This is a genomic window from Streptomyces carminius (assembly GCF_002794255.1).
Lineage (GTDB): Bacteria > Actinomycetota > Actinomycetes > Streptomycetales > Streptomycetaceae > Streptomyces > Streptomyces carminius.
Genome location: NZ_PGGW01000060.1, coordinates 342710 through 400380, shown reverse-complemented (window position 1 = coordinate 400380; position 57671 = coordinate 342710). Strand labels below are relative to the sequence as shown.

At 74.7% G+C, this 57671-nt stretch carries 47 protein-coding genes, 2 tRNA genes and 2 pseudogenes (2 of these 51 running past the window's edge); 35 read left to right on the top strand and 16 right to left on the bottom strand.

Features of this window, described 5'->3' with window-relative positions:
- The 6 genes from CUT44_RS20595 to moeZ all read left to right on the top strand — a co-directional run.
- A protein-coding gene (locus tag CUT44_RS20595) for an alpha/beta fold hydrolase (protein WP_100203366.1) crosses the window boundary here: on the top strand, positions 1 to 956 show its 3' portion. Its footprint begins 16 nt before the window's first position; 956 of the gene's 972 nt are visible here — the last part of the coding sequence; its start codon lies off the left edge, out of view; its stop codon occupies positions 954 to 956.
- A gap of 6 nt (positions 957 to 962) precedes the next feature.
- On the top strand, positions 963 to 2393 hold the full coding sequence (locus CUT44_RS20590) for a DUF3152 domain-containing protein (RefSeq protein ID WP_199185776.1): 1431 nt from the start codon (positions 963 to 965) through the stop codon (positions 2391 to 2393).
- A gap of 213 nt (positions 2394 to 2606) precedes the next feature.
- Positions 2607 to 4514: a DUF3492 domain-containing protein gene (locus CUT44_RS20585; protein ID WP_100203365.1), complete on the top strand. Its 1908-nt coding sequence runs from the start codon at positions 2607 to 2609 to the stop codon at positions 4512 to 4514.
- Positions 4511 to 5743: a hypothetical protein gene (locus tag CUT44_RS32825; protein WP_146252270.1), complete on the top strand. Its 1233-nt coding sequence runs from the start codon at positions 4511 to 4513 to the stop codon at positions 5741 to 5743. The genes CUT44_RS20585 and CUT44_RS32825 overlap by 4 nt, the downstream gene beginning before the upstream one ends.
- Positions 5744 to 5923: 180 nt before the next feature.
- Positions 5924 to 6844, top strand: coding sequence for an NAD-dependent epimerase/dehydratase family protein (locus CUT44_RS20580; RefSeq protein WP_100203364.1), 921 nt, complete (start codon positions 5924 to 5926; stop codon positions 6842 to 6844).
- A 251-nt stretch (positions 6845 to 7095) separates the two neighbouring features.
- On the top strand, positions 7096 to 8274 hold the full coding sequence (gene moeZ / locus CUT44_RS20575; protein ID WP_100203363.1) for an adenylyltransferase/sulfurtransferase MoeZ: 1179 nt from the start codon (positions 7096 to 7098) through the stop codon (positions 8272 to 8274).
- Positions 8275 to 8484: 210 nt separating this feature from the next.
- Here moeZ and CUT44_RS20570 read toward each other — a convergent pair.
- From CUT44_RS20570 to CUT44_RS20555, 4 genes and pseudogenes are all read right to left on the bottom strand, one after another.
- Positions 8485 to 9322 (bottom strand): annotated as a pseudogene (locus CUT44_RS20570) (ABC transporter permease); the annotation flags it as partial.
- A 68-nt stretch (positions 9323 to 9390) separates the two neighbouring features.
- On the bottom strand, positions 9391 to 10179 hold the full coding sequence (gene modA, locus CUT44_RS20565) for a molybdate ABC transporter substrate-binding protein (RefSeq protein WP_408646768.1): 789 nt from the start codon (positions 10177 to 10179) through the stop codon (positions 9391 to 9393).
- A gap of 98 nt (positions 10180 to 10277) precedes the next feature.
- Positions 10278 to 10694 carry a TOBE domain-containing protein gene (locus tag CUT44_RS20560; protein WP_100203362.1) on the bottom strand — a complete coding sequence of 139 codons (417 nt, stop codon included), beginning with the start codon at positions 10692 to 10694 and terminating at the stop codon, positions 10278 to 10280.
- A 130-nt stretch (positions 10695 to 10824) separates the two neighbouring features.
- Positions 10825 to 13629, bottom strand: coding sequence for a lysylphosphatidylglycerol synthase domain-containing protein (locus CUT44_RS20555; protein WP_100203361.1), 2805 nt, complete (start codon positions 13627 to 13629; stop codon positions 10825 to 10827).
- Positions 13630 to 13845: 216 nt separating this feature from the next.
- Between CUT44_RS20555 and CUT44_RS20550 the strand changes: the two genes are divergently transcribed.
- The 6 genes from CUT44_RS20550 (at position 13846) to nudC (ending at position 24308) form a co-directional block, all read left to right on the top strand.
- Positions 13846 to 14256 (top strand): MGMT family protein, encoded by a 411-nt coding sequence (locus CUT44_RS20550; protein WP_332888278.1) that lies wholly within the window; start codon positions 13846 to 13848, stop codon positions 14254 to 14256.
- 191 nt (positions 14257 to 14447) lie between these two features.
- Entirely contained in the window at positions 14448 to 17825 is a 3378-nt protein-coding gene (locus CUT44_RS20545; RefSeq protein ID WP_332888277.1) for an ATP-dependent helicase, read from the top strand.
- A 133-nt stretch (positions 17826 to 17958) separates the two neighbouring features.
- The gene (locus CUT44_RS20540) at positions 17959 to 18798 is read left to right on the top strand and encodes a hypothetical protein (RefSeq protein ID WP_100203358.1); all 840 of its coding nucleotides are present in this window, start codon (positions 17959 to 17961) and stop codon (positions 18796 to 18798) included.
- A gap of 189 nt (positions 18799 to 18987) precedes the next feature.
- Complete coding sequence (locus tag CUT44_RS20535; protein ID WP_146252269.1) at positions 18988 to 19734, top strand: hypothetical protein; 747 nt, start codon at positions 18988 to 18990, stop codon at positions 19732 to 19734.
- Positions 19735 to 19838: 104 nt separating this feature from the next.
- Positions 19839 to 23363 (top strand): ATP-dependent DNA helicase, encoded by a 3525-nt coding sequence (locus CUT44_RS20530; RefSeq protein ID WP_100203356.1) that lies wholly within the window; start codon positions 19839 to 19841, stop codon positions 23361 to 23363.
- A 9-nt stretch (positions 23364 to 23372) separates the two neighbouring features.
- Complete coding sequence (nudC, locus tag CUT44_RS20525; protein WP_100203355.1) at positions 23373 to 24308, top strand: NAD(+) diphosphatase; 936 nt, start codon at positions 23373 to 23375, stop codon at positions 24306 to 24308.
- A 62-nt stretch (positions 24309 to 24370) separates the two neighbouring features.
- On the opposite strand, the gene CUT44_RS20520 is transcribed toward nudC, so the two are convergent.
- Positions 24371 to 24985 (bottom strand): TetR/AcrR family transcriptional regulator, encoded by a 615-nt coding sequence (locus CUT44_RS20520; RefSeq protein ID WP_100203354.1) that lies wholly within the window; start codon positions 24983 to 24985, stop codon positions 24371 to 24373.
- A gap of 81 nt (positions 24986 to 25066) precedes the next feature.
- On the opposite strand from CUT44_RS20520, the gene CUT44_RS20515 reads away from it, so the two are divergent.
- The gene (locus CUT44_RS20515; protein WP_100203353.1) at positions 25067 to 25663 is read left to right on the top strand and encodes a peroxiredoxin-like family protein; all 597 of its coding nucleotides are present in this window, start codon (positions 25067 to 25069) and stop codon (positions 25661 to 25663) included.
- A 110-nt stretch (positions 25664 to 25773) separates the two neighbouring features.
- Positions 25774 to 26580, top strand: a complete 807-nt coding sequence (locus CUT44_RS20510; protein ID WP_100203352.1) for a nucleotidyltransferase family protein — start codon at positions 25774 to 25776, stop codon at positions 26578 to 26580.
- Between the two features lie 66 nt (positions 26581 to 26646).
- On the opposite strand, the gene CUT44_RS20505 is transcribed toward CUT44_RS20510, so the two are convergent.
- A complete protein-coding gene (locus tag CUT44_RS20505) occupies positions 26647 to 26889 on the bottom strand; it encodes a mycoredoxin (RefSeq protein ID WP_100203351.1) in 243 nt (80 codons plus the stop codon).
- Positions 26890 to 27104: 215 nt separating this feature from the next.
- Here CUT44_RS20505 and CUT44_RS20500 point away from each other — a divergent pair, with 215 nt between their 5' ends.
- From CUT44_RS20500 to CUT44_RS20485, 4 genes are all read left to right on the top strand, one after another.
- Positions 27105 to 29354, top strand: a complete 2250-nt coding sequence (locus tag CUT44_RS20500) for an ATP-dependent DNA helicase UvrD2 (protein ID WP_100203350.1) — start codon at positions 27105 to 27107, stop codon at positions 29352 to 29354.
- Positions 29355 to 29554: 200 nt separating this feature from the next.
- Positions 29555 to 29869 (top strand): hypothetical protein, encoded by a 315-nt coding sequence (locus CUT44_RS20495; protein WP_100203349.1) that lies wholly within the window; start codon positions 29555 to 29557, stop codon positions 29867 to 29869.
- A 131-nt stretch (positions 29870 to 30000) separates the two neighbouring features.
- Positions 30001 to 30363, top strand: coding sequence for a WhiB family transcriptional regulator (locus CUT44_RS20490; protein ID WP_100203348.1), 363 nt, complete (start codon positions 30001 to 30003; stop codon positions 30361 to 30363).
- A complete protein-coding gene (locus tag CUT44_RS20485; RefSeq protein WP_100203347.1) occupies positions 30360 to 30686 on the top strand; it encodes a hypothetical protein in 327 nt (108 codons plus the stop codon). The genes CUT44_RS20490 and CUT44_RS20485 overlap by 4 nt, the downstream gene beginning before the upstream one ends.
- Before the next feature lie 347 nt (positions 30687 to 31033).
- Here CUT44_RS20485 and CUT44_RS20480 read toward each other — a convergent pair whose 3' ends face one another.
- On the bottom strand, positions 31034 to 32446 hold the full coding sequence (locus CUT44_RS20480) for an ABC1 kinase family protein (RefSeq protein ID WP_100203346.1): 1413 nt from the start codon (positions 32444 to 32446) through the stop codon (positions 31034 to 31036).
- Between the two features lie 54 nt (positions 32447 to 32500).
- On the bottom strand, positions 32501 to 33673 hold the full coding sequence (locus CUT44_RS20475) for a ThiF family adenylyltransferase (protein ID WP_408646767.1): 1173 nt from the start codon (positions 33671 to 33673) through the stop codon (positions 32501 to 32503).
- 323 nt (positions 33674 to 33996) lie between these two features.
- On the opposite strand from CUT44_RS20475, the gene CUT44_RS20470 reads away from it, so the two are divergent.
- The 4 genes from CUT44_RS20470 to CUT44_RS20455 all read left to right on the top strand — a co-directional run bounded on the left by CUT44_RS20470 (position 33997) and on the right by CUT44_RS20455 (position 37809).
- Positions 33997 to 34587 (top strand): M48 metallopeptidase family protein, encoded by a 591-nt coding sequence (locus tag CUT44_RS20470; RefSeq protein ID WP_100203344.1) that lies wholly within the window; start codon positions 33997 to 33999, stop codon positions 34585 to 34587.
- A 69-nt stretch (positions 34588 to 34656) separates the two neighbouring features.
- Positions 34657 to 36324 (top strand): TerD family protein, encoded by a 1668-nt coding sequence (locus CUT44_RS20465; protein WP_100203343.1) that lies wholly within the window; start codon positions 34657 to 34659, stop codon positions 36322 to 36324.
- A gap of 11 nt (positions 36325 to 36335) precedes the next feature.
- On the top strand, positions 36336 to 37028 hold the full coding sequence (locus CUT44_RS20460) for an AIM24 family protein (protein ID WP_100203342.1): 693 nt from the start codon (positions 36336 to 36338) through the stop codon (positions 37026 to 37028).
- A gap of 16 nt (positions 37029 to 37044) precedes the next feature.
- Positions 37045 to 37809, top strand: a complete 765-nt coding sequence (locus tag CUT44_RS20455) for an AIM24 family protein (protein WP_100203341.1) — start codon at positions 37045 to 37047, stop codon at positions 37807 to 37809.
- Between the two features lie 76 nt (positions 37810 to 37885).
- Here the strand turns inward: CUT44_RS20455 and CUT44_RS20450 are convergent, their stop codons facing one another.
- Together CUT44_RS20450 and CUT44_RS20445 are read right to left on the bottom strand one after the other, a co-directional pair.
- Positions 37886 to 38413, bottom strand: a complete 528-nt coding sequence (locus tag CUT44_RS20450) for an NUDIX hydrolase (RefSeq protein WP_100203340.1) — start codon at positions 38411 to 38413, stop codon at positions 37886 to 37888.
- Positions 38410 to 39903, bottom strand: coding sequence for a zinc-dependent metalloprotease (locus tag CUT44_RS20445; protein ID WP_100203339.1), 1494 nt, complete (start codon positions 39901 to 39903; stop codon positions 38410 to 38412). The genes CUT44_RS20450 and CUT44_RS20445 overlap by 4 nt, the downstream gene beginning before the upstream one ends.
- A gap of 175 nt (positions 39904 to 40078) precedes the next feature.
- Here CUT44_RS20445 and CUT44_RS20440 point away from each other — a divergent pair, with 175 nt between their 5' ends.
- The 4 genes from CUT44_RS20440 to CUT44_RS20425 all read left to right on the top strand — a co-directional run bounded on the left by CUT44_RS20440 (position 40079) and on the right by CUT44_RS20425 (position 43316).
- Entirely contained in the window at positions 40079 to 41188 is a 1110-nt protein-coding gene (locus CUT44_RS20440; protein ID WP_100203338.1) for an SDR family oxidoreductase, read from the top strand.
- A gap of 95 nt (positions 41189 to 41283) precedes the next feature.
- Positions 41284 to 41742 (top strand): molybdenum cofactor biosynthesis protein MoaE, encoded by a 459-nt coding sequence (locus tag CUT44_RS20435; protein WP_100203337.1) that lies wholly within the window; start codon positions 41284 to 41286, stop codon positions 41740 to 41742.
- 229 nt (positions 41743 to 41971) lie between these two features.
- The gene (locus CUT44_RS20430) at positions 41972 to 42202 is read left to right on the top strand and encodes a hypothetical protein (RefSeq protein WP_100203336.1); all 231 of its coding nucleotides are present in this window, start codon (positions 41972 to 41974) and stop codon (positions 42200 to 42202) included.
- 25 nt (positions 42203 to 42227) lie between these two features.
- Positions 42228 to 43316, top strand: coding sequence for a YlbL family protein (locus CUT44_RS20425; RefSeq protein ID WP_100203335.1), 1089 nt, complete (start codon positions 42228 to 42230; stop codon positions 43314 to 43316).
- A gap of 129 nt (positions 43317 to 43445) precedes the next feature.
- Here the strand turns inward: CUT44_RS20425 and CUT44_RS20420 are convergent, their stop codons facing one another.
- On the bottom strand, positions 43446 to 44069 hold the full coding sequence (locus tag CUT44_RS20420) for a PPA1309 family protein (RefSeq protein ID WP_100203442.1): 624 nt from the start codon (positions 44067 to 44069) through the stop codon (positions 43446 to 43448).
- 114 nt (positions 44070 to 44183) lie between these two features.
- On the opposite strand from CUT44_RS20420, the gene CUT44_RS20415 reads away from it, so the two are divergent.
- From CUT44_RS20415 to CUT44_RS34905, 5 genes and pseudogenes are all read left to right on the top strand, one after another.
- On the top strand, positions 44184 to 47141 hold the full coding sequence (locus CUT44_RS20415) for a UPF0182 family membrane protein (protein ID WP_233221518.1): 2958 nt from the start codon (positions 44184 to 44186) through the stop codon (positions 47139 to 47141).
- A gap of 53 nt (positions 47142 to 47194) precedes the next feature.
- A tRNA-Met gene (locus tag CUT44_RS20410) sits at positions 47195 to 47268 on the top strand.
- Positions 47269 to 47466: 198 nt separating this feature from the next.
- Positions 47467 to 49263 carry an SEL1-like repeat protein gene (locus tag CUT44_RS20405; RefSeq protein WP_100203333.1) on the top strand — a complete coding sequence of 599 codons (1797 nt, stop codon included), beginning with the start codon at positions 47467 to 47469 and terminating at the stop codon, positions 49261 to 49263.
- Positions 49264 to 49397: 134 nt separating this feature from the next.
- A tRNA-Met gene (locus tag CUT44_RS20400) sits at positions 49398 to 49474 on the top strand.
- A gap of 55 nt (positions 49475 to 49529) precedes the next feature.
- A pseudogene (locus tag CUT44_RS34905) lies at positions 49530 to 49898 on the top strand (catalase); the annotation flags it as partial.
- Between the two features lie 153 nt (positions 49899 to 50051).
- Here the strand turns inward: CUT44_RS34905 and CUT44_RS34130 are convergent.
- On the bottom strand, positions 50052 to 50477 hold the full coding sequence (locus tag CUT44_RS34130; protein WP_100203332.1) for a CBS domain-containing protein: 426 nt from the start codon (positions 50475 to 50477) through the stop codon (positions 50052 to 50054).
- 295 nt (positions 50478 to 50772) lie between these two features.
- The gene (hisN, locus tag CUT44_RS20390; RefSeq protein ID WP_100203331.1) at positions 50773 to 51567 is read right to left on the bottom strand and encodes a histidinol-phosphatase; all 795 of its coding nucleotides are present in this window, start codon (positions 51565 to 51567) and stop codon (positions 50773 to 50775) included.
- Positions 51568 to 51725: 158 nt separating this feature from the next.
- Between hisN and CUT44_RS20385 the strand changes: the two genes are divergently transcribed.
- Positions 51726 to 52364 carry a TetR/AcrR family transcriptional regulator gene (locus tag CUT44_RS20385; protein ID WP_233221517.1) on the top strand — a complete coding sequence of 213 codons (639 nt, stop codon included), beginning with the start codon at positions 51726 to 51728 and terminating at the stop codon, positions 52362 to 52364.
- A 60-nt stretch (positions 52365 to 52424) separates the two neighbouring features.
- Here CUT44_RS20385 and rsgA read toward each other — a convergent pair whose 3' ends face one another.
- The 3 genes from rsgA to CUT44_RS20370 form a co-directional block, all read right to left on the bottom strand.
- Positions 52425 to 53456, bottom strand: coding sequence for a ribosome small subunit-dependent GTPase A (rsgA, locus tag CUT44_RS20380; RefSeq protein ID WP_100203329.1), 1032 nt, complete (start codon positions 53454 to 53456; stop codon positions 52425 to 52427).
- Positions 53457 to 53468: 12 nt separating this feature from the next.
- Positions 53469 to 54821 carry a 3-phosphoshikimate 1-carboxyvinyltransferase gene (gene aroA, locus CUT44_RS20375; RefSeq protein WP_100203328.1) on the bottom strand — a complete coding sequence of 451 codons (1353 nt, stop codon included), beginning with the start codon at positions 54819 to 54821 and terminating at the stop codon, positions 53469 to 53471.
- 122 nt (positions 54822 to 54943) lie between these two features.
- Positions 54944 to 55657, bottom strand: coding sequence for a M50 family metallopeptidase (locus CUT44_RS20370; protein ID WP_100203327.1), 714 nt, complete (start codon positions 55655 to 55657; stop codon positions 54944 to 54946).
- 169 nt (positions 55658 to 55826) lie between these two features.
- Here CUT44_RS20370 and CUT44_RS20365 point away from each other — a divergent pair, with 169 nt between their 5' ends.
- The 3 genes from CUT44_RS20365 to CUT44_RS20355 all read left to right on the top strand — a co-directional run.
- Positions 55827 to 56651 carry an SOS response-associated peptidase gene (locus tag CUT44_RS20365; protein WP_100203326.1) on the top strand — a complete coding sequence of 275 codons (825 nt, stop codon included), beginning with the start codon at positions 55827 to 55829 and terminating at the stop codon, positions 56649 to 56651.
- A gap of 88 nt (positions 56652 to 56739) precedes the next feature.
- Positions 56740 to 57384 carry an alpha/beta hydrolase family protein gene (locus tag CUT44_RS20360; protein ID WP_100203441.1) on the top strand — a complete coding sequence of 215 codons (645 nt, stop codon included), beginning with the start codon at positions 56740 to 56742 and terminating at the stop codon, positions 57382 to 57384.
- A gap of 265 nt (positions 57385 to 57649) precedes the next feature.
- Positions 57650 to 57671, top strand: the start of a protein-coding gene (locus tag CUT44_RS20355; RefSeq protein WP_199185782.1) for a sigma-70 family RNA polymerase sigma factor. 656 nt of this gene lie beyond the right edge of the window; the window shows 22 of its 678 coding nt (coding positions 1-22); it begins with the start codon at positions 57650 to 57652; the stop codon falls past the right edge of the window.

Below are 57671 nucleotides of genomic sequence, written 5' to 3'. Positions count from 1 at the left end.
AGCCGGGGCCGCGGACGGCGGTCCCCTTCGAGGTGCCGCCCGCCGACCGGTCGCGGACCGCTGCGGAGGAGCGTCTGAGATCCGTGTCGCTGCCCGGTCTGACGCTGGCGGTGCGCACCCGCCCGGCCGCGCGCGAGGGGCTGCCCCCGGCGCTGTACGTCCACGGGCTCGGCGGTTCCTCGCAGAACTGGTCCGCGCTGATGCGGGAGCTGGCTGGCACGGTCGACGGGGAGGCGGTGGACCTGCCGGGCTTCGGCCACTCGCCGCCCCCGGACGACGGCGACTACTCGGTCTCCGGGCACGCGCGGGCCGTCATCCGCCACCTCGACGCGTCCGCCCGCGGACCCGTGCACCTCTTCGGGAACTCCCTGGGCGGCACGGTCGCCACCCGGGTCGCGGCGGTACGGCCCGACCTGGTGCGCACCCTCACCCTCGTCTCGCCCGCCCTGCCCGAACTGCGCCCGCAGCGCTCCGTGATCTCCAACGCCCTGCTGGCGATGCCGGGAGGGGCGGCCCTCGTCAGCCGGATGACGAGGAAGTGGACCGCCGAGCGGCGCACCCGCGAGGTGCTGACGCTGTGCTACGGCGATCCGGCCTCGGTGTCCCGGGAGGAGTTCGAGGCGGCCGTGGCCGAGTACGAACGGCGGCTGGCGCTGCCGTACTTCTGGGACGCGTTCGCCCGGTCGGCGCGCGGCCTGGTGAACGCCTACACCGTCGGCGGCCAGCACGGGCTGTGGCGTCAGGCGGAACGGGTGCTGGCCCCGACGCTGCTGGTCTACGGTGGACGGGACCGACTGATCGCCTTCCGCATGGCGCGCCGGGCGAGCGCGGCCTTCCGCGACTCCCGGCTGCTGGCGCTGCCGGACGCGGGACACGTCGCGATGATGGAGTACCCGGCGGCGGTGGCGGGCGCCTTCCGGGATCTGCTGGGAGCCACCGACACGGGCAGGGGTTGACGAGCCGTGGGACGCCACAGCCGCCGGGGCGGGCCGGACGCCGGCAAGCCGACGACCACGGGGACGGGGCGGTACCTCGGCGCCCGGGAGGAGGCCCCGCGGCCCCATCCGGCGCCGGCCCCGCCGTACGCCCGGCGGGACCGGGCACCGCGCCCCGGCCCCCCGGAGCCGGAGTACGCCTCCGCAGCCGACCGGTCCGTCCCGGCGCACGGCGCGGCGGGGGTGCGCGGCGGGCACCCCGAGCACCGCGAACCGGGCGGCGCCTGGGGGCTGCCCGGGCCCCGGGCCGCCGCCGTCGCCGGGCGCCCGGGCGGTGCCCCGCCGCCGGGGGCCGTGCACGGGGCGGGGCGGATACCGCGGCAGGAGTACCTCGACGCCTTCGACGCCCCCGGAGTCTCCGGCGCCCCCGGCGTTCCCGGTGTCCCCGGCACCTTCGGCACCCCCGGTGGCGGGACGCCCGCCGCGCCCGCCCGCCCGGCTCCGGCCGACGGGTCCGGCGCCGGCGGGACGGACCGCGGCGGTGCCGCACCCCCCGACGGCCCCGGCCGCCGGGAGCGCGGCGGCCGGGGCCGGGCCTTCACCGGGGCCGCGGCGGCGGCCGTGACCACCGTGCTCGCCGTCGTGGTGGCCGGGCAGGTCACCGATCTGGGGATCGGCGCCGGCGACACGACCGGGGTGACCGGGGAGAGCGCGCGGGTGAACGCCCGCGACACCTCCCGCTCCGATCCCCGCTCCGATCCCCGCTCCGACGCCCGGCCCACCCCCGCCCGGACACCGCCGGCCGCTCCGGCCGCGCCCTCGGGCTCCCCGGCCTCCGGTGCCGCCTCCTACGACCGGCTGATGGCCCGGCTCTACGAACTCGCCCCGGACGCGAAGGGCTCGGGCCGGCTCGTCCCCGTCGCCGGACGGAACAAGGCCCCGGACCGCGGGGAGATCGTCCGCTACCGGGTGGACGTCGAGGACGGACTGCCGCTCGACGGCGAGCTGTTCGCCCGGGCCGTCCACCGCACCCTCAACGACGAGCGGAGCTGGAGCCACGGCGACGTCCGCACCTTCGAGCGGGTCTCCGGGGGTGCCGGGGACGCCGGGGACGCGCCCGACTTCGTGATCACCCTGGCCAGCCCCGCCACCACGGGCGTGTGGTGCGCGAAGTCCGGCCTGGACACCACAATCGACAACGTCTCGTGCGACTCGGCCGCGACCGAGCGCATCATGATCAACGCCTACCGGTGGGCGCGCGGCGCGGAGACCTTCGGTCCGGAGCGGATCCGGGAGTACCGGGAGATGCTCATCAACCACGAGGTGGGCCACCGGCTGGGCAAGGGACATGTGGACTGCCCCCGGGACGGCGCCCGGGCGCCCGTGATGATGCAGCAGACGAAGACCCTGAAGACGGGCGGGGCGACCTGCCGCCCCAACGCCTGGCCCTTCCCGTAGCGCCGCCGGGCCCCGGCCCCTCCCGGGTGCCCGGGGGCCGGGAGCGCCCGCTGTCCGGCCGAACGTTCCACCACGCGGGAAGTCACGGTAGTTCACCCCTTCCGGTGGTGCTGCGGACAACCGTCCGCCATACCGGCCCACCTCGCGCATAACGTCTTCCCGCGACGCCCCGGACACGGCCGGCGGCCCGTGAGGAGGATCGGGGGTGGACACATGCGCATCGCACTGCTCACCGAGGGGGGTTACCCGTACCCGGACGGTGACGCCGCCGCATGGTGCGACCGGCTGGTGCGCGGCCTGGACGGCGACGAGTTCGAGGTCTACGCGCTCGGCCGGCACCCGGGGCAGCGGGAGGACGTCCTGCGGGGCGCCCGGCACACGCTGCCGGACAACGTCCGGCGGGTGCGTACCGTACCGCTGTGGGGCCCCGCCCCCGGCGGGCCCGGTGCCCGCGGGCGGTACGGCCGACGCGGCCGGCGGCGGTTCGGCGAGCACTTCGCGGAGCTCGCCGGTGCCGTCTGCGCGGCCCGGCGCGAGGTCTGGCCGGCCGCCGAGGCGGACCGTTTCGCCGCCGGGCTCCACGGACTGGCCGCCCTCGCCCGCGAGCACGGCGGGCTCTCCGCCGCGCTCCGCTCCGAACAGGCCGTCCGGCTGCTGGAGCGCGCCTGCCGGGCTCCCGGTGCGCTCCGCACCGCGCGCGAGATCCCGCCGGCCGGTCTGCTCACGGTCACCGACCGGCTGGAGCGGGCGCTGCGTCCGCTCTCACCGGACTGGTACGGCGGCGGCGCCGACGGGCCCGGGCCGGCCGGAGCGGACGTCTGCCACGCGGTGGGCGGCGGCTGCGCCGCCCTGCCCGGCCTGCTGGCCGGGCGGCTGTACGGCACACCGCTGCTGGTGACCGAGTACACCGGGCACGGGGTGCGGCTGCGCGAGCACTACCTCACCGGCGCCGCCCGGGCCGCCGCCCCGGACGCGGACCCCGCGGACACCCCCGTACGCGCCCTGCTCACCTCCTTCCGGGCGCTGCTGACGCACGAGACGTACCGCCGGGCGGAGCTGGTCGTCTCCGGCAACGCCCATGCCCGCCGGTGGCAGCTGCGGTGCGGTGCCGACCGGGACCGGCTGCGCACCGTCCACCCGGGCATGGACGCCGCGTCGTTCACCGCCGTCGGGGAGGACACCGGGCGGGAGCGGCCGGCGCCGGTGCTGGTGTGGACCGGGCGGGTGGAGCCCGCCCGGGACCTGGTCTGCCTGCTGCGTGCCTTCGCCGAGGTCCGCCGGGCCCTGCCCCGGGCCCGGCTGCTGGTCGCCGAACGCCCCGGCGGACCCGGTGCGCCGGCCGGGGAGGAACTGGCGGTGGCCGCCTACCGGGCGCACTGCCGGCTGCTGGCCGACGATCTCTTCCCCCTCTTCCCCGCGGCGCGGGACGGTTCCGGGGACGGGCCGGGGGACGCGGCCGACGGCGGACCCGGCGCCGCGGCAGGCGCTCCCGTCCGCTTCGTCCGCGTCGGCGATCCCCGGCTGCCCACCGCCGCCGACGCGTACGCCGCCGCCGATGTCGCGGTGTTCTCCAGCGTCGTGGCGGGCTTCCCGGCCGAACTCGTCGAGGCGATGCTCGCCGGGCGCGCCACGGTCGCCACGGACGCCGGAGCGGTGCGCGAGGTCGTCGGCGGTACGGGACTGGTGGTGCCGCCGCACGACCCGCGCGCACTGGCGGACGCCTGCGCCGCGCTGCTGGGCGACCCCGCCCGGCGCGCCCGGCTGGGCGCCGCCGCCCGGGCCCGGGCGCTGGAGCTGTTCACCGTCGAGCGGAACGTCACGGCGTTCCGCGGCCTCCACCTGGAGGTGCTCTCGCGCCGGGCGGTGCCCGCCGGGCCGGTCGGCGGGCGGGCCGGCGGGGGCGGTGCGGAGCGGCCCTTCGCCCGTCCGGCCGAGGCCCGGCTGCCCGGCCGGTGGACGGCGCGCGGCGGCCCGCCCGCGCCCGCCGGAGCCGTGTCCGGCCCGGCCGCGCCCCGGCCCGCCGTCCCCGGGCAGGCCCGGCCCGGCGGACGTCCCGGCCGCGCTCCGGGCTGGGCCCGCACGTCCGCCGGCTCCGGGAGGCCGGGGGAGGACCGCCGGTGAACCGCCCGCCGGACCCGTACCGGTCCGCCGATCCCGTGCACCGGCTGCTGGACCGCCACCGGGGGCTGTGCGAACGGGCCGTGGACCCGCTGGAGATCGCCGCCGGCCTGGAGGCGCACGGGGTCACCGACCGCACCGCGGCGCGCTTCCGGCACCGGAGCGTCTTCTCGCTCGCCGAGGAGCTGTACGCCCGCGCCCCCCGCGCCGGCGGACTCCCGCCCGGCCCGGTCCCGGCCGCGCCGGGCGGGGACCGGGAGACGGGCCGCCGCCGCTCCGCGGGACGGGCGGGCGCGGTGCTGCTCCCCCTGCTGCCCGGCGGGCTGTGCGCGGCGGCGGTGCACCTCCCGGTTCCCGCCGGCACCGTGCCGGCCGTCGCCGTGGCGGCGGTGGCCGGCACGGTGCTGTGGGCCGCGGGGCGGCACACGCGGAGCGCCCTGCTGTCCGCGGCCGTCGTACTGGGGAGCTGCTGGCTGCTCGGCTACGCCCTCGTCGGCGACCGGCTGCTGGCCAGGGCCCTGGACGGCGGAACACCGCCACGGGCCCTGCTCGCGGAACTGCCGGCCGCTCCGGCGGCCGAGCGGTGCCTGCCGCTGGGCATGGCCCTGGCCGTCGCGCCCGCGGTGTGGTGCGCGCGCCGGTTCGCGGCCCGGACGAGGAGACGCCTGTCCGCCGGGCGGCTCGCGGTCGGCGGCCTGGCGGAGTTCGCGGCCCGGACGCGCCCGCCGCTCGTCCTGGCCGTCGCGCTGTCCGCCGCGGCCCCGCTCGCCGCGCTGTCCGCCGCGCGGCTCGCCGTCGGCGGTGGGACGGACGCCGGGACGGAGGGGACGGACGTACCGGGTTTTCTCGCGGCCCTCCGCTCCGGGACGGTTCCCGCCCTCCTGCCCGACCTCGCGCCCGGCGGTCCCCCGGGCGGTCCGTCCGGTGCCGTCCCGCTCGTCGCCGTGGCCGCGCTCGGCGCGCTGCTGTTCACCGCGGGACTGCTGGCCGCCCACGGCTTCCCGGCCGTCGCCGCCGCGGGACTCGCCGCGGCCGGCGCGCTGGAGGCCGCGGCGCTCGCGGCGGCCACCGGCGCGCCGGCGCCGCTGGGCCGCCCGGTGGCCGAGGCGGCGGCCCGCTGGGGGCCGGCCGTCGTTCCCGCGGCGGCCTGCGCGGGTGCGGCACTCGTCCTGACGGCCCTCGCCGCCGTCCTCCTCACAAGAGCCTCCGCCCACCGCCGGGACGGGCCGTGAAAGCCCCGGGGGCCCGGCCCGTACCGGCTCGCCCGGACCCGTGCCGGCACGTGACCGCGCATGGCGCCGTCCGTGCCGCGCACCGATCCGTGGCATCACCGATGAAACCGATGAAGGAGCACACCCCATGACCGTTCCGCGCGCCGCCGGCGTCACCGCACGAGTGGGGGAGGAGGCCCGATGAGAGTGCTGCTGATCGGAGCCAACGGATACCTCGGCCGCCATGTCGCCGACCGGTTGCTCGCCGACCCCGCCGTCCAGCTCACCGCGCTCGGCCGGGGTGACGACGCCGACGTCCGCTTCGACCTGTCCACCGGCAGCCCCGGCGCGCTCACCCGCTTCCTCGACGCGGTCCACCCCGGCGTCGTGGTCAACTGCGCCGGCGCCACCCGCGGCGGCGCCCGGGAGCTGATCCGGCACAACACCGTGGCCACCGCCACCGTCTGCGAGTCGCTGCGCCGCAGCGGCTGCGGCGCGCGGCTGGTCCACCTCGGCTGCGCGGCGGAGTACGGCCCCTCCCCGGCCGGCTCCTCGACCGGCGAGGACGCCGTGCCGCGGCCGGGGAGCCCGTACGGCGTCAGCAAGCTCGCCGCCAGCGAGCTGGTCCTGGGCTCCGGGCTGGACGCCATCGTGCTCCGGGTCTTCTCGCCGGTCGGCCCCGGCACCCCGGCCGGCTCCCCGCTGGGGCGGCTCGCGGACGCGCTGCGCCGGGTGATGCAGCAGGGCGAGGGCGAGCTCAGGCTCGCCGGGCTGGGCCTCCAGCGCGACTTCGTGGACGTCCGGGACGTGGCGCGGGCGGTGCACGCCGCCGCCCTCTCGGCGGCCCAGGGCGTGGTCAACATCGGCACCGGACAGGCGGTACGGCTGCGCGAGGTGGTCTCCGTACTGGCCCGGGCCGCCGGCTACGGCGGCCCGGTGCACGAACCGGACGAGACGCACCCGCATCCCGCCGGCCCGCCGGCGCCCCCCTACCCGGACGGCTGCGGCCCCTGGCAGCAGGCGGATGTGCGCAGTGCCCGCGACCGGCTCGGGTGGCGGCCCCGGATCGGTCTGGAGGAGTCGCTGGCGGACATCTGGATGGAGGCCGCGTGCCGGGTCTGAGATGACGGCCGGGGCGGGGCGGGCGGGCCGGTCACCGGCGCCCGGCCCGCCCCGCGTACCGCCGACCCCACCCGTACCGCTCGTACCATTCGTACCGCTCTTGCGGGCGGTACGGGAGCCCCGGGAGAGCGCTGCCCGGCTGCTGGGACGGGGATGTCTCGCGCCTCGGACCGGGTGTCTCGGAATGAGATCCGCCGTGGCACTGTTACGGGAGGAACAACCGTCCACCGACCAACCATGTTGAGGTCTCCGTGTCGCTGCCACCCCTGGTCGAGCCGGCCTCCGAACTCACCGTCGACGAGGTCCGCAGATACTCCCGTCACCTGATCATCCCGGACGTCGGGATGGACGGGCAGAAGCGGCTGAAGAACGCCAAGGTGCTCTGTGTGGGCGCGGGCGGCCTCGGCTCGCCCACCCTGATGTATCTGGCCGCGGCGGGTGTCGGCACGCTCGGCATCATCGAGTTCGACGAGGTCGACGAGTCCAACCTCCAGCGCCAGGTCATCCACAGCCAGGCGGACATCGGCCGCCCCAAGGCCGAGTCCGCACGGGACACGGTGCTCGGAATCAACCCGTACGTGACGGTCAACCTCCACCAGGAGCGACTGGACTCCTCCAACGTGATGGAGATCTTCGCCGGGTACGACCTGATCGTGGACGGCACGGACAACTTCGCCACCCGCTACCTGGTCAACGACGCCTGCGTGCTGCTGAACAAGCCGTACGTGTGGGGTTCGATCTACCGCTTCGACGGCCAGGCGTCGGTCTTCTGGAGCGAGCACGGTCCGTGCTACCGCTGCCTGTACCCCGAGCCCCCGCCGCCCGGCATGGTCCCCAGCTGCGCCGAGGGCGGTGTGCTGGGCGTGCTGTGCGCGTCGGTCGGCTCCATCCAGACCACCGAGGCGATCAAGCTCCTGGCGGGCATCGGCGAGCCGATGGTCGGCCGCCTGATGATCTACGACGCCCTGGAGATGACGTACCGCCAGGTCAAGGTCCGCAAGGACCCGGAGTGCGCGGTCTGCGGCAAGAACCCGACGGTCACCGAGCTGATCGACTACGAGGCGTTCTGCGGTGTGGTCTCCGAGGAGGCGCAGGAGGCCGCGGCGGGCTCGACCATCACTCCCCGGCAGCTCAAGGAGTGGATGGACGCGGGCGAGAACATCGACGTCATCGACGTCCGCGAGCCCAACGAGTACGAGATCGTCTCCATCCCCGGTGCCAGGCTGATCCCGAAGAACGAGTTCCTGATGGGCAGCGCCCTCGGCGACCTGCCGCAGGACAAGCGGATCGTCCTGCACTGCAAGACGGGCGTCCGCAGTGCGGAAGTGCTCGCGGTCCTGAAGAACGCGGGCTTCTCCGACGCGGTCCACGTCGGCGGCGGCGTCGTCGGCTGGGTCAACCAGATCGAGCCGGAGAAGCCGATCTACTGAACATTCCCTGTGGCGGGGTGCGGCGCGGCGCTGCACCCCGCCACAGTGCTGCCGGAACGCGGTCGTCGCCTCCTGTCGTCGCCGGGCCGTCCTCGGACGGCCCGGCGAACGGCCGTGGAGCCGTCGGGGCCGTCGGGACCGTCGCAACCGCGGACCGGCAGGGTGCCGGCCGCCCGCGGCCGGCGGGCGCGGACTCCGGGGCCGTCCTGCATCGTCCACCGTCCGCCGGGGCGAAGGGCCTTCAGTGGGTGTGTCCCAGCCAGCGGCCGCGCAGCGCGATCAGCACGGCAGCCGCCACGGCGAGCAGCAGCAGGGAGACCGAGGTCGCGGCCGCCGGGTCGCTCTGGAGCAGCAGGTAGACCTGGAGCGGCAGGGTCTGGGTGACACCCGGCAGGTTGCCCGCGAAGGTGATCGTTGCCCCGAACTCGCCCAGCGCCCGGGCCCAGCACAGCGCCGCGCCCGCGGCCAGCGAGGGCGTCACCATGGGCAGGGTGACGTACCGCAGGGTCTGGGGGAGGGTGGCGCCCATGGTGGCGGCGGCCTCCTCGTAGCGCGGGTGGATCCCGGCCAGCGCCCCCTCCAGGCTGATCACCAGGAACGGCATCGCCACGAAGGCGGCGGCGACCACGGCCCCGGCGGTGGAGAACGGCAGCGCCACGCCGAGCGCCTCCAGCGGTCCGCCCAGCAGGCCGCCGCGCCCGAAGCCGTGCAGCAGGGCGACACCGGCGACGGACGGCGGCAGGACCATCGGCAGCAGCACCAGGGAGCGCACCAGCGCCCTGCCGGGGAAGTCGGTGCGGGCCAGCAGCCAGGCCAGCGGTACGCCCAGCACCAGCGAGAGCAGCAGGGCCCAGCCGGAGACCAGCAGGGACAGGCCGAAGGCCCGGACCACGGCGGGGGAGGCCAGCTGCCCGGCCAGCTCCGGCCAGGGGGTGCGGACCAGCACTCCGGCCAGCGGCACCGCCAGGAAGGCCGCGCACAGCACGGCGGGCAGGACGAGTGCGGCGGGCGGACGGGGACGGGGGCGGCGTACGGCGCGGCGGCGTATGGCGGGGCGCGCGGCCGGTTTCCCGGCGGGGTCCGCGGCGGATTCCGCGGTGGGGTCCACGGCCGGCCTCACGGCAGTTCGAACCCGGCGTCCCGCAGGATGCGGCGGGCCGGTTCGGTGCCCAGCCAGGCGATGAGGTCCGCGGCCCGGCCGGGGTGCGCGGCGGTCCGCAGCGGGGCGGCGGGGTACCGCACGGCGGGCGCCCCGCTCCCGGGGAGGGGGACGGAGCCGACCGTGTTGTCGGCGTTATCGGCGTTGTCGGCGTTTCCGGCCGCGGCGATGTCCGTGGCGTACACCAGCCCGGCGTCGGCCTCGCCCAGTTCGACCTTGCTCAGCACGGCGCGGACGCTGGGCTCCAGGGAGACCGGCCGCACGGTGACGCCGTGCCGGTCGAGCAGCCGCCGTCCGTACCGTCCGGCGGGCACCTCGGGGGCGGCGAGCACCACCGTCACGTCCTCGCGGGCGAGGTCCGCCGGGGAGTCGATGCCCAGGGGGTTGCCGGGCGCGGTGGCGATGACGAGCCGGTTGCGGGCGATCACGGTGGCGGGTCCGGTGTGCTCGCGCAGCCCCTCCATCGTCGCGGTGTCGGCGGTGACGACCGCGTCGGCGGGCGCACCCTGGCGGATCTGCGCGGCCAGCTCCTGGGAGCCGGCGAAGGACAGACGCAGCCGGACGCCGGGGTGCTCCGCCTCGTAGGCGGCGCCCGCCTCGGTGAGGACGTCGGTGAGGGAGGAGGCCGCCAGTACCGTCACGGTGGTCCCCCCGCCGCCGTCCGTACCGCCGGTGCTGCCGGTGCTGCCGAACGCGCCGCCCGCGCAGGCGGCCGTCAGGGCGGCCAGCAGGGCCAGGGCCGCCACCGGCAGGAGAACGGTGGACCGGGGGCGCCGGCCGGTCCGCCGGGCGGCCGGGCGAACACAGCCGCGAAAGCGGCGGGTCCGGAGCACGGCAGACCCCCTCACGCCCGGTCGACGTGCACGTTGGTGGCCTTCACCCGGGCCACGGCCTCCATGCCGACCGCCAGACCCAGTTCCTCGACGGCCTCCCGGGTGAGCAGGGAGACCAGCCGGTGGGGTCCGGCCTGGAGCTCGACCTGGGCGGCGACGTCGCCGAGTTTCACGGCGGTGATGATCCCGGGGAAGGCGTTGCGGACGCTGGTGCGGGACCCGCCTTCCTCACCGTCGCCGCCCGCGCCGTCGTCGGCGTCGGCGGCGGCGAGCGCCGCGGCGAACGCGGCGAGGTCCTCGCCCGCCACGAGCCGCCTGCCGCCCTCGTCCCGGCGGGTGGGCAGCCGTCCGGCGTCCGCCCAGCGGCGCACCGTGTCGGCGCTGACGCCGAGGAGCCGGGCGGCCCGGCCCATGGAGTAGGAACGCATGTGCAAGACGGTATGGGGAGCAGGCTGGCAGATGCAAGGCCGACCAGCAGGTCTGCCTTGCTTCTGCGCGTTCCTGCCTCGGCCTGTCCCGTGTCGCCCGGCCGCTTCCCGGCCGTCCTGCGGCCGCCGCTCAGATGGCTTCCCGGCGGGTCAGATGGGTGAAGGACAGCCAGCCGGGAAGAACCGGGAGCCAGAAGGTCATCAGCCGGAAGAGCAGGACCGCCGGGGTGGCGATCTCCTTCTCCAGACCGAAGGCGATCAGACCCGCGATCAGCGCCGCCTCCACCGCCCCCAGACCGCCGGGGGTGGGCGCGGCCGAGCCCAGCGCGTTGCCCGCCAGGAAGATGACCGCGATGCTGGCGTAGCTCAGCTCGCCGCCGAAGGCGCGGATCGAGGCGTCCAGGCACAGCACGAACGAGACCGTCAGCAGCAGCATGCCGCCGATGCCGCTGAGCAGCTTCTGCGGGCGCTGGGCGATGTCCAGCATCCGCGGCACTACCCCCGCGAACAGCGCCCGCAGCCGCTCGACCACGAACTTCCGCAGCGCCGGGACCGCCGTGACGATCAGTGCCAGGACAGCCGCCGTCAGCAGTCCGGCGATGACCGCCCGGGACGGGGAGAGGGCCGGGGTGTGCTCGGTGCCCGTCAGGTAGCCGAAGGTCAGCAGCAGCACGATGTGGCTGCCCAGGCCGAAGAGCTGGGAGGCGCCGACGCTGGCGACCGCGTGCCCCGGCCGGACCCCGGCGCGCTGCAGGAACCGGGTGTTCAGGGCGACACCGCCCACCGCCGCCGGGGCGACCAGCTTCACGAAGGAGCCCGCCACCTGGGCGATCACCGTGCGCAGGTAGGAGACCTTCTCGGGTACGAAGCCGAGCAGGCTCATCGCCGCCGCGAAGTACGTCAGCGCCGAGAAGAGCAGCGCGGCGGCCACCCAGCCCCAGTTCGCCCCGCCGATGACCTGCCGGAAATCCACCTGGGTGAGCTGCGACAGCAGGAAGTACCCGGCGAAGGCGCCCGCGATGAGGCTGACCAGGGTGCGCGGCCTGACCCGCTCCAGCCGGGCGGGCTGCATCGGTGCCTGCGGGCGTATCAGCAGCACCTGCTGGCGGATCTGGGAGAGCAGGTCCTCCTCGCGCGCCTCCTCCAGGGCCGCCATGACCGCCTGCTTCTCGGCCCGCGCGGCGTGCTTCTCCGCCCGCGAGGACCGGGGGGCGCCGTCGTCCTGCGGGCCCTCCGTCTGGCGGGCCTCCCGGCCGGCGCGGGACGCCTCGATGGCGGCCTCCCGCTCGCGCTGCGCCCGCTCCTTGGCCAGCCTGCGCAGCTTGGCGCGGGTGGCGCGGCTGAGCGCGATCGGCTGGAGCAGCGGGAGGCTGTCGGCCACCGCGTCCGGGCCGAGCACCTCCACCGCCGCCGCGACCGAGCGCTCGGCGCCGACCCGCAGGCCGAAGGTGGTCAGCAGTTGGGCGACGTCCATCCGCAGCACCAGATCGCCGGCCGCGATCTCGCCGCCGCTGAGGTCGGTGAGGAACACCGTGCCGGCGTGGTCCACCAGCACCGCGTCGTCCTCCAGCCGGCGGTGGGCGATCCGGCGCGACTGGAGCGCCCCGACCTGCTTCCACACCGTGCACATCAGCTCGTCGGTGATCTCCTCGTCCGCCAGGGCGTCCAGACCGCGTCCGTCGATGTGCTCGTAGACGAGCATGACCGCGTCGGGGCCCAGCTCGGAGGTGGCGACCAGCCGGGGCGCGTTGGCCCCGGCGGCGATGGCCGCGTACGCCAGCAGGGCCTCCTGCTCCAGGGCCTGCCGCAGCGACTGGAGGCTGCGGCGCTGGAGGCTGCCGCGCAGCGCGAAGCGGCGCCAGGCGCGGTAGAAGAAGCCGTGTGCCTGCTGCTCGCGGTCCACGATGGTGACGTCGAGCGGCGGCCCGTCCTCCAGGCTGACCAGATAGCGGCGCCCCCGGTCGCTCTGCTCGGAGTACTCGGCCTCGCCGGCCTCCTCGTGCACCGCCCGCACCGGCCGGAAGCCGACGCGCCGCAGCCCGGTCAGCAGCTGCTGACCGGTGGGGCGGACGTTGGGGGAGCCGACCGCGTAGAGCGTGCCGTAGGCGACGGTCCAGCCGATCAGCAGGGTGACCAGGATCGAGAACGGCGTCGTGTAGCCGCCGACCAGCATCGCGAAGGCGTCCAGCACCAGCACGGCCCACAGCAGCACCCGCCAGCGGGGGCGGCGGGCCATGCCGACGGCCGTCATGTACGCGATGACCGGGGCGAGGTAGCCGTGCACCGGATCGGTGAGGCCGCCCTCGGTGGCCGGTCTGGTCAGGGCCTTCTGCACGGAGTCGGGGGCCTGCTGGGCGACCCACAGATCGGTGGCGAGCGAGATGCCGTGGGCCAGGACGGCGGCGAGCACGCCGTCGGCGATCCGCAGCCCGTCCCGCTTGATCAGCCGCTCGACGGCGAAGGCGACCGGCACTATCAGCACGGCGACGCTGGAGGCGAACCCGGCGAAGCGGATCAGCAGCAGCGGCGCCTGGTCCGCGCCCTTGTCGATGTCCTGCGCCAGACCGGCGGTGGTGCCGTGGGCGAAGGCGGCGATGGTCAGGACGACGGCGATGCCGAGCACGCCCAGCAGCAGCCGCACCAGGTCGGAGGGGCGGTGCACCCGGGCGGGGAGGATCGGTTCGTCGCCGTCCACGCCGGCCGTTTCCACACCGGGTGCTTCCACGGCGGCTGCTTCCGTTCCGGCGGCTTCCGTCCCGGCCGGGGCTTCCGGACCGGCGCTCCCGGCGGCGGCGCCGGTGCCGTCCGCGACGGTGCCGGGGGCCTTCTCCCGGTCCGGTTGCCCGTCCGTGTGCGGCGACGGCTCAGCGGGGCGGGGTTCCTCCCTGGGAGATCCCCCGCCCTGTCCGGCCGTCTCTTTCTGCTCTCGTATCACCTGTCACCGCCGGGAAGATGGTGGCACGAGAGGGTGTGGGGCATGCGCACTAGGGTGCGTTTGACCGTGGAAAGCGGGTTTTGCGCGTGTCGTGAACACCCCCGCGCGACCGGGCCGCCCGCCGGGAGCGGTGTGGCCGACCGCTCCGGCTCCGCCGCCCGTCCCCGCGCGCGGGGACGGCGCGGACCGTCGGCGCCATGGTGCACCATGGCCGTCATGACGGGGCCCGTGGGCGAACTGCCGGAGTACGCGGAGAAGGTGCTGACCGTGGTGGAGGGCATCCCGCCCGGCCGGGTGATGACCTACGGCGACATCGCCGAGTGGCTCGGCGAGGGCGGGCCGCGGCAGGTCGGCCGGGTGATGTCGCTCTACGGCGGCGCGGTGCCCTGGTGGCGGGTCGTACGGGCGGACGGGACACCGCCGCCGTGCCACGAGGGACGGGCCCTGGCCCACTACCGCCGGGAGGGCACCCCGCTGCGCCGGTCCGCCGGCCCGCCGGAGCACGCCCCGGACGTCCCGGCCGCTCCGCGGGGGGTACGGCTCGACATGCGCCGGGCCCGCTGGGACGGGCACCCGCCCGGGGACACGCCCGGGGACACGGCGGACCGCGCCGCCGGCGGCGGCTGACTCCTCCGCGCCCCCCGGCCTGCCCGGAAGGCGCGGTGCGGCACCCTTCACACGTACCAGCTTCCGTCATGGCATCGCCGTACGTCCGGTGAGCCTTTCGGCCCGGGCGGGAGCGGTACACGCTGCGCCTCGGGTGCCGACTGGCGTACCGTCTGCACCACCCAGCACAGCGACCAGGACCGGCGATCCACGTGAGTTCCTCCCCCAAGTCCGACGCGTACCGTCTGGTGCGTACCCCGGTCGGTCCGGCGCACCTCCCTGCTTTGGACGCACGGCAGCGCGCGGTGGTTGACCACGGCGGCGGACCGCTGCTCGTCCTGGCCGGACCGGGCACCGGCAAGACCACCACCCTGGTGGAGTCGGTGGCGGAGCGGATCCGGCGCGGCGCCGATCCGGAGCGCCTCCTCGTGCTGACCTTCAGCCGGAAGGCGGCGGTGGAGCTGCGGGACCGGATCGCCGCCCGGGTGGCGGGGCCGGCCCCGCAGGCGACCACGTTCCACTCGTACTGCTACGCGCTGGTCCGCGCCCACCAGGACGCCGATCTGTTCGCCGAGCCGCTGCGGCTGCTCTCCGGTCCCGAGCAGGACCTGCGCATCCGCGAGTTGCTGGCCGGACAGGCCGCCCTGGAGGGCGCCGGGCGCGGCCGGGCCGCCTGGCCCGAGGAACTGCGCGCCTGTCTGACCACCCGCGGCTTCGCGGACGAGCTGCGGGCCGTCCTCGCCCGCAGCCGGGAACTGGGGCTGGGCCCGGACGCCCTGGACGCCTTCGCCCGCCGCGCCGGACGCCCCGACTGGCGGGCCGCGGCCGCCTTCCTGGCCGAGTACCTGGACGTGCTGGACCTGCAGGGCGTGCTCGACTACGCCGAGCTGGTGCACCGCGCGGTGCTGCTGGCCGACCGGGACGAGGTCGCCGCGAAGCTGGCCGCGCGGTACGACGCCGTCTACGTCGACGAGTACCAGGACACCGACCCGGCGCAGGTGCGGCTGCTGCGCGCCCTGGCCGGCCAGGGCCGCACCCTGGTCGCCTTCGGCGACCCCGACCAGTCGATCTACACCTTCCGCGGCTCCGACGTGAACGGCCTCCTCGACTTCCCGGACACCTTCCGGCGGCGTGACGGCTCCCCGGCCCCGGTGGCGGTGCTGCGCACCTCCCGCCGCTCGGCCGCGGCGCTGCTGGCGGCCACCCGGCAGCTCACCCGCCGCATGCCGCTCCCCCGGCTGCCCGCCGAGGCGGCCCGCGCGCACCGCGAGCTGTCGGCCGTACGGGAGGGCGGCCGGGTGGAGGTGTACACCTATCCCACCCCGGGCGCCGAACTGGACAACGTCGCCGACCTGCTGCGCCGTGCCCATCTGGAGGAGGGCGTGCCCTGGCGGGAGATGGCCGTGCTGGTGCGCGCCGGCCACCGCACCCTCCCCTCGGTGCGGCGGGCGCTGACCTCGGCCGGGGTCCCGGTGGAGCTGGACGGCGACGACGTCCCGCTGCGGCACGAGCCGGCGGTGGCGCCCCTGCTGACCGCGCTGCGGGTGACGGCCCGCGCCGCCGCGGACGCCGCCGACGGCACCGGCGCCCCCGGTCCGGGCGCCCCCGGTCCGGACAACTCCGGCCGGGGGCACCGGCCCGACGCCGAGACCGCGCTCACCCTGCTGACCTCCCCCCTCGGCGGCATGGACGGCGCCGACCTGCGCCGGCTGGGCCGTGCGCTGCGCGAGGAGGAGCGGGCCGCGGGCCGGACCGTGCCCCGTCCCTCGGACGAGCTGCTGGCCGAGGCGCTGGCCGAACCCGAGCGGCTGGTCGCCCACGACCCGTCCTACGCACGCGGCGCCCAGCGGCTCGGCCTGCTGCTGCGCAAGACGCGTGAGGCGCTGGCCGGCGGCGCCACGGCGGAGGAGGCGCTGTGGCTGCTGTGGTCCGGCACCCCCTGGCCGGACCGGCTGGAGCGGGCCGCCCTCCGCGGCGGCGCGGCGGGCCGCAACGCCGACCGCGACCTGGACGCCGTCTGCGCGCTGTTCGCCGCCGCCGCGCGTGCCGAGGAGCGGGTGGGCGGCCGCGGCGCGCTCAACTTCCTGGAGGAGCTGGCCGCCCAGGACATCGCCGGCACCACCGTCGCCCCTCGCGCGGCGCGCCCCGAGGCCGTACGGCTGATGACCGCGCACCGCGCCAAGGGACTGCAGTGGCGGCTGGTGGTCGTCGCCGGGGTGCAGGAGGGGCTCTGGCCCGACCTGCGGCGCCGCGGCTCCCTGCTGGAGCCCGACCGGATAGGCCGGGACGGACTGGCCGAGCCGCTCACCCCCGGCGCGCTGCTGGCCGAGGAGCGGCGGCTGTTCTACGTGGCGGCCACCCGGGCCGCCGACCGGCTGGTCGTCACCGCCGTGCGGGCCGCCGCCGAGGACGGCGACCAGCCCTCCCGTTTCCTGGCCGAGCTCGGTGTCGAGCCGAAGGACGTCACGGGGCGGCCGCCCCGCCCGCTGTCGGTGGCCGCCCTGGTGGCCGAGCTGCGTGCCACCACGGTCGACCCGGCGGCCTCCCCCGCGCTGCGGGAGGCCGCCGCCGCCCGGCTGGCGAAGCTGGCCGCCCTGCGCGACGACGACGGCGGCGCCCTGGTCCCCGCCGCGCATCCGCACCGCTGGTGGGGCCTGTACGAGCCGACCCGCGCCGAGGTGCCGCTGCGCGACCGCGACCAGCCGGTCACCCTGTCGGGCAGCGCCCTGCACCAACTGGCCACCTCCTGCTCGCTCCAGTGGTTCCTGGGCCGCGAGGTGAAGGCCGAGCCCCCCGCCACCGCCGCCCAGGGCTTCGGCAACGTGGTGCACGTCCTGGCCGACGAGGTCGCCTCCGGAGGCACCCCCGCGGACCTGTCGGTACTGCTGGAGCGGCTGGACGAGGTGTGGGACTCGCTCGCCTTCGACGCGCCCTGGAAGTCGCGCCAGGAACGGGAGAACGCCCGCGCGGCGCTGGAGCGCTTCCTGCGCTGGCACGTCATGGAGCGCGACCTGGGCCGGGAGACGCTCGCCACCGAGCACGACTTCGAGGTGACCCTGCGGGCGGGGGAGCACCGGATCCGGGTCCGCGGCAGCATGGACCGCGTGGAGCGCGGGCCGGACGGCCGGGCGTACGTCGTCGACTTCAAGACCGGGAAGAACAAGCCGACCGCCGACGAGGTCGAACACCACGCCCAGCTGGCCGTCTACCAGCTCGCGGTGCGCGAGGGCGCCCTCGACGGCACCGACGGCACCGACGGCACCGACGGCACCGACGGCACCGACGGCACCGACGCCACCGGTGACGGGCGGCCGGAGCCCGGCGGCGCGGAACTGGTCCAGCTCCGGATCGGCGCGCCGAAGAAGGAGGGCGGCGACGCGCTTCCCGCCGTGCAGCGGCAGCAGGCACTCCCGCCGTACGGCGGGGAGGAGGACGGCGGGAGCGGGAACTGGGTGAGCGGGCTGCTGGCCGACGCCGCGGGCCGGGTCCTGGACGAGCGGTTCACCCCCTCTCCCGGGCGGCACTGCGGCAACTGCGCCTTCAAGGGGGCGTGCAACGCCCGGCCGGAGGGACGCCACGTCGTGGAGTGAGCCGCGGGGGCGGCGCGCGGAAGGGGCCGGCGGGGCCGTCCCGGCTTTCCCGGCCCTGCGGGAACCGGTTGCCGGTGCCCTGTGGTCCCATGTGCTGACGGTATGGCGTACCCGGAGGGACGGGGGAGTGGTTGTGCGGAACGGAGCCCTGGCGGCGGTGGCGGTCTGCGTACTGGCCGCGGGGCTGGCGGGCTGCACCGGCGGTGGCGGTGCGGCGGAGCCGGGCGGACTCCCCCTGGGCCTCGGCGGGACGGCTCCGGCGGATCCGCCGGCCGAGAGGAACGTCCCGGGGATCGGAGGGGGTTCGGACGGGACGAAGCTGGCGGACCGCTCCGCGACGGAGATATCCGAGCGGATGTCCGAGGCGATGGAGGGCCTCACCTCGCTGCGGATGGACGGCAGGCTCACCGTCGACGGCGAGGTGATGGAGCTCGACTTGGCGCTCACCGAGGACGGCGGGTGCAGCGGTTCGGTGACGGTGGACGGCGGCACCGCCGAGGTCGTCCGCACGCAGAAGCGGATGTACATGAAGGGCAACGAGCGGTTCTGGGAGAGCCAGAGCGACGGTGCCCCGGAGGACGGCGCGGTCGTCGAGCTGCTGAAGGACCGCTGGGTGAAGGTGCCCCCCGAGGAGGCCGACGCCGAGTTCGGCGCCATCTGCGACCTCGACAGGATGCTGGACAGCCTGGACGACCCCGGTGCGGACAGCGTCACCAAGGGCGCCCTGACGGAGATCGACGGCCGGCCGGCCATCCCGCTGGTCGAGCGGAGGGATGGGGAGACCACCACCGGCTATGTCGCCGACGACGACGCCGAGCCCTATCTGCTGCGGGTGGAGAGCGAGGACGGCGACGAACCGGGTGTGATCGACCTCACCGGCCACAACGAGGAGGTCGAGATCACCGAGCCGCCCGCGTCCGAGGTCATCGACCCGGAGGACTTCGGTGGACCGGACACCTCCGAGGACGTCTGACGTCTGACGGCCTTCTTCCCGTCACCGGGAGCCGGGAGCGGCGGAAAGCGGCGAAACACCGTCAAGCACCGCAAGAACACCGGGAACCGGATTTCGGAACTTCGTTTTCCTCACCCCGGGGAACCGTCCGCCTGTGCTCTGTGGTCCCCTCTTCCGGTACGAACCGCTCAACTGAGAGGCACTGAGAGCGTGAGAGTGAAGAAGAGCATCCTGGCAGCGACGGCGGTCCTCGCCACGGCCGCCGGGCTGGCGGGCTGCTCCAACGGGGGCAGTGGAACGGAAGGCAGCGCCACCAAGCTGCAGGAGAGCTCCGCACAGGAGATAACCGACAAGGCGGCCGAGGCGACGAAGGCGCTCGACTCGGTGCGCATGGCCGGTCAGATCTACAGCGAGGGCGAGCGGCTGCAGCTCGACATGGCGCTCGCCAAGGACGGCAAGTGCACCGGCACGATCTCGATGGGCGAGGGCACCGCCGAGGTCCTCAACAACGGCACCGCGTCCTACATGAAGGGCGACGAGGCGTTCTGGCAGGCCCAGAGCAAGGGCGAGGCGGAGGCCGGCACGTTCGTCGAGATGCTCAAGGGCCGCTGGGTGAAGATGGGCGGTGAGCAGGGCGCCGATGCCGGGTTCGACAGCTTCTGCGATCTGGACAAGCTGCTCGCGGACATGGATTCGGACACCTCCACGAAGGCCACCAAGGGCGAACTGACGGAGATCGACGGCCGGCAGGCCATCCCGCTGGTCGAGGAGGACGGCAAGGAGACCACCACCGTCTACGTCGCCAACGACGACGCCGAGCCCTACCTCCTGCGGATGGAGAACGAGGGCAGCGACGAGCCGGGTGTGATGGACCTCACCGACCACAACAAGCCGGTGAAGATCACCGAACCGCCGGCCTCCGAGGTCCTCGACCTGGCGGAACTCGGCGCCCAGTAAGGCGTTCGGCAAGGCGTGCCGGGCCGGCGGGGGCGGCCGGCCCGGCGCTCCCCGCCGGCACCGCGGCTCGGCGGCTGTCGGCGGGGAGCGCTAGCGTCTTACGGGTGCCCGCACAGCTCACCGGCCCCGACGACCTCAGACAGCTCCTCGGCATCCCGTTCACCGCCGAGCAGTTGGAGTGCGTCACGGCCCCGCCCGCGCCGCAGGTCATCGTGGCCGGAGCCGGCTCGGGCAAGACGACGGTGATGGCCGCCCGGGTGGTCTGGCTGGTGGGCACCGGCCAGGTCGCCCCCGACCGGGTGCTCGGGCTGACCTTCACCAACAAGGCGGCGGGTGAGCTGACCGACCGGGTGCGCAAGGCCCTGCACCGGGCCGGGGTGCTCGACCCGGATCCGGCCGACCCCGACCACGCGCCCGGCGAGCCGCGGATCTCCACGTACCACGCCTTCGCCGGGCAGCTGCTGACCGAGCACGGACTGCGGCTGGGCGTCGAGCCCTCGGCCCGGCTGCTGGCCGACGCCACCCGCTACCAGCTCGCCGCCTCGGTCCTGCGCGCCGCGTCCGGCCCGTTCACGGCGCTGACCAAGTCCGTGGGCGAACTCGTCCGCGACCTGCTGGCGCTGGACGCCGAGCTCGCCGAGCACCTGGTGGAGCCCGAGCGGCTGCGGGAGTACGACACCGGGCTGCTGGAACTGCTGACCGGCGGCGCCGTGCGGCTCACCAACGCCGCCCTGCGGAAGGTGCCCGAGACCGTGCGCGGCCGGCTGGAGCTGCTGGGCCTGGTCGAGGAGTACCGGGCCCGCAAGCGCGAACGCGAACTGCTCGACTTCGGCGACCAGATGGCCCTGTCGGCGCGGCTGGCGCGCGACGTCCCCGAGGTCGGCCGGATCCTGCGCGAGGAGTACGCCGTGGTGCTGCTCGACGAGTACCAGGACACCTCCGTCGCCCAGCGCGTGCTGCTGGCCGGGCTGTTCGGCTCGGGCACCGGGCACGCCGTCACCGCCGTCGGCGACCCCTGTCAGGCCATCTACGGCTGGCGCGGCGCCTCCGTGGCCAACCTCGACGACTTCCCCGAGCACTTCCCCCGCGCCGACGGCACACCCGCCCGCCGCCACGCCCTGAGCGAGAACCGCCGCAGCGGCGGACGGCTGCTGACGCTGGCCAACACCCTCGCCGCCCCGCTGCGTGCCCGCCACGCCGGAGTGGAGGCGCTGCGCCCCGCCCCCGGTGCCGAGCGCGACGGGGTGGTGCGCTGCGCCCTGCTGCGCACCCACGCCGAGGAGATCGCCTGGCTGGCCGACTCCGTCGCCCATCTGGTGAACACCGGTACCGAGCCCGGCCGGATCGCCGTGCTGTGCCGCACCGCCGGCGACTTCGCCGAGATCCAGGGCGCGCTGGTGGCCCGGGACGTCCCCGTCGAGGTCGTCGGTCTGTCCGGGCTGCTGCACCTGCCGGAGATCGCCGATCTGGTCGCCATGTGCGAGGTCCTCCAGGACCCGACCGCCAACGCCGCCCTGGTACGGCTGCTCACCGGTCCGCGCTGGCGCATCGGCCCGCGCGACCTCGCCCTGCTGGGCCGGCGCGCCCGGCTCCTGGTGCCCCGCGGCCCCCGCACTCCGGACGGCGAGGTGGACGTCGAGGCGCGGCTGGCCGCCGCGGTGGAGGGCACCGACCCGGCCGAGGTGGTCTCGCTGGCCGACGCGCTCGACACCTTCCTCGACTCCGGCGGCCACCAGGACCCGCTGCCCTTCTCGGCCGAGGCCCGGGTGCGCTTCGCCCGGCTGGCCGCCGAGATCCGGGAGCTGCGCCGCTCGCTGGGCGATCCGCTGATGGACGTCCTGCACCGGGTGCTGTCCGCCACCGGCCTGGAGGTGGAGCTCTCCGCCTCCCCGCACGCGCTGGCGGCCCGCCGCCGGGAGACCCTGGGCGCCTTCCTGGACGTCGCCGCGGGCTTCGCGTCCCTGGACGGGGAGTCCACCCTGCTGGCGTTCCTGGGCTTCCTGCGCGCCGCCGGCGAGTACGAGAAGGGACTGGACAGCTCGCTGCCCGGCGGGGAGAACACCGTCAAGGTGCTCACCGCGCACAAGTCCAAGGGCCTGGAGTGGGACGTGGTCGTGGTCCCCGGGCTGGTGCGGAGGAACTTCCCCAGCGAACAGGGCCGCGAGTCCTGGCTCGCCCAGTACAAGGTGCTGCCGCCCGCCCTGCGCGGCGACGCGGCCACCCTGCCTGCGCTCGCGGGCTGGACGGCGAAGGACCGGAAGGACTACGACGAGGCGGTGAAGGAGCACCAGTACACCGAGGAACTGCGGCTGGGCTACGTCACCTTCACCCGGCCCCGCTCCCTGCTGCTCGGCTCGGGCCACTGGTGGGGGCCGAGCCAGAAGACGCCGCGCGGCCCCTCGGTCTTCCTCGACGCGCTGCGCGAGCACTGCGAGTCCGGTGCCGGGCACGGCGAGGTCGAGCACTGGGCCGACCCCCCGGCGGCGGGCGAGGAGAACCCGGCCCTGGCCGGACCGGCCGAGGAACTGGTCTGGCCGCTGCCGCTGGACGAGGACGCCCTGGCCCGGCGCCGGGCCGCCGCCGCCCGGGTCATGGCCCGGCTGGACGGCCGTCCGGAGGGTAGGCCGTCCGGCCGGCCGGACGCGCCGGGCGGGACGCCGGAGCGGGACGGCACGGACGCCCTCCCCGCCCGGCCGCTGCCGCGCCCGAGACCGCCCGCCGGTGAGCCGGCCGGACCGGACGCCCCGGAACCGGCCGAGGGGGAGGAGCTGGTGCCGGAGGAGGCGCGGCTCGTCGCCTCCTGGGACCGCGACCTGGAGGCGCTCGCCGCCGAGCTGCGCCGGGCGCGGTCGGGCGTACGGGAGGTGCCGCTGCCCCACTCCCTGTCCGCCACCCAGCTCGTCCGGCTGGCCGCCGATCCCGAGGGCTTCGCCCGGGAGCTGGCCCGGCCCATGCCGCAGCCGCCCCGGCCCGCCGCCGCCCGGCGCGGCGCCCGGTTCCACGCCTGGGTGGAGTCCCGCTTCGAGGAGCTGGAGCTCCCCCTGCTCGACCCCGAGGAGCTGCCGGGCGCGGACGGCGACCCCGGCGCGTACGGGAGCGGGAGCGCCGTGGAGATCGCCGACGAGAAGGACCTGGCCGCGCTCAAGGAGGCGTTCGCCCGTACCCCCTACGCACACCGCGCCCCGTACCGGGTCGAGGTGCCCTTCCGGCTCGTCCTCGCCGGGCGGGTGGTCCGCGGCCGGATCGACGCGGTCTACCGGGACGAGGACGGCCGGGGCTTCGAGATCATCGACTGGAAGACCGGCCGCTCCGGACAGGCCGACCCCCTCCAGCTCGCCGTCTACCGCCTGGCCTGGGCCGAGCGGCACGGGCTGCCGCTCGGGGCCGTGCGTGCCGCCTTCCTCCACGTCCGCAGCGGTGAGCTGGTCCGTCCCGCGGAGCTGCCGGGCCGGGCCGGGCTGGAGCGGCTGCTGCTGTACGGGTCCGTGGGACCCGGTGGCTCCGGCGGACCCCATGGACGCCACGGCCCCCACGGACCCCACGGACCCGGCGGACCCGCGGACGGAACCGGGCCGGACGGCCGGGAGGGCGCGGCGGCCGATTCCGGGCCGGGCGGGGCCTCCGGCTAGGCTCGGGGCATGAGCACCACCCCGGCCGTCCGCGGACACCGCCCGATCGCGCTCACCGCCACCGGTGGCATCGACCGCGCCGCCCACCACCGGCTGGACGAGGCATGGCTCGCGGCGGCCTGGAGCCATCCGACGACCCGCTGCTTCGTGGTCTCCGGCGGGCAGGCGCTGGTCGAGGACACCGGGGACGGCCGCGCCGAGCTGGTGACCATGCCGTCCTTCGACGCCCCCCTGACCGAGGCGCACCGCTACTTCCTCGGCATCGACGAGGAGGGTGTGCGCTACTTCGCGCTGCAGAAGGACGCGCTGCCGGGCCGGCTGGACGACGCGGCCCGTCCGGCGGGCCTGCGGGAGGCGGGCGCCCTGCTCTCCGAGCGGGACGCCCAGCTGCTGGTGCACGCGGTGGCCCTGGAGAACTGGCAGCGGATGCACCGCTTCTGCTCGCGCTGCGGCAAGCGCACGGTCATCGCCGCCGCCGGTCACATCCGCCGCTGCCCGGCCTGCGGCGGCGAGCACTACCCGCGCACCGATCCTGCCGTGATCATGCTGGTGACGGCCCCCGACGGCCGGGTGCTGCTGGGCCGCCAGGTGCACTGGCCCAAGGGCCGCTTCTCCACGCTCGCCGGCTTCGTGGAGCCGGGAGAGTCCATCGAGCAGGCGGTCGTACGGGAGGCGGGCGAGGAGGCCGGTGTCGTGATCGAGCGGGTGGAGTACGTCGCCAGCCAGCCGTGGCCCTTCCCCTCCAGCCTGATGCTGGGCTTCGTGGCGCACGCCGCCTCCACCGAGATACGGGTGGACGGCGAGGAGATCGAGGAGGCCCGCTGGTTCTCCCGCGCCGAGCTGCGCGCCGCGTTCGCCTCCGGCGAGGTGCTGCCGCCGTCGGGGGTCTCGATCGCGGCCCGGCTGATAGAGCTGTGGTACGGGGAGCCGCTGCCCGTGCGCTGACCGGGGACGGCCGCCCGCCGGCCCGTTCGTCCGTCGGGGCCCGGTCCGGCCCGCTGTCCTGCTCAGGGCTCCAGACCGCGCAGCAGCGCGGTGAGCCCTCCGGTGAACTCCCGCCCGGCGCCGACGTGCCGGGCGTCCCGGGCGGCCGCGGCCAGGTGGGGGAAGTCGGCCGCCGGCAGTTCGGGTACGGCCGCCGTGCCCCCGCCCGCCAGGGGCCCGAGGTGCTCCAGCTGGATAGCCCCGACGACGTGGCCGAGCAGCGCGCGCAGCGCCACGACCCGGCGCTCGCCGTCGAAGCCGGCCTCGGTGAGGACCGCCAGCACCGTCTCCGACCAGCGCAGCACTCCGGGGGAGGTGTGCCGGTGGAGGACCGTCAGCGGAACCGCGGACGGGTGGGCGGCCACGGCGTCGCGCAGCCGTCCGGCCAGGATTGCGATCCGTTCCCGCCACGGCAGGTCCGCGGGCGGCGGCTCGGCCTCCACGGCGCACAGCACGAGTTCCACGACGAGCTCCTCCAGCTGCTCGCGGTCCTCCACGTACCGGTAGAGCGCCATCGTGCTGACCCCGAGTTCCCTGGCGACCGTGCGCATCGACAGCCCGGCGAGGCCGTCGCGGTCGATGACGGCGAGGGCCGCGGTGGCCAGCCGGGTCGGGGTGAGGGAGCGGGGGCGGGGCATGACGGTTGACAGCGTACGGGATACGCCTACGCTGTTGGGTGTACGCCGTACACTTACGGCCCGTATCCCGGAGAGTGCCCGATGCGCAGATCAGTGAAACTGGAACCCGGATCGTCCGTCCCCGCCCGCACGCTCACCCCCGTCTCCGGCCCTCCGGCCGTGGTCCCCGACCCCGAACGGCTGGTGCACCTGCAGTTCCGGCGGTTCGCCGGCTGCCCGGTCTGCAACCTGCACCTGCGGTCCGTGGTGCGGCGCCACGCGGAGATCGAGGCGGCGGGCGTCCGGGAGGTGGTGGTCTTCCACTCGCACCCGGAGGAACTGGCGCCCTACGCGGCGGACCTCCCGTTCGCTCTCGTCGCCGATCCGGACAAGCGGCTGTACGCCGAGTTCGGGGTGGAGTCGGCGCCCCGCTCCCTGCTCTCCCCGCGCGCCTGGTGGCCGGTCGCCAGGGCGGTCGCGCGCAGTGCGCGGGCGACCGCCCTGGGGCGGGAGCGCAGGCCGCCGGTCAGACCGCACGGCGGCGCGCTCGGCCTCCCCGCCGACTTCCTGATCGCACCCGGCGGCCGGGTCGTCGCCGCCAAGTACGGCGAACACGTCTACGACCAGTGGCCGGTCGACGAACTGCTCACCCTGGCCGCCCGGTCCCGGCGGCCGTCCCCGACGCAGGAAGGCGCGTGACGGCCGCCGGCCCGGCCCGCACAGGCTGAGCGGCCTCTCGGTGTGGCACACCGCGCGCCGCACGGTGCCGGGGCACCGCCGGCACTCACGGAGGGAAGGGCCACGGGCAGATGGACGACCAGGTGTTCCTCGATCAGGTGGCCGACCGGCTCGCCGCGCTCCCCGGAGTCCGTGCCGTGACTCTCGGCGGCTCCCGTGCGCAGGGCGTCCACCGGCCGGACAGCGACTGGGACCTCGCGCTCTACTACCGGGGCGGCGCCGACCCCTTCGACCCCGCGGACCTGCGGGCGGCCGGCCGGCCCGGCGAGGTCTCGGAGCTCGGTGGCTGGGGCGGCGGGGTGTTCAACGGCGGTGCCTGGCTGACGGTCGACGGCCGCCGGGCGGATGTGCACTACCGGGATCTGGACGTGGTGGAGCACGAGATCACGGAGGCGGAGCGGGGTCGTTTCCGCATCGAGCCCCTGCTGTTCCACCTGGCCGGGATCCCCAGCTGTCTGGTCGTCGGCGAGCCGGCCCTGAGCCGGGTGCTCCGTGGCGTGCTGCCCCGTCCGTCGTACCCCGAGGCGCTGCGCCGGGCTGCCGCGGGGCGGTGGCGGGACACCGCCCGGCTCACCCTGTCCTACGCCCGGTACGGCCACGCGCCGCACGGCCGGCTCACCGAGGTCGCCGGGACGCCGGCCACCGCGGCCGTCCAGGCGGGGCACGCGGTACTCGCGGCCCGGGGCGAGTGGGTGACGAACGAGAAGCGGTTGCTGGAACGCGCCGGACTGCGCGGTGTGGACGGTGTCCTCGCGGGACTGGACACCGGTCCGGAGCGCCTGGCGGCGGCCGTCGGCACCGTCGGGGCACTGGTGGAGGAGGTGCTCCGGGAGGAGTTCGGCAGGGCGTTCGGGGAGCGACCCGGCGCGGCCGGCTGAGACGGACGTGCCCGGGGCGGCCCACCGCCTGCTCGCGGTGGGCCGCCCCGGGCACGGTGTCGGGCGTCAGGCGCCGATCTTCTGCCTGACCTGCGCGATCGACGGGTTGGGAAGGGCCGAGCCGTCGGGGAAGAGAACGGTCGGGACGAGCTGGTTGCCGTTGTTGACCTTCTCGACGAAAGCCGCGGCCTCCGGGTCGTGCTCGATGTTGACCTCGGTGTACGCGATTCCCTCGCGGTCCATCTGGCCCTTGAGCCGGCGGCAGTAGCCGCACCAGGTGGTGCTGTACATCGTCACCGTTCCCGCCATGGGTTCTCGCGCTCCTTCGTCCTCGGTCGTCGGCCTTCTCGGCTGTCGGCAACGGTGGAACGCCCGGCGGGCCGGGACCATTCCCGGCCCGCCGGGCCCGCCCGGCCCGCCGGGCCCGCCGCACCTTCCGGGCCTCCGCGGGTTTCGTGTGACGAATCCGGGGCGCCTGTGGACAACGGTTACGGGCCGCCGCGCGGACCTGGCAGCATGGCGGGGTGACAGCAGCAACGTCCTCCACTCTGTTCCCATCGGTTCCCGACTCCCCGGACGCGGTGCTCGAAGGGCTCGATCCCGAGCAGCGCGAGGTGGCGACGGCGCTGCACGGTCCGGTGTGCGTGCTGGCGGGCGCCGGTACGGGCAAGACGCGGGCGATCACGCACCGGATCGCGTACGGGGTGCGTGCCGGGATGCTCCCGCCCGCGAGCGTGCTGGCCGTCACCTTCACCAACCGCGCGGCGGGCGAGATGCGCGGGCGGCTGCGCCAGCTCGGCGCGGCCGGCGTCCAGGCCCGCACCTTCCACTCCGCGGCCCTGCGGCAGCTGCAGTACTTCTGGCCGAAGGCGGTCGGGGGCGAGCTGCCCCGGCTGCTGGAGCGCAAGGTCCAGCTCGTCGCGGAGGCCGCGGCCCGCTGCCGCATCCGGCTCGACCGCAACGAACTGCGGGATGTGACGGGCGAGATCGAGTGGGCCAAGACCACCCAGACGGTGCCGGAGGACTACCCGGCCGCGGTGGCGAAGTCCTTCCGCGAACCGCCCCGGGATCCGGCCGAGACCAGCGGGATCTACCGCCTCTACGAACAGCTCAAGCGCGAGCGCGCGGTGATCGACTTCGAGGACGTGCTGCTGCTGACGGTGGGCATCCTCCAGGACCGCCCCGACATCGCCGACACCGTGCGGGGGCAGTACCAGCACTTCGTCGTGGACGAGTACCAGGACGTCAGCCCGCTCCAGCAGCGGCTGCTGGAGCTGTGGCTGGGGGAGCGGGACACCATCTGCGTCGTCGGCGACGCCAGCCAGACGATCTACTCGTTCACCGGCGCCACCCCCGACCACCTGCTGAACTTCCGTGCCCGCCATCCCGACGCCACGGTGGTCAAGCTGGTGCGCGACTACCGCTCCACCCCGCAGGTGGTGTACCTGGCCAACGGGCTGCTGGCCCAGGCGAAGGGGCGGGCCGCCGAGCACCGGCTGGAGCTGGTCTCGCAGCGCGAGGCCGGGCCCGAGCCCGTCTACACCGAGTACGCCGACGAGCCCGCCGAGGCCGAGGGGGTGGCCCGCCGTATCCGGGAGCTGCTGGACGCCGGGGTCGCGGCGAGCGAGGTCGCGGTCCTGTACCGGGTCAACGCCCAGTCCGAGGTCTACGAGCAGGCCCTCGCCGACGCGGGGGTGCCCTACCAGCTGCGGGGCGCCGAGCGGTTCTTCGAGCGGCCCGAGGTGCGGGAGGCCGGGCTCGCCCTGCGCGGCGCCGCACGCGCCGGGAGCAACGACACGCTGCTGGCCGACGCCGTGGACCTGCCCTCCCAGGTGCGGGCGGTCCTCGGGGGCACCGGCTGGACGCCGCAGCCCCCGGCGGGCTCGGGCGCGGTGCGCGACCGCTGGGAGTCGCTGGCCGCCCTGGTCCGGCTCGCCGAGGACTTCGCCCGGGCCCGCCCGGCGGCGGCGCTGGGTGATTTCGTGGCGGAGCTGGACGAGCGGGCCGGCGCCCAGCACGCCCCCACCGTCGAGGGCGTCACCCTCGCCTCGCTGCACGCCGCCAAGGGCCTGGAGTGGGACGCGGTCTTCCTGGTCGGACTGACCGACGGCACGGTGCCGATCACCCACGCGAAGACGGACGAGCAGGTCGAGGAGGAACGCCGGCTGCTGTACGTCGGCGTCACCCGCGCCCGGCGGCATCTGTCCCTGTCCTGGGCGCTGTCCCGGTCGCCGGGCGGCCGCGGCAGCCGCCGTCCCAGCCGGTTCCTGAACGGCCTGCGCCCCGGCTCGTCGGCCGGCGGCGGGCGCGCGGGCGGTGGCGGGGGCGTCGAGCGCGGCGGCCGGTCGCGCAAACGCCGCGGGCCGGTGCGGTGCCGGGTCTGCGGGCGCACTCTCATCGATCCGGGCGAGATGAAGCTGATGCGCTGCGAGGGCTGCCCCTCCGACCTCGACGAGGAGCTGTACGAGCGGCTGCGCGAGTGGCGTTCGGGCCAGGCCCGCGAGCTCGGCCAGCCCGCGTACTGCGTCTTCACCGACAAGACCCTCATGGCGATCGCCGAGGCCGTGCCCGACAACGAGGCGGAGCTGGCGCGGATCCCGGGGGTGGGCGCGCGCAAGCTGCAGCGGTTCGGCGCGGAGGTGCTGGCCCTGTGCGCGGGCGAGGCGGTCGGGACGGACGGGACGGACGGGGACGAGGGGACAGGGGTGGGCGCGGAGGGCGCGGGAGAGGCGGGAGAGGGGCCGGAACGGGTCGCCGAACAACTGGACGAATAGGTTCCGGAATCTGTCACAGCGGCTGTTACGAAACCACGGGAAAAATAGTTTGCGCGCGCGGTGCGAAGCCTCATAGCCTTCACGGGCACGGAAGAGGGGAGGTCTTCTCCCGCAACCGCTTCCATGCTGTACTTGCCCTTGAACATCCGGACCGGCACGTCCTGCCGGTCCCCCGAAGACGCCGAGAGGAGGCGAGACCAATGGCCAGCATCACCAAGAAGGAACTGATCAGCCGTGAGGCCGTCGCCTCCTGCCTGCTCGGTTCCTGCCTGTCCGGCACCGGTGTCCTCGGTGTCGTGGCGGCCCGTCCGGTCTCCCTCGCGGTTCTTCCGACGATTCGTGAGCGTGTCGCCGGCGAGCGACCGATCCAGGCACCCGCGGTAGCGGCGGTGGCACAGGCGGATGCCTATGCCTTTACCGACGCGGCCAACGGTGCCGACAACGGACAGAAGCAGTCGCAGCACCACACGATGTGGGCCTTCCGTGGGCTCGAACCCTGGAGAGATCCAGCCTGATCGGCTGATCAGGTCGGCACCTTCCAGGGCCGCGGAACCCACACCGGGATCCGCGGCCCTTCTGTTTTCCCCAAGTGACCCGGTCACCAGCCGGGTCGAAGAGACGACACACAGACGAGGAACTCACCGCCGTGCACACCCAGACGCACGCCCCGTCCGTACAGCCCGACCCGATCAGCCCGCCCGAGACCACGGAGGACTCCTTGACCGCCCTCACCACGCTCACCGAGCTGGACGACGCCATCGAGCGTCTCGGTGTGGCCGTGCCCTGCCGCAGCTACGACCCGGAGGTCTTCTTCGCCGAGTCGCCCGCGGACGTGGAGTACGCCAAGTCCCTCTGCCAGACCTGCCCGCTGCGCGAGGCCTGCCTCGCCGGGGCCAAGGACCGCCGCGAGCCCTGGGGAGTCTGGGGCGGCGAGCTGTTCGTCCAGGGCGTCGTCGTGCCCCGCAAGCGGCCGCGTGGCCGCCCCCGCAAGAACCAGGTCACAGCATGAGGACCACCGGCACGATCGACCACCCTGCGACGCACGATCCCGCGCTGCGTCCCCTCCGGAAAACGGAAACCACGATGACCCTTCACAACGAGAACCACGCGAGCATCCAGCCCGACGCGACCGCCGTCTCCCGCCAGAACAGGAACCGTGACATGCAACTCATCCCAGAAGCCATGGCCCGTGTCCATATACAGGAACGGATGCGGGAGGCCCGGACCGAGCAGCTGAGCCACCGGGTGATCGCCGCCCGCCGCATGCAGCGCCGCGCCGAGCGGGCCTCCCTGCGGGCCCGCCGCGCGCTGGCCATGGCCGTCATGCAGTGAGCCGCCGGTGGCCGGTCCGGCACTGCCGGGCCGGCCACCGGCAGCCGTGGAGGCCGGTGCGGGCTGCCGGCACAGGAGAACCGGGGAGCCGGGGCGAAGGACCGCCCCGGCTCCCTTTCCCGGTGTCGCTCTCTTCGTTTCCCGGTGTCGCTTTCCGCGTTCTTCCGCGTTCTTGCGGGCCGGCCCTGCTCGGGACGCCTGCCCGCGGGGTGCCGGTGCCCGTCCCTCCGGCCGGAGGGACGGCAGACCGCTTTCCGGGCCCCTGATCCCGCCCGGCCGCTCCCGGTCTTCCTTGAGCTGCCTGCACGACCCGGGCCGGACCCCTGGACTTCAGGCCAGGGAGCCCGTCAAGCGGGAGTCTCCGTCATCTCCGCGCCGTCCTCCAGACCGTCCATGCCGTCCAGATCCGGGTCGGCGTCCTCCTCCGGCAGGAAGCCCGGCACCCACTCCTCCATCTCGTCACGCATGCGGACCTGCGCGCCGAGCTGGCACAGCACTCCGATCGTGCTGAGCGTCACCCGGTGGATCAGCAGGTACGAGGGCGGCAGGTTGAGCCGCTTGCCCAACTGGTAGGCGGGGGAGCGCGGATCGGCGATCCGGGTCGCCTGCTCGCGCATCCAGCCCCTGGAGAAGGTGAACTCCTCCATCTGCGCGGGTTCGATGATGGGCAGGAGGTAGTCCATCACCGCCTCCGGATCCAGCTCGACAGTCGGCTTGACGAAGCCCTCCTCGCACAGCAGCTCGTACACCGACGCCGCGTCGCCGTCGAGGGTCATCCGCAGTGTGGTGCCGATCGTCGGGGGCAGCCCCTCCGGCAGCCGGTCGACCGTGCCGAAGTCCATCACCCCCAGCCGCCACTCCTCCGGCGGGCCGTCGGGGGCGTCGTCGGTCAGCAGCCGGAAGTTCCCCGGGTGCGGGTCGGCGTGCAGCAGTCCGGTGCGGGCCGTGCCCGAGAAGAGGAAGCGGGCCAGTAGCTGCCCGGCCCGGTCCCGCTCGGCCTGGCTTCCGTCCCTGATCACCTCGGACAGGGGGACCCCTGTCAGCCACTCGGTGACCAGCACCTGGTCGCACTGGTACACCACCTCCGGCACCCGTACGTCCGGGTCACCGGCGAACTCCTCGGCGTACGCCTGCTGCGCCTGTGCCTCCAGGCCGTAGTCCAGCTCCTCGGTGACCCGGTCGCGCAGCTCCGATATCAGGGGCTTGACGTCCAGGCCCGGGACGAGCGGTCCCAGCAGCCGGGCGAAGCGCCCCAGCTGGTTCAGATCCGACACGAGCGCCTCGCCGGCGCCCGGGTACTGCACCTTCACCGCCACCGGGCGCCCGTCGTGCCAGACGCCGCGGTGCACCTGGCCGATCGAGGCGGCCGCCGAGGGCCTGTCCTCGAACTCCTCGAACAGCTCCCGCCAGTCCTCGCCCATCCGCTCGGCCAGCACGGCGTGCACGGTGGCCACGGGCATCGGCGGCGCCGCCTCCTGGAGCTTTGTCAGCGCCGCGCGGTACGGCCCGGCCACTTCCTCGGGGAGCGCCGACTCGAAGACCGACAGGGCCTGGCCGAACTTCATGGCCCCGCCCTTCAGCTCTCCGAGGACCTTGAACAGCTGCTCGGCGGTGCGCTGCTGCATCTCGTTCCCGACCAGTTCCGCGGAGTAACCGCCGATCCGCTTGCCCAGTCCCCAGGTCGCACGCCCCGCCATTCCCAGCGGCAGTGCGGCCAGCTTGGCGGTACGGGTGACGGCCTTGCGCGGAAGATCCGACATGTGCCCCTCCAACTTCCCGACAGCACGACCGAGTGGCAGCGCCGAGGACAGCGGTCATGTGGCCATTGTGGACCTCCGTGCCTCCTCCGCCGAGAGCGGGCGGCCACCCGGCACGGAATCCGTGGCGGAAGCGGACGCGGAAGCAGCGGCGGACACGGGGGCCGGCACGGGGGCCGACACGGATACCGCGCCGCACGGGCACTCCGGATGGGGCGGCACCGGCTCCGCCCCGGACCGCAGCCGGGGGAGCGTCCAGAGGTGCCTGGAGTCCGTGGCCCAGCTCTCGTCCCCGTCCAGGAAGTCCAGCGCGCAGCCGGCGGTGGCCCCCGCCACCACCGCCGCCAGCGCCACGTCGCAGGCGGGCACCCCCGAGCGCCGTGCCGACCGCCACTGCGCCACCAGCAGCGGCCAGGCGGGCTCCCGGTCGGCGTACCCGAGCATCAGGCACCCCGCGCACGCCGTGGCTCCCGGCAGCACCAGCGGACCCACGAAGCCGGTTCCCTCCACCACTCCCGCGTACAGATGCGGCCGCCCGGCACCGACCAGCTCCTCGGCCGCCGCCTGGTCCGGGGCGTAGGCGGCCAGCCCGTCGCGGGGCGCGATCACCACCAGGGCGGTGCCCGGGTCCGGTGCCGCGGGATCCGGCCCGGCCCGCCGGGAACCGGGAGCCGCCCGCCGCACCGCCCGGTCCGCGGCCGAGGTCCGCCGCTGGCCGCACTGGTCGGCCGCGACACCGCCCGGAGCGGTGTCCCAGGGCGCCACACAGCCCCCGTCCACCACCTCGACCCGCCCCACCCCGGCCGCCGACAGCAGCGCCGCCACCGCCGCCCCGACCCGGCCCGCGCCGCGCACCTGCACCCGGGCCTCCGCCCGGGCGGCCAGCCGCCGCACCGCGCCACCCGGCTCCGGCCGGAGCACCGAGAGGGAACCCAGATCCGGCCGGAGCCGGTCGTCCACCCGGGCCGCGGCCCGCCGGTGCGCGGTGGCGTCGTCCAGCAGCCCGGCGGCCGTGAGCCGGGCCACCAGCCGGTCGGCCGTGTCCGCCGCCAGGCCCATTCCCTCCGCGGCCCGCCTGAGCTGCGGCAGACTGCGTGTGCCGTCGAACAACTCCAGGAAACCGCCGGTCGCGGTGTCCAGTGGGCCCAGCAGCACCGCGTGTGCGGGAGTCACCCCGTACCGCACGGTGTGCCGGTCCCGCCAGGCGCGCCGCAGCGCCGGTTTGATCATCGGATGCACTCGGACCCCCGAATCCGCAGGGAGGAACACCGGCGGGCGCCGGTGGGAGGCGCCCGCCGCTTGCCGGACGGGTCCCAGCATGCGGCTCCGCCGACGACCGCCGCGGGGAGTTGTCCACAGGCCATGGCATCGGTCGTACTCGTCGTACCGGTGCTGCTCCGGTGCCGGATCCGGCACCGGAGCCGGTGTGTGCCGCGGCGCGCGGACGTCTCCCGCGCTCCGGGACCCGCGACACCGGCGCGTCCCGGGGACGTTTCCCCCCGATGCACCCGGGAGGCGGGACTTCCACCGACGTCAGCGGGTAACGTCGGGACGTGTCCGCCGACCCGCTGAACAGCCCCGAACCGCCGCACCGCGGCCCCGGTCCCGGCCCGGCCGCGGTGCCGGGCGCGGTCGAGGTGCGCCGCAGCTCACGGCGGCGGCGCACGGTCTCCGCGTACCGCGAGGGCGGCCGCACCGTCGTCCTCATCCCGGCCCGGATGTCCGAGGACGAGGAACGGCGCTGGGTGAGCGTGATGCTCGACAAGCTGGCCGCCCAGGAGAGCAGGCGGCGGCTCGACGACGGCGAGCTGGCCGAGCGCGCCGTACACCTGTCCCGGCAGTACCTCCAGGACTGTGCCCGTCCGGCCTCGGTCCGCTGGGTCACCAACCAGAACACCCGCTGGGGCTCGTGCACCCCCGCCGAGCGCAGCATCCGGCTGTCCCACCGCCTCCAGGGCATGCCGGAGTACGTCGTCGACTACGTCCTCCTGCACGAGCTGGCGCATCTGCTGGTCCCCGGCCACGGCCCGCGGTTCTGGCGGCTGTTGGACGCCTATCCGCGCACCGAGCGGGCCCGCGGCTTCCTGGAGGGCGTGGTCGCCGCCGAACGGCTGCCCAATCTTCCCTGTGACCAGGACGAGTGATACCGGGGAAGTACCGGTTAGCCTGGCGCAACGCAATTCACCGCTTCGGATGGGGGACGGTCGTTACGCATGGCCAGGGAATTCCAACGCGGCCACAAGGCCAGAATCAGCGATCTGACAGCCGGAACGGATCTGTACGTGGGCGTGCGTATCTCCGCGCCCGGGCTGACCTTCGACATCAGCTGCTTCGGCCTCGACGCCGATGAGCGGCTCTCCGACGACCGTTACTTCGTCTTCTTCAACCAGCCCGCCTCGCCGGAGGAGTCGATCCGGCTCCTGGGCGCGCAGGCGGGCGACACCGAGTCCTTCCGGGTGACGCTGGACCGCATCCCCGCGGACATCCGGAAGCTGTCCTTCACCGCCACGATCGACGGCGCCGGGCAGATGTCCCGGATCGACCCCGGCTACCTGCGGATCGTCGCGGGCGGCGAGGAGGTCGCGCGCTACGCGTTCGACGGGTCGGAGTTCACCACCGAGCGCGCCGTGATGCTCGGCGACTTCTACCTGAAGGACGTCTGGCGCTTCGCGGCCGTCGGACAGGGCTTCGACGGCGGTCTGGACGCGTTGCTGAAGCACTTCGGCGGCGAGGTCGCGGAGGAGCGGCCGGAGCCCCCGGTGCCCGCCCCCGCCGCCGCGGCGCCCGGGTTCGCCCCGCCCGCGGGACCGGCACCCGGCTTCGCGCCCCCGGCGGCGCCGCCCGCCCCTGCCCCGCAGGCACCGCCGCCCGCTCCGGCCCCGGCCGCGCCGCCCTTCGGGCAGCCCGGCCAGGCGCCGCCCTTCGGGCAGCCCGGCCAGGCGCCGCCCCCCGGCCAGCCCGCCCCGTCCCCGTACGGAGGCCCGCCGACCCAGCCGGGCTTCCCCGGCCAGGCGCCGCCTCCCGCGCCTCCCGGTCCGCCCGCGCCCCCGCCCACCGCTCCCACGATGCCCGGCGCTCCCACGATGCCCGGCGCGCCCGTGCCCAATCCCTTCGGGCAGCCGCAGGCCCCCCACCAGCCCCAGCAGCAGCCCTTCGGGCAGTCCGCCGGCCACCCGGGAGGCCCGCCCGGCGGCTTCCCGCCGGTGCCCCAGGGCCCGGCGGCCGGGATCGGCGCCGGACTGGAGAAGTACCGCGAGGCGCCCACCGGCCGGCGCTGGACCCTGCAGAACTCCGCGCTCGTCCGGGCCGACCTCGGCCACGACGGCCAGGGCGTCCTCGCCCGCCAGGGCAGCATGGTGCTGTACCAGGGCAAGGTCGACTTCTCCCACAAGAGCGCCGGATTCACCGGCCGGATCGTCGGCAACGCCACCGGCCAGGAGATGCAGCTGATGCGCTGCACCGGTCGCGGCCAGGTGTTCTTCGCCGAGAACGCCGCCCACGTCCACCCCGTCGAGCTCCAGGGTGACGGCATCTGCGTCTCGGCCGACAACGTGCTCGCCTTCGACGAGGGCCTCCAGTACGAGGTGCGCCGGATCGAGGGCCACGGCATCCCCGGCGGCGCCCTGTTCACCATGCAGTTCCAGGGCACCGGCACCGTCGTGGTCAAGACGCAGGGCACCCCGGTCGTCCTGCCCGTCACCCCGACGACCTTCGCGGACAGCCAGGCCGTCGTCGCCTGGTCCGCCGCCGTCCAGGTGATCATCTCCAGCCAGGTGCGACTGCGCCGCAACGCCTATCCCGGACACAGCGGGGAGACCGTGAACCTCCAGTTCCGCGGCGCGCCCGGCAACTTCGTCGTCGTCCAGCCCTACGAGGTCTGAGGGAGCCCGTCATGAACCAACCAGTGATCCCGGAGATCTCGGGCTACGCCCCGACCCCGCCCGCCGCCCGGATGGAGAACCACGGCGCGCACATGGTGAAGATCGCCATGGCGAGCGGCCAGGACGTCTTCGCCCGCACCGGGTCGATGATCGCCTACGAGGGCTTCATCCAGTACGAGGCCAACCCCCCGGCGGTCCGCCAGGCGGCCTCCCAGTGGCTCACCGGAGAGGGCACCCCGGTGATGAAGTGCAGCGGCGACGGCGTCCTCTACCTCGCCGACTACGGCGCCGACGTGGTCTGCCTCAACCTGAACAACGAGGCCCTCTCCGTCAACGGCACCAACCTCCTCGCCTTCGACGCCCATCTCCAGTGGGGCGTCGAGCGGGTCAAGGGGCTGGCGAAGTTCGCCGGTCAGGGCCTGTTCAACGTCGGCCTCTCCGGCACCGGCTGGGTCGCCCTCACCTCCCGCGGCACCCCCATCGTGGTGGACTGCGGGCGCGGCGAGGACGAGACCTACGTCGACCCCGACGCCCTGGTCGCCTGGTCGAGCGGGCTGAAGATCAAGAGCAAGCGCACCATGAAGGCGAGCGCGCTGATCGGCCGCGGCAGCGGCGAGGCGTACCAGATCGCCTTCTCCGGCCAGGGCTTCGTCGTCGTACAGCCCAGCGAGGACAGCACCGACCGCCTGCGCGTGCGGGGCTGAGGGGGAAGGAAGAACCATGCAGAGTCCGCTCTTCGCGTACACCGAGGTCACCAGTCAGGAGCGCTACGCCCTGCAGAACCCGCAGCTGCTGCGGGTCCGGCTCGACGGCCAGGACGACGTGCTCGCCCGCAAGGGCGCGATGGTCGCCTACGAGGGCCTGCTGGAGTTCGACGGCGAGTACCAGGCGCACGGGCGCCGCCGCAGGCAGTCGCGCGCCAAGGAGAACCTGGAGCTGATGCGCTGCTCCGGGCAGGGCACGGTCTACCTGGCCAACCTCGCCCAGTACGTCCACGTCATGGACGTGGACTCCGCCGAGGGCCTGACGGTCGACAGCTCCTACGTCCTGGCCCTGGACTCCGGCCTGAACTGGGAGGTGATCGCGGTGGACAGCCAGTTCGGCATCTCCGGCTCCGGCGCGTACAACCTCAACATCACCGGCCGCGGCAAGGTCGCCCTGATGACCTCCGGCCAGCCGCTGGCGCTCCAGGTCACCCCGGAGCGGTACGTCAACGCCGACGCCGACGCGGTGGTGGCCTGGTCCAGCTCGCTGCGGGTGCAGATGCAGGCCCAGACCAGTTCCCAGAGCGTGTTCCGGCGACGCGGCAACACCGGGGAGGGCTGGGAGCTGAGCTTCATGGGCCAGGGCTTCGCCCTCGTCCAGCCCAGCGAACTGCTCCCCCCGCAGAACGCGGTGACCGGCCAGGGCGTACGGGCGCAGTACGGCGTGGGCCGGCAGGGCGCGGCCGGTCAGAACCCGGGCAACATCTTCACCAACCGGTAGGGCCGGCCCTGCCGGCCCAGGGGCCGCGCCCGCGCGCCCCGCGCCACCCCGGTGGGTGGGCGCGGGGCGCGCGGGCTCACAGCAGCGCGCGGGTGCGGTCCGCCAGCCGGACGACGGAGTCGTCGGCCACGTCCGCCACCTCGTGCCAGCCGAACCAGCGCAGCTCCAGCGACTCCTCGCTGACCGCCTCCAGGGCGCCCTCGGGCGCCAGGACGGCGTACTGCACGTCCAGATGCCAGGCGCAGGGCGTCAGATGCCGGTCGAGCCGCACCGGGCCGCCCGGCAGCGGGACGAGCCCGGTGATGCCCGACTCCTCGGTGGCCTCCCGCAGGGCGGCACCGGCGAGCGTGGTGTCACCGGGCTCGCAGTGCCCGCCCGTCTGGAGCCACATCCGCAGCTTGCGGTGGAGCGTCAGCAGCACCCGCCCGCGGCGGGGGTCCACCACGAGGGCGCTCGCCGTGAGGTGACCGTCCGCACAGGACTTCCACATCCCGTCGGGGTGGGCGGCCAGGTGGTCGCCGTACGCCAGCCGCAGCGTGTGCTGCGTGTCGTCCGGCGCGGGCCACTCCTTCAGGACCCGCGCCGCGTCCTCGTGCAGGCTCACCGGGCGCCGCCGGTACCGTTCCCGTCGTCCCCGTTCCCGTCGTTCCCGTCGTTCCCGTCGTTCCCGTCGTCCCCGGCGGCCCCGCCGTCCCGCCCGTCCCCGCGCTCCCCGTCGTCCTGACCGTCTCCGCCGTCCTTGCGCAGCAGCCCCTCCAACTCCGAGAAGTCGAGCTGCTCGCGGTGGACGAAGCCGTCCGGGTCGTCGAGGTCCTCGGCGGTCGGCAGCATGTCCGGGTGGGCCCACAGACCGTCGCGGCCGTCCAGCCCGCGGGCGTCGGTGAGCGAGGCCCACAGCCGGGAGGCGTCGCGCAGCCTCCTGGGCCGCAGTTCCAGACCGATCAGGGTGGCGAAGGTCTGCTCGGCCGGACCGCCGGTGGCGCGGCGGCGGCGCAGCGTCTCGCGCAGTGCCGCCGCGGACGGCAGATGCGGCTCCGCGGCGGCGTGCACCACCGCGTCCACCCAGCCCTCGACGAGGGCGAGTGCCGTCTCCAGCCGGGCCAGGGCCGCCTTCTGCTCGGGGGTGTCCTGCGGCCGGAACATGCCCTCCTGCAGCGCCTCCTGCAGCTCCTCCGGGCGTGACGGGTCGAGCTGCCCGACGAGGTCCTCCAGCCGGGCGGTGTCCACCTTGATCCCCCGCGCGTACCCCTCGACAGCGCCGAACAGGTGCGAGCGCAGCCACGGCACATGGCCGAACAGCCGCTGGTGCGCCGTCTCGCGCAGCGCCAGGTACAGCCGCACCTCGTCCAGCGGAACGCCCAGGTCCTTGCCGAAGGCCGCGACGTTGAGCGGCAGCAGGGCGGCCTTGCCCGCCGGGCCCAGCGGCAGCCCGATGTCGGTGGAGCCCACCACCTCGCCGGCCAGCACACCCAGCGCCTGCCCGATCTGGGTGCCGAACATCGCACCGCCCATGGAGCGCATCATGCCGAGCAGCGGGCCCGCCATGGCCTGCATCTCCCCGGGCAGCACACCACCCATGGCCGCCCCGACCTGCTCGGCGACCGGGTCGACCAGTTCCTTCCAGACCGGCAGGGTGGCCTCCACCCACTCGGCGCGGCTCCAGGCGACCGCCGAGCCCGCCCCGGAGGGCAGCGAGGTCACCCCGTCCAGCCACAGGTCGGCCAGCCGTACGGCCTCCTCGACGGCCACCCGCTCCTGCGGGCCGACACTGGCGTCCTTGGTGCCGTCCGGGGTGCCCGCGGCGACGGTCTGCCGGGCGATGTCCTTGGCCATGTCCCAGTTGACCGGACCGCCCTCGTAGCTGAGCATCTGGCCCAGCCGCTGGAAGGCGGCGCCCAGATCGTTCGGGTCGAAGCCGCCGGGGCCGCCGCCCAGTGAGCCGAACATCGCCGCGAGCGGGTTGTCGGCGCCACCCTGGCCGCCGAACCCGAACGGGTCCGACCCCTGGCCGCCCTGGCCGCCCTTCTTCCGGCCGTCGTCGCCCTCCTCCGGTTCCTCGGGCGGAAGGCCGAATCCGAATGGGATGTCACTCACGGGGTTCCTCGGCTCTGCTGGATGGGACGGATGGGATGGACGGGACGGGTGGGACCGCGGCCGGTCGGCGCGCGGCGCGGGTGCGCGACGGTGACCCTTACGTCCAGCCTAGACACCTCTCGTGCAGGATGGACCCTGCGTACGTCGTACCAGAGACAACCGGGGGAGACACCGGGTGAGTTCCCAGGAGTCAAACGTTCGCGGTCCGCGTAACGGTGCCGCGGGCCGTGCCGTCGCGGTCACCGGTGCCGCGTCGGGGGTCGGCGCGCTGCTCACCGAGCGGCTGGTGGCCTCCCCCGAGGTGGGGCGGGTCGTCGCCATCGACGAGCGGCACGGCGGCACGGAAGGCGCGCGGTGGCACGTCCTGGACGTGCGGGACCCGGCCGTCGCCGACCGGCTGCGCGACGACGGCGGCCCGGTGGACACCGTGGTGCATCTCGCCGTCGACCTGGATCTGGAGACCGACCCCGCCGCCCGTACCGCCTACAACGTCCGCGGCACCCAGACGGTGCTGACCGCGGCCGCCGCCGCGGGGGTGCGCCGGGTCGTGCTGTGCACCTCGGCGATGGTCTACGGGGCGCTGCCCGACAACGACGTGCCGCTGGCCGAGGACGCCGAACTGCGGGCGACCGCCGAGGCCACCGGCGTCGGCGACCTGCTGGAGATCGAGCGCCTCGCCCGGCGCGCGCCCCGCGCGCACCCCGGCCTGAACGTCACCGTGGTGCGTCCCACCGTGCTGGTCGGTGGCGTGGACACCGCCCTGACCCGCTACTTCGAGTCGCCGCGCCTGCTGGTCGTGGCCGGCTCCCGGCCCCGCTGGCAGTTCTGCCACCTCGAGGACCTGGCCAGTGCCCTGGAGTACGCGGCCCTGGAGAAGGCCGAGGGCGAGCTGGCGGTCGGCTGCGACGGCTGGCTGGAGCAGGAGGAGGTCGAGGAACTGTCCGGAATCCGCCGCATGGAGCTGCCCCCGGCCGTGGCGCTCGGCGCGGCCTCCCGGCTGCACCGCCTGGGACTGACCCCCTCCCCGGCCGGTGACCTGGCGTACACCATGCACCCCTGGGTGGTCAGCGGCTCCCGGCTGCACGAGGCGGGCTGGCGGCCGAAGTGGACGAACGAGCAGGTGCTGGCCGAGCTGCTGCACGAGGTGGCCGGACGGCACACCGTCGCGGGGCGGCGGCTGGGCCGCAAGGACGCCACCACGCTCGGCGCCGCGGGCGCCACCGTGGCGCTGGTGGGCACCGCGGCCCTGGTCCGCCGCGCCCGCAGGACCCGCCGCCGGATGTGACCGCGATGTGACCGGGCCCCGGCGGACGCGCCCCGGCGCGGACACGGCGGTAAGCCGCCGTGCCGTGTGCCGGGTCCGTGGGGCACCATGACCCCATGCCACAGACGTACGACCATCCAGGCGAACGGGCGGCGTCCGATCCGATCCGGCTGCTCGCGATCCGTGACACCCCGCTCTCCGTGGACGAGGTCCTCTCGGCCGCCGGCGACTCCGCCGCGGGCGGTACCGCGCTGTTCGTCGGCACGGTCCGCGACCACGACGGCGGTACCGGCGTGACCGGGCTCTCCTACTCCTCGCATCCGACGGCCGAGGCCGAACTCCGCCGTGTCGCGGAGAAGGTGGCCGCCGACTTCCCCGTCCGGGCGCTCGCCGCGGTGCACCGGGTGGGTGACCTGTCGATCGGCGACCTGGCGGTGGTGGTCGCCGTCTCCTGCGCGCACCGCGCCGAGGCCTTCGAGGCGTGCCGCCGCCTGATCGACGACCTGAAGCACCAGGTGCCGATCTGGAAGCACCAGACCTTCACCGACGGCACCGACGAATGGGTCGGCGCGTAGCGCTGTCGTTGTGGGGTGGTGGTCGGGTGACGGGTGGGCGGGTCGGCGCGTAGCGCTGTCGTTGTGGGGTGGTGGTCGGGTGACGGGTGGGCGGGTCCTCGCACGGCCGCCGGTGCCGGGAGCGGCAGGTTTCCGGGACACGGGCCACCCTGCCGGAGCCGTCGGTCCGCCGGGGATCTAGTCTGCTCATAGGCCGGTTTTGGCGTATTCGAGGAATCGGGAGGTCGCTGTGGCGGTACTCGCCTGGTTGCTGATTCCGTTCGCCGCCGCGGTCGGGGCGGCCGTCTGGTCCGTCTGGGCCGCCCGGAGGCCCAGCGGCGCCGGGGACGCCGAGGGGGTCGCCGGGTACGAGGCGTTCCGCGCGGCCATGGAGCGGCCCCACGGGCTTCCGGACGCACGGGCGCGCCGGCGGGAGGGTCCCGCGGACTCCCGTCCCGCGGTCACCCCGGCAGCCGACTGACAGGGCTGTCCCGTACTGTCGTGGCATGCCACGCAGGACCGCGACGATGCTCACCTCCACCCTGCTGCTCATAGCCGTCCTCTGCGCCGGGGCCCTGATCAGGGTTCCCTACGCGGAGATGTCCCCCGGGCCCACGGTCAACACGCTCGGTGAGCACGGCGGCAAGCCGGTGCTGAGCGTCGAGGGCAGAAAGACGTACGAGAGCTCCGGACACCTCAACATGACCACCGTCCGGGTCACCGGCGCGGACTACCGGATGAACCTCGTGGAGGCCGTCCACGGCTGGCTGGCGGACGACAGCGTGGTCGTCCCGCACGAGACCCTCTACCCCGGCGACAAGTCGGCCGAGGAGGTGCGGGAGGAGAACGCCGAGGAGTTCAGCCAGTCACAGGAGAGCGCCAAGGTGGCCGCCCTGCGGGAACTGGGGATCCCGGTCGGTGAGCGGGTGGTCGTCGCCTCCGTGGTAAAGGGCACGCCGGCCCAGGGCCGGCTCCACGCCGGGGACGTGATCACGGCCGTGGACGGGAAGCCGGTGGAGCGGCCGGGTGACGTCGCCACTGTGGTGACCGAGCACGGGCCCGGCGAGGAGGTGGTCTTCACCGTCGTCCCGGCCAAGCGCGCGGAGGAGGCCGAGAAGAAGGGCGAGGAGCTCACCGGGGGCCGGGAGGTCACCGTCACCACCACCGCGGCCGAGGACGACCAGCGGGCCATCGTCGGGATCCGGGCGGGCCTCGACCACACCTTCCCGTTCGAGATCGACATCCGGCTCGCCGACGTCGGCGGTCCCAGCGCCGGGCTGATGTTCGCCCTCGGCATCATGGACAGGCTCACCCGTGAGGACCTCACCGGGGGCGAGTTCGTGGCCGGTACGGGCACGATCGACGGCGAGGGGAAGGTCGGCCCGATCGGCGGCGTCCAGATGAAGACCGTCGCCGCCCGGGAGGAGGGCGCCGAGTACTTCCTCACGCCCGAGGCGAACTGCGCCACCGCCGCCCGGTACGTCCCCGACGGTCTGACCCTGGTGAAGGTCGGCACGATCGACGACGCGCTGGCGGCCCTGGCGGACATCAGGGAGGGGGACACCGCCGCCCTGCCGCGGTGCGCGGCGGACTGACCCGGTCCCCCTCCCTTCCCGCCCCTTCCGTTTCCTCTTCTTCCTCTCGCTCTCCGTCTTCCTCCTGTCCCTGTCCCTGCCTCTGTCCCTGCCTCTGTCCTGTCCCTGTTCCCCGCGCCGTCCCCGGTCTCAGTCGGCGAAGGTGCCGGCCAGCGCCTCGGCGAGCCCCGGCACCAGGTCCGGGCCGGTCAGCACCTCGGTCGGCGAGTCCTTCTCGCGCAGCCGCAGGGCCGTCTCCCGGGCGCCGTCCCGCAGCACCGCCACGGTCATCCGCACCTCCCGGCGCTCGGGGTGCTCGGCGACCCAGCGCGCCAGTCGCTCCTCCGCGCCCTCCTCCTGGAGCTCCCGGGGAACGGAGGTCTCGGCCGACGGAGGCAGCATCAGCCGCTCCACCGTCATCGCGCACCCGGCGACCGCGTCGGGCCAGGCGATGGTGCCGAGGAACTCGTCGAGCGGTACGCCGGCGGGCAGCTCGTCCTGCTCGACCGGGGTGAGGGCGGCGGGGGCGGCACCGCTGCCGCCGTCCCGGCCGGCCGGATCGTCCTGGCCGTCCCCGCCCCCGCTCCCGCCGCCGAGCCCGAGCCGGTCGGCCAGCACGGGCTCCTCGGTGCGCAGCCGGTCGGTGTCCACCAGGGCGAACAGGCGGGCGGGCTGGTCCCAGCCCAGGCCCGCGGCGTACTCGTCGATCTCGAGCACCGCGCGGGTCAGCGGGCTGGCGGCGAGGGGTGTGCCGTCGTCGGTGATGTTGTCCATCCTCATATCGTGCCGCCGAACACCCCGAGAACGGGAACCGGGTAAAGCTTGAGTAAGTTGCATGGGTGGGGCCCTAGCATTCGGGGCCTGTTCCATCCGCTGCGAATCTTCGAGGTGCGCACCTTGGCTTTCCAGATGCCGGACCGGGGCTCAGGCGGGCCCACCGGACCACGGATCAGTGTCGGCAGGCCCTCCAGGCGCGCCAAGACCCTGCTGATGACAGCGGGCGTGCTCGCCGTTCTGGCCATGCTTTTCGTCATGTTCGCCGGGTTCTGGACCGACTGGCTGTGGTATCGGTCCGTCCAGTACACCAATGTCTTCACCACCACCCTGTGGACCAAGATCGGCATGTTCGCCGTCTTCGGTCTCCTGATGGCCGGAGCCGTCGGTGTCAACATCTGGCTGGCCCACCGGCTGCGGCCCCCGCTCAGCGCGATGTCGCTGGAGCAGCAGAGCCTGGACCGCTACCGGATGGGCATCGCCCCGTACAAGAAGTGGGTGCTGCTGGGGGTCACCGCGCTGGTGGGGCTGATCGCCGGCGCCTCCGCGGCCGGCCAGTGGCGCACCTGGCTGCTGTGGGTGAACGGGGTCCCCTTCGGCACCGCGGACCCCCAGTTCGGCAAGGACGTCTCGTTCTACGCGTTCGACCTGCCCTGGTACCGCTTCCTGCTGAGCTTCGGCTTCGCGGCCGTCGTGCTCTCCCTGCTGGCCGCCGCGCTGGTGCACTACCTCTACGGCGGGCTGCGGCTCACCACCCCGGGCGCCCGGGCCACCTCCCAGGCCACCGGCCACCTGTCGGTGCTGCTCGGGCTCTTCGTCGCGCTCAAGGCGGTGGCGTACTGGCTCGACCGCTACGGCCTGGCGGTGAAGTCCGGCGACTTCAAGGCGACCGACAACTGGACGGGCCTGCGGTACGTGGACGCCAACGCGTACCTCCCGGCGAAGACGATCCTGTTCTTCATCGCCGCGATCTGCGCGGTGCTCTTCTTCGCCACCCTGTGGCGGCGCACCTGGCAGCTGCCGGTGATCGGCTTCGGCCTGATGGTCCTCTCGGCGATCCTCATCGGCGGCCTCTACCCGGCGATCGTGCAGAAGTTCCAGGTCCAGCCGAACGAGCAGGCCAAGGAGACGCCGTACATCAAGAAGAACATCGACGCCACCCGGGACGCGTACGACATCGCGGACTCGGAGGTCTCGGACTACGAGGGCCAGAGCGAGGCGAGCAACGAGGAGCTGCGCGAGGCGGCGAACACCACCGCCAGCATCCGGCTGCTCGACCCGAACGTGGTCTCGCCCAGCTTCCAGCAGCTCCAGCAGGTCCGTAGCTACTACCAGTTCCCGGCCACCCTGGACGTGGACCGGTACACCACCGAGGACGGCGCGGAGCAGGACACCGTCATCGGTCTGCGCGAGATCAACATCAACGGCATCACCGAGCGCAACTGGATCAACGACCACTTCAAGTACACCCACGGCTTCGGCATCGTGGCCGGCAAGGGGACCGAGGTGGCCTCGACCGGCGCGCCGGAGTTCATCGAGAAGAACCTCCCGCCGACCGGCGAGCTCGGCGAGTACGAGCCGCGGGTCTACTACGGCGAGAAGACCACGCAGTACTCCATCGTCGGCGGTCCCCAGAAGGAACTGGACTACATCTCCGGCAGCGAGGAGAAGACCTACAGCTACAAGGGCGACAGCGGGGTCAGCCTGGAGAGCCCGGTGAACCGCGCCGCCTACGCCGTGGCCTTCGGCGAGCCGCAGATCATGTACTCGGGGGCGATCGGCGATGGCTCACGGGTCCTGTACAACCGCACGCCCAAGGAGCGCGTCGAGGCGGTGGCTCCCTGGCTGACCATCGACGGCGACCCGTACCCGGCGGAGGTGGACGGGCGCATCCAGTGGCTCGTCGACGCCTACACCACGACCAACCAGTACCCGTACTCGTCCCGTACGACCCTGGGCGAGACCACGGCCGACGCGCTGACCGATGGCCAGCGCTCGGTCATCGCCCAGCAGAACCGGGTCAACTACATCCGCAACTCGGTCAAGGCCACCGTCGACGCCTACACGGGCGACGTGAAGCTGTACCAGTGGGACACCAACGACCCGATCCTGAAGACCTGGATGAAGGCCTTCCCCGACACGGTCGAGCCGCGCGGGGAGATCGGCGACGAGCTGATGGCGCACTTCCGCTACCCGCAGGACCTGTTCAAGGTCCAGCGCGAGCTGCTGACCCGCTACCACGTCACCAGCGCCAGCCAGTTCTACAGCGGCAGTGAGCGCTGGCAGGTGCCGGACGACCCGACGCACAAGGGCAACGCGGTCCCGCCGTACTACCTCAGCATGAAGATGCCGGACCAGGAGGAGCAGACCTTCTCCCTGACGACGACCTTCAACCCCAGCGGGCGCGAGACCCTGGGCGCCTTCATGGCGGTCAACGCGGACGCCCGCAGTGAGGACTACGGCACGATCAGGATCCTGAAACTGCCGTCCAACACCACGGTCTCCGGTCCACAGCAGGTGCAGAGCCGCTTCAACTCCGACACCGACATCGCGAACGAGATCAACATCCTCCAGCGCGGTGACTCGGAGATCGAGTACGGCAACCTGCTCACCGTGCCGCTGGAGGGCGGACTGCTCTACGTCGAACCGGTCTACGTCCGCGGTGCGGGCACCAACTACCCGCTGCTGCGGAAGGTGCTGGTGACCTACGGCGAGGAGACCGCCTTCGAGGACACCCTCGGCGAGGCGCTGAACGTGGTCTTCGGCGTCGACGGGACGGAGGGGACCCCGGGTGAGGAGGAGCAGCCCCCCGGCGACGAGGAGGAGCAGCCCGGCGGGGAGGAGCAGCCCGGCGGGACTCCCGCCGATCCTCCGGCCTCCGAGGACCCGACCGTGCAGGAGGCCCTCCAGGACGCCCAGGAGGCGTTCGAGACGGGCCAGGAGGCACTGGCCGAACAGGACTGGGAGGCCTACGGCCAGGCGCAGCAGGACCTGGAGGACGCGCTCCAGCGGGCCGCCGAGGCGGAGCAGTCCGCGGATGGCGGCGCCGAAGAGGGTCGCCGGGAGGAGTGAACCGGGGGTGAGCGGGCTCCCTCCGCGCCGTGGTAAGGTTGTGAACACAACGGCGCGGGGTGGAGCAGCTCGGTAGCTCGCTGGGCTCATAACCCAGAGGTCGCAGGTTCAAATCCTGTCCCCGCTACTGACGAAGAGGGACCCGGAGTCATCGACTCCGGGTCCCTCTTCCGTGTGTTCTCCCCCGTGTGGGGGATGTGAGGACGTATGTGCCCGACGGCCGTTTGCGTTTGGGCAGTTGCTCTATCGGGAAGTCGACAAAACGCTGAAGTGACTTGGCTGTCGACGGTATACCAGGTGTACGCGGGTTGCGGGTGGTGCGACGATGGGCCTCATGGGGGACAAGGTGAGACTTGAGGGCGTGGGTGGTGGTGTGAGTCGTACCGACACCCGCGCCGCTCATGGTGCCCGCACCGCCCGCGGAGTTCATGAGGTCCCCGAGGTCCCCGAGGCCCCCGAGGCCCACCACACGGACACAGACACGGACGCCGACACCGCCGCCGCCAGCGCGCTCGGGGCCCGACTGCTGCGCCGGGGGGACCTGGAGGGCGCCGAGCCGCAACTGCGCGCGGCCACCGCCGCCGGTGACCGGGCCGCCGCGAACAACCTGGGAGTCCTGCTCCACCAGCGCGGTCTGCGCGAGGAGGCCGCGGGCTGGTGGCGGATAGCGGCCGTCGCCGGATCGGCCGCGGCGGCCCACTCCCTGGGCCGTCACCACCGCGAGCGCGGTGACGAGACGACCGCCGAGTACTGGCTGCGGCAGTCCGCCGAGTCCGGGCACATCCTCGGCGCGTACGCCCTCGCGGACCTGCTGGAGCACCGCGGCGAGGACGGTGCCGAGGAGTGGTTCCGGGTCGCCGCCGAGCGCGGTCACCGCGAGGCGGCGTACCGCCTCGCCCGGATCCTGGTGCGGCGCCCGGACGGGGATGCCGAGGCCGGGCAGTGGTACCGCCAGGCCGCCGCCCGCGGCCACCGGCGTGCCGCGCTGCGGCTGGGTGAGCTCCTGGAGGAGCGCGGCGAGTCCCAGGAGGCGGCCCGCTGGTACCTGACGGCCGCCAAGGAGGGGGAGCCGCGCGCCGCCTGCGCGCTGGGCTTCCTGCTGCGGGACGCGGGTGACACCGACAGCGCCGCCGAGTGGTGGCGCCGGGCCGCCCTGGACGGCGACGGCAACGCGGCCAACGCCCTGGGCGCACTGCACGCCGAGCGCGGCGAGCGGCAGTCCGCGGAGCGCTGGTACCGCGCCGCCATGGAGGCGGGCGACATCAACGGCGCCTTCAACCTGGGGCTGCTGTGCGCCGCCCAGGGCCGTACCGCCCAGGCCGAGCAGTGGTACCGCCGTGCCGCCTACGCCGGGCACCGCGAGGCCGCCAACGCGCTCGCCGTACTGCTGCTGCAGCACGGGGACGCGGCGGGCGCCGAGCCGTGGTTCTCCAAGGCCGCCGAGGCCGGCAGCGTGGACGCCGCGTTCAACCTCGGCATCCTGCACACGGGCCGCGGCGAGGAAGCCCTGGCCAGGCAGTGGTACGAGCAGGCGGCGGCGGCCGGTCACACCGAGGCCGCGCTCCAGGTGGGCATGGCGCTGCTGCGCGAGGGCGACACCCGCACCGCCGAGCGGCACCTGCGCCGCGCGGCCGGGGGCGGCAGCGTGGAGGGCGCCTTCCGGCTCGCCGCGCTGCTGGAGCGCCAGATGCCGACGGCGGACGCCCTCGACCCGCAGGGCCCGCCCGCCGAGTACGAGGAGTGGTACGAGCGGGCCGCCGAGCAGGGGCACCGGCGCGCACAGGTCCGGCTGGGCATGTATGCGTCGGCACGCGGTGATGTGGTGCGGGCCGCACGCTGGTACCGCACCGCCGCGGAGGCGGGCAGCCGCAGCGGCGCCTTCAACCTGGGGCTGCTGCTGGCCCGGGAGGGCAGCGAGCCGGAGGCCGCCCTGTGGTGGACCCGCGCCGCCGAGGCCGGCCACGGCCGGGCCGCTCTGCAGCTCGCGCTGCTCAACGCCCGGCGCGGCGACCTGGCGGCGGGCCGGCACTGGTGCGCCCGTGCGGTCGAGCTGGGCCCGCCGGAGGTCGCGGAGCGCGCCGCCCGGCTGAGCGAGGCGCTCCACGAGGAGCTGACGGCCTGAGCGTCCCGGGACTTCCGGGGCGCTCGGTGCCCGCGGGTCCGGTGCTCCCGTGCGGTCCCGTGCGGCCCCGCGCGGTCCCGGCGGCGGTGATTTGCACGGGCGGCGGAATGGGGTTAAGGTTGTGAACACAACGGCGCGGGGTGGAGCAGCTCGGTAGCTCGCTGGGCTCATAACCCAGAGGTCGCAGGTTCAAATCCTGTCCCCGCTACCACTGACGGTGGCCCGGATCCCCAGGGATCCGGGCCACCGTCATATGTGTCGGTCGTATGTGCTGTGTGCGCCGTGCGGGGCTCCCGGCGGTGGGCTTGGGCGGAGGCGCAGGAGGGGCACAGCCCCCGGAAGGCGACCGTCGCCTCGCCGGGCGTGCGGCCAAAGCGCTCCGTCCCGGGGAGCAGGGCCGGCGGGTCCCCCGAGGGGCGGACGTCGCGGGTCGCCCCGCACTTCGAGCAGACCAGGTCTTCGCCGAGGCCGGGCAGTCGGTCTTCTCCCAGCACCGCTTCGTGCCGGGCATCGGTCCGTCCCCGGACGAGACGCTCCAGGGCCGGCTGTCCGCCTGCGGCGCGCGCACCCTACCGGGTGGGCGTCACGCCGACCGGCTGCCGGTGAGCCGTCCGCGCGCCACCGAGGCCCGCGGCCACGGCCGTGACGGCTTCCTGTGCGACGGCCGCCACGGCCGGACGGGGAACTACGGCCCGGCAGCTCCGGGAGGCCCGGCCGAGACCGGCCGCCCGCCGTGGCAGTCCGTCCCGGTCTCCGGCCCCTCCGCCGCGCCGGAGGGGCCGGAGACCTCAGACCGGTACCGCGTCGGCGGCGGCCGCCGCCGGCCCGTGGCCGGTGGCCGCCGCCCAGCAGCGGACGATGTCGCGGACGGAGACCACTCCCACCGGTTCGTGGCCGTCCAGCACGATCAGATGCCGGAAACCGCCGCGGGTCATGGCCCGCGCGGCGTCCTCCAGGGTCCAGCCGGGAGCGGCGAAGACCACGTCGGTGGTGGTGTGCAGGTGCGTCGGCTCCCGGTCGGGATCCTGGCCGGCGCCCACGGAGTTGAGGATGTCGCGTTCGGTGAGGATCCCGATGCCGCCGGCGTCGGGATCGAGGACGACGGCCGCGCCGACCCGGCGGGCGGACATCAGCCGGGCGGCCTGGCGGAGTGTGTGGGCGGGACCGATGGTGAGGACCACGGTGCTCATGGCGTCACGGACGAGGGTGGGCATGGCGTTGGTGCCACCTCCTTGGCGGAATCCCCGCGCACGAGAAGGAGTTCACAAGCTCACAAGCACGGGGATTCTCATGTTCACATGATGTCCGGAGCCCAACAAGAGGGCGCGCGGAGCCAGTCGGCCGACTGCCGCACCGTCACGCGCCCGCCCGGCCCGTGACCGCCGTATGCCCGGAGCGCCCCGCCGAGTCTCCCCGGCCCTTCCCCAGCCCCTCCCCAGCCCCTCCCCGGCCCTTCCCCAGCCCCTCCCCGGCCCCTCCCCGGCCCCTCCGGAGTGCCGCCGGGTGCCGCTAACCGCCCAGGTAGGACAGCAGGTCCTCGTGCAGCAGCCCGTTGGAGGCCGCCGCGTCCCCGCTGTGCGGGCCCTCGCGCCCGTCCAGACCGGTGAAGGCGCCGCCCGCCTCCTGCACGATGACCGCGTTCGCCGCCATGTCCCACAGCGACAGCTCCGGTTCGGCGCACATGTCCACCGACCCCTCGGCGACCATCATGTACGGCCAGAAGTCCCCGTAGCCGCGGGTGCGCCAGCACTCCCGGGTCAGATCCAGGAAGCCGCCCAGCCTGCCGCGCTCCTCCCAGCCGCTCAGCGAGGAGTAGGCGAACGACGCGTCCCGCACCCGGCCCACCCGGGACACCGACAGCCGGGTCGCCGAGGACAGGCTGCGGCCGGTGTACGCCCCGCCGCCCAGCGCCGCCCACCAGCGCCGGTTCAGGGCCGGGGCCGACACCACCCCGACCACCGGACGGTCACCGCCCTCGCCCCGCTCCATCAGGGCGATCAGCGTGGCCCACACCGGGACACCGCGCACGTAGTTCTTGGTGCCGTCGATCGGGTCGATCACCCAGCGGCGCGGCCCCTGTCCGTCACCGCCGAACTCCTCGCCCAGCACCGCGTCGCGCGGCCGGGCCCGTTGCAGGGAGGTGCGGATCAGCTCCTCGGCCGCCTTGTCGGCCTCACTCACCGGAGTCATGTCGGGCTTGGTCTCGACCTTGAGGTCGAGGGCCTTGAACCGCGCCATGGTGGTGGCGTCGGCGGTGTCGGCAAGCACATGGGCCAGGCGCAGGTCATCGTGGTAGTCCGGCATGGACGAAACAGTATCCAGGCGAGCCGGGACCGGCCACACGGGAGTGGCCGACCGGGTGGCCGGGGAGGGCGGCGCGCCCGGCACCCTTGACGCCCTCTGCCACCGCGCCGATGCTGTGCGGCGACCCGCTGTGTCCGGGCTGTGTCCGGGGAGGCCGGATGTCCTCAGCGATGCCCTCGTCGGTTCCTCCGGCGGTGCCCCCGGTGAGGCCGCCGGCGCGGCAGTGCCTGCTGCGCGCGGCCCGCGCCGCCCTCGCCGACCGGCCCTGGCCCCGCATCCGCATGGTGGAGGTCGCCCGGGCGGCCGGGGTCTCCCGGCAGACCCTCTACAACGAGTTCGGCTCCAAGGAGGGGCTCGGGACGGCCCTGGTCGCCGACGGTGTGGAGACCTTCCTGGAGCGCACCGCGCGCGCCGCCGCCGAGGCGTCCCGGGGGAGCGCCGATCCCGTGGCGGGCTGTGCGGCGGCGGCCGCCCGGGTGGTGCGCGCGGCCCATGACGAACCCCTGGTCCGCGCGGTCCTCACCGGCTGCTGGGAGCCCCGGCTGCCGCCGCCGGACGTACCGGCGGACCGGCTGGTGGCACGGCTGCGCGACCGTACGCTCGGCGCCCTGGCCGCCGCCCGGAGGTCCGCTCCCGGCACCACCGCCGACTCCGGGCCCGAACTGCGCCGCGCCTGCGAGGTGGGGCTGCGGCTGGCGCTGTCCTACGTCGTCGCGCCCTGCGAGGGCTCCTCCGAGGCCACCGAGGAGGCCGCGGGCGTCCATGTCGTCCAGGTGCTGCGGGCCCTGCTGGAGTGACGGACGCCTCCGCCGGGCCGGTGGGATGCCGGACCGGGCCGGGCGCGGGGCCGGCCCGCCTCAGTCCTCCTCCCGGTGCTCCCGGGTGGCCAGCAGCCGGCGCAGGGAGTACAGCCGGGCGGGCTCGGCGTGACCGTCGGCGACCCAGTCGTCCAGCGCGCAGTCCGGCTCGTCGTGGCCGCAGGCGCGCGGGCACCCCTCCGTGCCCGGTACCAGGTCGGGAAAGGCGTGGATCACCCGGGACGGGTCGACGTGGTTCAGCCCGAACGACCGTACGCCCGGGGTGTCGATCACCCAGCCCCCCCGGGAGGGCGGGGGGAAGGACACCGCGCCGGGCAGCGGGAGCGCCAGGGCCGAGGTGGTGGTGTGGCGGCCGCGGCCGGTCACCGCGTTGACCTGGCCGGTGGCCCGCCGGCGGTCGGCCGGGACGAGCGCGTTGACCAGGGTGGTCTTGCCGACCCCGGAGTGGCCCACGAAGACGGTGGTACGGCCCAGCAGCAGCTCGCGGACCCGGTCGGCACCCCCGCCCGCCAGCTCGTCGCGGCTGGTCACCACATGGCGCACCCCCAGCAGGCGGTACGCCTCCAGCAGCGGTTCGGGCGGGGCCAGGTCCGCCTTGGTGAGCACCAGCAGCGGTTCCAGGCCCGCGTCGTAGGCGGCCACCAGACAGCGGTCGATCATCCGGGGCCGCGGCTCGGGATCGGCCAGCGCGGTGACGACGGCGAGCTGGTCGGCGTTGGCGACGATGACCCGCTCGTAGGGGTCGTTGTCGTCGGCGGTGCGCCGCAGCACCGAGGTGCGCGGCTCGACCCGCACGATCCGCGCCAGGGTGTCCTTCTGCCCCGACAGATCGCCGACGAGTGCCACCCGGTCGCCGACCACCACCCCCTTGCGGCCCAGCTCGCGGGCCTTCATCGCGGTGACCGCGCGGCCGTCCACCAGGCAGGTGAGCCGGCCCCGGTCGACGGTGAGGACGAAGCCCTCGGCGGCGTCCTCGTGCTTGGGCCGGATGCTGGTGCGCGGGCGGCTGCCCCGGCGGCCGGGGCGGACGCGGATGTCGTCCTCGTCGGTGTGCTTGCCGTAGCGGCGCATGACGGCGGGCCCCTACATCCGCTCCCCGGCCGTACCGTCCAGCATGGCCTGCCACATCTCGGGGAAGTCGGGGAGGGTCTTGGCGGTGGTCGCGACGTCCTCCACCTCCACGCCCTTCACCACGAGGCCGAGCACCGCGCCGGCCGTGGCCAGCCGGTGGTCCTCGTAGGTGTGGAAAACACCGCCGTGCAGCGGCCGCGGCCGGACGACCAGGCCGTCCCCCGTCTCGGTGACGTCGCCGCCGAGCCCGTTGATCTCCTTGGTGAGCGCGGCCAGCCGGTCGGTCTCGTGCAGCCGCAGGTGCGCCACGCCCCGCAGCCGCGACTCGGAGTCGGCGAGCGCGGCGACCGCCGCGATGCCCGGGGTCAGCTCGCCCACGTCGCTCAGGTCCACGTCGATGCCGCGCACCCGTCCGGTGCCGGTGAGGGTCAGTCCGCGTTCGTCCAGCTCGCAGACACCGCCCATCTCGGTGAAGATCTCCCGCAGCGCGTCACCGGGCTGGGTGGTGTGCCGGGGCCAGTCGGGAATCGTCACCCGCCCGCCGGTGACCAGCGCGGCGGCGAGGAAGGGCTGGGCGTTGGACAGATCGGGCTCGACGACGAGGTCCCGGCCGAGCAGGGCGCCGGCGGTGACCCGCCAGACGTTCGGCTCGCCCCCGGACTCGGGGGTGTCCACCTGCGCGCCCGCGGCGCGCAGCATCTCGACCGTCATCCGGATGTGCGGCAGGGACGGCAGCGCGCCACCGGTGTGCCGCACCTCGACGCCCTGGTTGAAACGGGCGCCGGACAGCAGCAGCGCGCTGACGAACTGAGAGGACGAGGAGGCGTCGATCTCCACCCGGCCGCCGGTCAGGGAGCCGCCGCCGTGCACGGTCATCGGGAGGGCGCCGCGCCCGCCGTCGTCGATCCGGGCGCCGAGCGCGCGCAGCGCGTCGATCACCCCGTGCAGCGGGCGCTCGTGGGAGCGCCTGTCGCCGTCGAAGCGGACCGGGCCGTCGGCCAGCGCGGCGACGGGCGGCAGGAAGCGCATCACGGTGCCCGCGTTCCCCACGTCCACCCGGGCGGGGCCGCGCAGTCCGGAGGGGATGACGCGCCAGGCCTCCCCGGTGCCACCGGGGGCGCCGGACACGGAGGCGGAGTTGGCGGAGAGCGTCTCCTCGACGCCCACTCCCATGGCGCGCAGCCCCCCGGCCATCAGCAGGGTGTCCCGGGAGCGCAGCGGGCGGCGCACCCAGCCGGGCTCGGCGGCGAGGGCGGCGAGCACCAGGGCGCGGTTGGTGACCGACTTGGACCCGGGCACGGGAACGGTCGCGTCGACGGCACCGGGCGCGAGCGGGGCGGGCCAGAGGGAGGTGTTGTCGGTCATGGCCCCAACTTTAGTGGCTCACCGGGGAGGGGCGGGCATGAGCGGTCGGCGTTGAGACACCCGGGGGAAGCCGCGGCCGGCGGCGTGGCGACGGCGGTACGGCGCGGCCGGCGGCCGCGCCGTCAGAGGCCGAGCAGCCACTGCCCGCCGCCGGTCAGCGAGCACAGCGCCACGGCGTGGAAGAGCAGCAGCCACAGCGCCGCGGGCGCGTGCGTCAGCCGTGCCAACTGGTCGGCGTCGGAGTCCGGTGCCTCGCCCCGGCGCCGTTTGCTCTGCAGTTCGAAGACCGGGCGCACCCCGCCCAGCAGCAGGAACCACACCACCCCGTACGCGAACGCCGACTGCACCTCGGTCCCGGCGAACCAGGAGACCAGGAAGAACGCCCCGCCGGTGACGACGACCGTCAGCATCCCGTAGGCGTTCCGCACCATCACCAGCATCGCCAGCAGCAGTGCGGTGGCCCCCCACAGCAGGGCGGTGACACGCCCGTCGGCCAGCAGCCAGGCCCCGGCCAGGCCGAGCAGCGAGGGGGCGGTGTACCCGGCGGCGGCCGTCAGCACCATGCCGATGCCGGACGGCTTCCCCCGGGAGACGGTCAGCCCGGAGGTGTCCGAATGCAGCCGTATGCCCTCCAGCCGCCGGCCGGTCAGCAGCGCCACGAGGCCGTGTCCCCCCTCGTGGGCGATGGTCACCGCGTTCCGCGCCACCTGCCAGACGCTCCGGACCGCGACCACGGCCAGGGCGGCGAGCCCGGCGGCCACGACGATCGGCAGCGCCGGGTCGGGCTGCGTCCCGACGACGCGGTCCCACACCTCGGTGATGCTGTCGACGTCCATCCCGGCCGCTCCCTTCCCCCGGACCCTCCCCGGCCCCGTTCGGTGCCTCGCAGTGTGTCACGGCCGCTGCGGACCCCGCGGGCGGCTCCGGCACCCCGCGGGCGGCGGCCGGCGGTCGCGGTGCCGCCTTCCGGCCCCGATGTCGGCGGGACGTGGCAGGGTGGCAGACATGTGCGGACGGTATGCGGCGAGCCGCGGCCCCGGCGAACTGGCCGGGCTGTTCGGCGTGGAGAAGTGGGAGCCGGCCGAGGAGCTGGCCCCCGACTGGAACGTGGCCCCCACCAAGCAGGTCTACGCGGTGCTCGAACGGCCGCCGAAGGACGGCGACGACCGGCGGCCCGTACGGCAGCTGCGGCCGCTGCGCTGGGGCCTGGTGCCGTCCTGGGCGAAGTCCCCGGACGTGGGCGTCAAGATGATCAACGCACGGGCGGAGACGGTGCACGAGAAGCCCTCCTACCGCCGTCCGTTCGCCGCCCGGCGCTGTCTGCTGCCCGCCGACGGCTACTACGAGTGGGTCACCGGGCCGGCCGAGCGGCAGGAGGAGGAGAAGGGGAAGCGCAAGCGGCCGCGCAAGCAGCCCTACTTCGTGACGCCCGCCGACGGCTCGGTGATGGCGATGGCCGGGCTCTACGAGTTCTGGCGGGACAGGACGCTGCCCGAGGACCATCCGCGGGCCTGGTGGGCGACCTGCACGGTGATTACCACGGAGGCGCAGACCGAACCGTTCGCCGGCGCCGGAGACGGAGACGGGGACGGTCCGCGGTCACTGGCCGACATCCACCCGCGGATGCCGCTGGCGCTCACCCCCGACCGCTGGGACGCCTGGCTGGACCCGGCCCGCACCGACCCGGACGAGGTGCGCGGGCTGCTGGTCCCGCCGCCGCCGGAGGCCGTGCGGGCCTATCCGGTGGGCACCGAGGTCAGCAATGTGCGCAACAACGGCCCCGAGCTGTTGGCGGAGCTTGACGGCCCCGAGGCCGGGACGCTGTTCTGAGACCGTGACCGACGACAGCGGGACGGCCGGGGAGCCCGGAGCGGCGGGACCGGCGGAGCCGGCGGAACAGCCGGGGACGGCGGAGGCGGTGGACACCCCGGCCGGGACGGCCCGGGTGATCTGGCACCGCTCGGCGCGCCCGCGACTGGTCCTGGCGCTGGGCCACGGCGCCGGCGGCGGCGTCGAGGCGCGGGACCTGCGGGCGCTGGCCCGGGAGCTGCCCGCCCACGGGATCACCGTGGCCCTCGTGGAGCAGCCCTGGCGGGTGGCGGGGAAACCGCTCGCGCCCGCGCCCCGCACCCTGGACACCGGCTGGCGGGCGGTGTGGCCCGTCCTGGCCCGGGACGGGCTGCCGGTGGTCTCCGGCGGGCGCAGCGCCGGGGCGCGCGTGGCCTGTCGTACCGCCGGGGAGCTGGGAGCCCGTGCCGTGCTCGCGCTGGCCTTTCCCCTGCACCCCCCGGGAAGGCCGGAGCGGTCCCGGGCACCTGAACTGCTCGGGGCCGGGGTGCCCACCCTGGTCGTCCAGGGCGGGCGGGATCCCTTCGGCCGGCCCGGGGAGTTCCCGGCGGGCGTCCGGGTCACCGAGGTGCCCGGCGCGGACCACGGCTTCGCCGTGCCGAAGCGGGCCCCGGGCGGCCGGCCCGGCGGCTCCGGGCAGGAGGCGCGGGACGCGCAGACGGCCGCGCTCGCGCTGCTCACCGGCTCCGTGCGGGAGTGGCTGGAAAGGGAATGACTTCCCCGCGCCCCGTGTTCCACACCTGTAGCAGGACACGGAAAGCCACACGCGCGAGGAGAGGGAGTCCACCTCCATGGGTTCGATCGCATGCCCGTCCCGCCCCGTGAGCGCCCCCACCACGGCGGTACAGCTCGACTGGGCGACGCTCAGGCTCGCCGGGCACGTCGACGACACCCCTTTCCGGGCGGCGCGGGACGAGTCCCGTCGTCTATTCTCCGAGACGAGCGGGTCCACAGCCGGACCCGCAGCCGCATCGGAGGAGGTGGGTCCGGTCGCCGGGACCG

Bases quoted from the DNA above. Each gene is read 5' to 3' on its own strand.
- CUT44_RS20585 (WP_100203365.1), top strand. From the start codon at position 2,607: ATGCGCATCGCACTGCTCACCGAGGGGGGTTACCCGTACCCGGACGGT.
- CUT44_RS20580 (WP_100203364.1), top strand. From the start codon at position 5,924: ATGAGAGTGCTGCTGATCGGAGCCAACGGATACCTCGGCCGCCATGTC.
- CUT44_RS20560 (WP_100203362.1), bottom strand. From the start codon at position 10,694: ATGCGTTCCTACTCCATGGGCCGGGCCGCCCGGCTCCTCGGCGTCAGC.
- CUT44_RS20550 (WP_332888278.1), top strand. From the start codon at position 13,846: ATGACGGGGCCCGTGGGCGAACTGCCGGAGTACGCGGAGAAGGTGCTG.
- nudC (WP_100203355.1), top strand. From the start codon at position 23,373: ATGAGCACCACCCCGGCCGTCCGCGGACACCGCCCGATCGCGCTCACC.
- CUT44_RS20520 (WP_100203354.1), bottom strand. From the start codon at position 24,985: ATGCCCCGCCCCCGCTCCCTCACCCCGACCCGGCTGGCCACCGCGGCC.
- CUT44_RS20515 (WP_100203353.1), top strand. From the start codon at position 25,067: ATGCGCAGATCAGTGAAACTGGAACCCGGATCGTCCGTCCCCGCCCGC.
- CUT44_RS20510 (WP_100203352.1), top strand. From the start codon at position 25,774: ATGGACGACCAGGTGTTCCTCGATCAGGTGGCCGACCGGCTCGCCGCG.
- CUT44_RS20505 (WP_100203351.1), bottom strand. From the start codon at position 26,889: ATGGCGGGAACGGTGACGATGTACAGCACCACCTGGTGCGGCTACTGC.
- CUT44_RS20495 (WP_100203349.1), top strand. From the start codon at position 29,555: ATGGCCAGCATCACCAAGAAGGAACTGATCAGCCGTGAGGCCGTCGCC.
- CUT44_RS20485 (WP_100203347.1), top strand. From the start codon at position 30,360: ATGAGGACCACCGGCACGATCGACCACCCTGCGACGCACGATCCCGCG.
- CUT44_RS20480 (WP_100203346.1), bottom strand. From the start codon at position 32,446: ATGTCGGATCTTCCGCGCAAGGCCGTCACCCGTACCGCCAAGCTGGCC.
- CUT44_RS20475 (WP_408646767.1), bottom strand. From the start codon at position 33,673: ATGATCAAACCGGCGCTGCGGCGCGCCTGGCGGGACCGGCACACCGTG.
- CUT44_RS20465 (WP_100203343.1), top strand. From the start codon at position 34,657: ATGGCCAGGGAATTCCAACGCGGCCACAAGGCCAGAATCAGCGATCTG.
- CUT44_RS20460 (WP_100203342.1), top strand. From the start codon at position 36,336: ATGAACCAACCAGTGATCCCGGAGATCTCGGGCTACGCCCCGACCCCG.
- CUT44_RS20455 (WP_100203341.1), top strand. From the start codon at position 37,045: ATGCAGAGTCCGCTCTTCGCGTACACCGAGGTCACCAGTCAGGAGCGC.
- CUT44_RS20435 (WP_100203337.1), top strand. From the start codon at position 41,284: ATGCCACAGACGTACGACCATCCAGGCGAACGGGCGGCGTCCGATCCG.
- CUT44_RS20425 (WP_100203335.1), top strand. From the start codon at position 42,228: ATGCCACGCAGGACCGCGACGATGCTCACCTCCACCCTGCTGCTCATA.
- CUT44_RS20420 (WP_100203442.1), bottom strand. From the start codon at position 44,069: ATGGACAACATCACCGACGACGGCACACCCCTCGCCGCCAGCCCGCTG.
- CUT44_RS20405 (WP_100203333.1), top strand. From the start codon at position 47,467: ATGGGCCTCATGGGGGACAAGGTGAGACTTGAGGGCGTGGGTGGTGGT.
- CUT44_RS34130 (WP_100203332.1), bottom strand. From the start codon at position 50,477: ATGCCCACCCTCGTCCGTGACGCCATGAGCACCGTGGTCCTCACCATC.
- hisN (WP_100203331.1), bottom strand. From the start codon at position 51,567: ATGCCGGACTACCACGATGACCTGCGCCTGGCCCATGTGCTTGCCGAC.
- CUT44_RS20385 (WP_233221517.1), top strand. From the start codon at position 51,726: ATGTCCTCAGCGATGCCCTCGTCGGTTCCTCCGGCGGTGCCCCCGGTG.
- rsgA (WP_100203329.1), bottom strand. From the start codon at position 53,456: ATGCGCCGCTACGGCAAGCACACCGACGAGGACGACATCCGCGTCCGC.
- aroA (WP_100203328.1), bottom strand. From the start codon at position 54,821: ATGACCGACAACACCTCCCTCTGGCCCGCCCCGCTCGCGCCCGGTGCC.
- CUT44_RS20370 (WP_100203327.1), bottom strand. From the start codon at position 55,657: ATGGACGTCGACAGCATCACCGAGGTGTGGGACCGCGTCGTCGGGACG.
- CUT44_RS20365 (WP_100203326.1), top strand. From the start codon at position 55,827: ATGTGCGGACGGTATGCGGCGAGCCGCGGCCCCGGCGAACTGGCCGGG.